Source organism: Pantoea sp. T14 (assembly GCF_036663535.1).
Taxonomy (GTDB): domain Bacteria; phylum Pseudomonadota; class Gammaproteobacteria; order Enterobacterales; family Enterobacteriaceae; genus Pantoea; species Pantoea phytostimulans.
Map to the genome: position 1 here is coordinate 1 of NZ_JAWUEB010000001.1, position 48,655 is coordinate 48,655.

Below are 48,655 nucleotides of genomic sequence, written 5' to 3' on the forward strand. Positions count from 1 at the left end.
TGGGTCGTGCAGGATTCGAACCTGCGACCAATTGATTAAAAGTCAACTGCTCTACCAACTGAGCTAACGACCCATCTAAGGTTGTGAAGCAATGCTGAAGTCATCTCTTAAGGAACATATCCGGAGAAGATGGTGGGTCGTGCAGGATTCGAACCTGCGACCAATTGATTAAAAGTCAACTGCTCTACCAACTGAGCTAACGACCCATCTTCAGGCTTACCAGACACATCTGCAATGTGTCCCGGCAACGGCGGCATATATTACTGATTTACCGAGGTAGCACAACCCTTTTTTCTTTAAAAAGGTTTGATTGCTCACCTTTCATTCGGCAAGACCAGAAATCAAACGATATCCGGTCTGACCTGCAACAATTACAATCCAGAAAGACGTTTTTGTGCTTGTTTAGCCGACTCGGTGTTCGGATAAAGTTTGATCACCTGCTGGAAAACGGCTTTGGCTTTTGCCGTGTCGTTTTTCTCTTGCATGATGACGCCAACCTTAAGCAACGCTTCTGAAGCCTTAGGTGATTTTGGATAATTCTTTACCACGGTGGCGTAATAATAAGCGGCGTCGTCCTTTTTCCCTTTGTTGTAAAACAACTGGCCTAGCCAATAATTGGCGTTAGGCTGATAGGTGGAATCAGGGTAACGCTTTACCCATGCCTGAAGCGCGGTAATGGCCTGGTCGTACTGTTTTTTCTCAAGAATCAACGCAACCGCAGCATTGTAATCGCTATTTGCATCGCCGCTTTGTACAGGCGCGCCTGTAGAGGCCGCTGCGCCCGTATCAGCGCCTGTGCTAGCTGCGGCAGCAGAATCAGCGTTCGCATCACCAGCCGCCGCCTGTTGCCCGCCATTGCTATTGCTGCTCAGACTGTCGATCTGTTGATAGATCTGTTTCTGACGCTCAACAACTTGGTTCAACTGATAGGTGTTTTGCTGGATTTGCCCACGCAGCGAGTCAATATCGCTTTGGTTGTCGCTCATTTGCTGCTGCAGTTGTTGCAAAAGCTGAGCCTGAGCATTCGAGATTCGTTCAAGAGTGGTGACACGGTCTTCGACCGAGCCGGAGCCAACGCTACTGATTGACGCTTGGGCATTAGCGGCCCAAGGGACCGCTACGCCAATCAGTAACGACAGACTCATTAGATGACGTCTGAAGTTACTAACCATGTGATTCTCTTAGTAGACCAGAACTGCACGACGGTTTTTAGAATAAGCTGATTCGTCATGACCTAAGACGGCTGGCTTCTCTTTACCGTAAGAAACGATAGACATTTGGTCAGCAGAAACGCCTTTACCTTGCAGGTACATTTTAACGGCGCTAGCACGACGCTCGCCCAGGGCGATGTTGTATTCCGGCGTACCGCGCTCATCCGCATGACCTTCGATGGTCACTTTGTATGATGGGTTGCTACGCAGGAAAGAAGCGTGCTGATCCAGCATCTGAGCGTAATCAGACTGAACGTCATATTTGTCCAGGCCGAAGTACACGATGTTGTTCTGCTGCAGCTGTTGCATCTGCAGACGCGCTTGCTCGTCAGAAGACATGTTGCCGCTGCCGTTTGCGCCAGCACCGTAAGCACCATCAGCGCCGCCCATGCCGGTCTGATCGTTATTGTTGTTTTTGTGTGAGCTACAAGCCGCTACAGCCAAAACCGGCAGAGCCAGCAGTAAACCCTTCAGCACTTTGTTCAGTTGCATTTCTTAAATCCCGTTATTGTTTATTGTTTGTGATGCCTGTTTTATCAGGCATTACAGATACGGCGACCAGGCAGGAAATTTGACCTGTCCATCAGTAGCCGGAAGACGCGCTTTGAAACGTCCGTCGGTTGAAACCAACTGCAACACGGAACCCATCCCCTGAGTAGAGCTATAGATTACCATCGTGCCGTTCGGTGCCAGGCTCGGCGTTTCATCCAGGAACGTGTCCGTTAACGTTTGAACGGCTCCCGTTTCCAGATCTTGTTTGGCGACGTGTTGAGCACCACCGTTGGTGCTAATCATCACCATAGATTTGCCATCAGTAGCGACGTCCGCATCCTGGTTCTGTCCACCTTCCCAGGTAATACGCTGCGGCGCTCCGCCATTAACGCCAATCTTGTAAATTTGTGGTGCACCCGCCTGATCGGAGGTATAAGCCAGCGTCTGGCTATCCGGGAACCAGGTAGGCTCGGTGCTGTTGTAGCGACCATCGGTCACTTGACGTGTCTGACCAGACGCTAAATCCATCACATACAGGTTAAGGCTGCCGGTTTTCGACAAGGCGAAAGCGAGCTTAGAACCATCAGGAGAGAACGCTGGCGCACCGTTGTGACGTGGATAAGAAGCAACCTGACGGATTGCACCGTTAGAGAGCGTCTGTACTACCAGCGCTGATTTACCACTTTCAAAGGTCACGTAAGCAACTTTGCTGCCGTCTGGAGACCAGGCTGGTGACATCAGCGGCTGTGGTGAACGATGCACAACAAACTGGTTGTAGCCATCGTAATCAGCTACGCGCAGCTCATAGGGGAACTGGCCGCCATTCGTCTGTACGACATAGGCGATACGCGTACGGAAGGCACCTTTGATACCGGTCAGCTTCTGGAACGTTTCATCACTGGCGGTATGAGCCGCATAACGCAGCCACTGCTTAGTGATTTTGTAAGAGTTCTGAGCCAGCACGGTTCCCGGTGCAGCACCGGTATCGACCAACTGATAAGAAACTTGATAGCTGCCATCTGGGTTAGATTGAACCTGACCGACGACAACGGCATCAATACCTAATGCGCTCCATGCAGCTGGCTGCACTTCCTGTGCGCTGGTTGGCTGCTGTGGAAGACGTGAACGATCAAGCGGATTAAATTTACCGCTGTTACGCAAGTCTGCTGCGACGATACCACCGATATCTTCCGGTGCAGCGCCAGCGCCAGCCCATTTAAACGGAACCACACCAATTGGACGCGCAGTATTGACGCCTTGGGTGATCTCAATGCGAACTTCTGCATGCAGCACAGCTGCCCACAGTAATAGAAAAAAGCTTAACGATACGCGAAGTGCTTGCTTCATTTTCTCTCCCTTATCTGAACCTCAGTCCACGATAATTGGCACTGTTCCTGGAAACCATGAGTACAACTAAAATACGGCAAGCTAACCTTAGATCAACCTGCCATAAGTTACTGCATTATTGCGGCCTAAAACGCATTGGTGCGTTTTTAAACACTTCATATACCGCGGGTGAAGGCGGTTTTGGAATGCGTGCTTGCTTCGCCGCTGCGATTGCAGCCTGGCATAATGCGGGATCACCGCCTTCTGCCTTAACGTCAATCAACAAGCCATCTGGCGCAAGTTTAATACGTAAGTCACAGCTCTTTCCGCGATACAGATCCGCATCATAGAAACGGCTCTGAATTGCACTGGTGATTTGACCCAAATAGGCGTTCACTTCTGCACCTGAAGCACCGGCTTTCTTCTGATTCCCCTGCCCTGCTGCGCCGCCTGAAGCGCCACTTTTCGGTGCATTCTTACCTGAAGTTAAGCCACCTAATAAATCATCAACATCGCTGTCATTCTTCGCGGCTTCTGCAGCGGCTTTCTTCTTGGCGTCAGCTGCCGCTTTCGCTTTAGCAGCGGCATCCGCTTTGGCTTTCGCTGCGGCATCGGCTTTTGCTTTGGCATCAGCTGCCGCTTTCGCTTTGGCTTCTGTTGCGGCTTTTTCTTTAGCCTCTTCAGCAGCCTGAGCTTTAGCTTCCCTGGCTTCTTCAGCCGCTTTTTCTTTGGCCTCCTGCGCAGCTTTCGCTTTTGCATCCGCAGTTGCTTTGGCTTTCGCCTCCGCATCAGACTTCGCTTTAGCAGCAGCGGCGGCTTTTGCTTCCTCAACCGCTTTTTCCTTCGCGGCAGCAGCAGCAGCGGCTTTTGCCTGTTGATCAGCCTGTTTTTTAGCGTCGGCAGCCGCTTCCTTAGCCTGCTCTTCAGCTTTTTGTTTAGCGTCTGCGGCCGCTTTGGCCTGAGCATCTGCCTGTGCTTTAGCATCGGCTTTCGCTTTGGCGGCAGCGGCTTCGGCAGCTTTTTGCTGCTCCTGAGCTTGCTTAGCCGCAGACTCAGCCGCTTTCTGCTGCTCAGCCTGCTGTTTAGCCTGTTCCTTTGCTGTTTCCTGCGCTTGCAAACGCTCTTTCTCTAACTCTTTCAAACGCTGCTGCTCGGCGGCCTGCTTTTGCTGAAGCTCTTCAGCCTGCTGCTGCGACTGTTTTTTACGCTGCTGCTCAGCACGTTGGCTGTCGCTTTGCTGATTTTGCTGTCGGTTGAACTGTTCCACTACCGCACCAGGATCGACCATTACTGCATCGATATCGCTGCCGCCACCACCGCCGCTGGCTTCAATGTGCTCATTGAATGAGCTCCATATCAGCAGCGCGATCAGCACGATATGCAGAACCACCGATACAATTATCGCGCGCTTTAACTTCTCGTTTTGCTCGGTTGCCTTCGACACTCTCGGTTCCCAAAAAACGGTTCGATTTTAAATCGGCTGCGTCATCAAACCGACAGATTTAACACCCGCTTGGTGCAGCAGATTAAGCGCTTTGATGATTTCGTCGTAAGGCACTTCTTTCGCACCCCCGATCAAAAACACGGTCTTTGGATTGGATTCCAGTCGACGCTGCGCTTCACTGATCACCTGCTCAGGCGGCAATTGTTCCATGCGATCGTGATCCACCACGAGGCTGTATTGACCGACGCCTGACACTTCAACAATTACGGGCGGATTATCATCGCTGGAGACGGTTTTCGAATCCGTTGCATCCGGTAAATCCACTTCCACGCTCTGGGTAATAATGGGTGCCGTCGCCATAAAAATCAGCAGCAGCACCAGCAGGACGTCCAGCAGCGGAACAATGTTGATTTCCGACTTCAGTTCGCGGCGACCACCGCGACCACGCACTCTGGCCATCATTAACCTCTATTTACTTAGCGCTTTCGCTGGAGAATGCCTGGCGATGCAGGATGGCGGTGAACTCTTCCATAAAGTTGTCGTAGTTCTGCTCCAGTTTATTGACGCGCTGATTGAGTCGGTTAAAAGCCATCACCGCAGGGATTGCGGCGAACAAGCCGATTGCTGTAGCGATCAACGCTTCTGCGATACCCGGCGCAACCATTTGCAGGGTTGCCTGCTTCACCGCACCCAAGGCGATAAAGGCATGCATGATCCCCCAAACAGTCCCGAACAGGCCGATATAAGGGCTGATTGAACCCACGGTACCCAAGAAAGGAATGTGATTTTCCAGCGACTCTAATTCACGGTTCATAGAAATACGCATAGCACGGCCAGCCCCTTCAATGACCGCTTCAGGTGCATGACTATTTACCCGATGCAGGCGCGCAAACTCTTTGAAACCCGAATAAAAAATTTGCTCGGATCCAGAGAGTTCATCACGGCGGCCCTGACTTTCCTGATACAGGCGAGAAAGCTCAATACCGGACCAGAATTTATCTTCAAACGCTTCTGCTTCGCGCCCCGCCGCGTTCAAAATACGTGTACGCTGAATGATGATCGCCCAAGAGGCAATCGAAAAGCCGATCAAAATCAACATGATAAGTTTGACCAGAAGGCTCGCCTTCAGGAACAAATCAAGAATGTTCATGTCAGTCACTGCTTGAACTCCGCGACAATAGACTTGGGAAGCGCAATCGGCTTCATTAGATGTGGGTTTATGCAGGCAATCAGGACTTCTGCTTCATTGAGCACTTTACCTTCTGCATTCACGATACGTTGCGTGAACGTCATCGTCGCTCGCGTCATTGAAGTCACTTCACTTTGAATTTCAAGAAGATCATCAAGACGTGCCGCCGAAAGATAGTCCACCGTCATACGCCGCACCACAAAAGCAATCTGCTGTTCTAACAGCACCTGCTGATTGAAATGATGCTGACGCAACATTTCGGTACGTGCTCGTTCATAAAAAGCGATATAGCTGGCGTGATAAACCACACCACCGGCATCGGTGTCTTCGTAGTAGACCCGAACCGGCCAGCGAAACAGCGTTGTACTCACTCTACATCCCGGCCTCGTTTTAAACGTTGCTACTATACGCAAGACAATTCGGGTTTGGAATGGGTGTCCAGAGCCAAGAGAAAATAATTATCAGTCCGTAACAATCGGAACTATTTAAGGGAGGTTTATTGACCAAATGCTGACAAATAATCACCGCCAGCCTCGATTTTGCTTAGAAAAGCCAGCGATAAATGGGCTAAAAGGAAAGGAATGATATAACCCATGCCGCTAAGGATGAAAATAGCGCCTGCCAACGGGTTTGGCTGGGACGAAAATCGATACCGTGATTAACCACCGTGCAAACCGCCCAAATCATCAAAAAAACGTGCCTCATGATGGGCACCTGCTGCGAAGCGCGAAGGTCCCCACCTTACACATCCGGCTAACAGCAAAGCCAGTATTCAAGAAAGGGCCCGAAACGGGCCCTTGTCTATTAGACGCTATAACGTCCGACTCAGCTGGCACATCAGGCGTGATCGTCTTCTGCAGCACGCTCTTCTATATGCTCAATCGCCAGCGCGGTGATGATTCCAAAGGCGCAAGCCAGCAGCGTGCCGAGAATCCAGGCAAAATACCACATGCGTCGTCTCCTTACTCAATACAGCGAGTGCGTGTTGCTCTCGATGTGTTCTTTGGTAATGCGACCAAACATTTTGTAGTAACACCAGGCGGTATACGCGAGGATCAACGGAACAAAAATGGCCGCGGCGAAAGTCATAATTTTCAGTGTCAGCAAGCTGGATGTGGCATCCCAAAGGGTTAGGCTGATGTCCGGCACCGTGCTGGAAGGCATAATGAACGGGAACATCGCAATACCTGCAGTCATGATCACGCACGCTAATGTCAGCGAGGAGAAGATAAATGCCCATGCACCTTTCTCAAGGCGTGAAAAAATAATCGTCAACAGAGGCAGCAACACGCCCAGTAATGGGAACAACCACAACGTCGGCATGCTTTCAAAGTTAACCATCCACGCCCCCGCTTCGCGCACCACTGTTTTACCCAACGGATTAGACGCTGCATGATGATCAATGAGGCTCTTCACTACATATCCGTCGATACCGTATTTCACCCACAGGCCGGCGAGCACGAAACAGACCATCATCACCAGCGCGGCTATCTGCGCAGCAGCGCGTGAGCGTACATGCAGTTCACCAGTGGTGCGCATTTGCAAGTAAGTGGCACCTTGCACCAGAATCATTGCCACACTGATCACACCCGCCAACAGGCCGAACGGATTAAGTAGCTGGAAGAAATTACCGGTATAAAACAGGCGCAGATATTCATCTGCATGGAACGGCACGCCTTGCAGCAGATTGCCGAAAGCCACACCAATCACCAACGGCGGTACAAAACTGCCGATGAAAATGCCCCAATCCCACATACCACGCCAGCGCATATCTTCTATTTTCGAACGGTAATCAAAACCTACCGGACGGAAGAACAACGATGCCAGCACCAGGATCATCGCGACATAGAAACCAGAAAACGCAGCGGCATAGACCATCGGCCAGGCAGCAAACAGCGCGCCGCCTGCAGTGATCAACCAAACCTGGTTGCCATCCCAATGGGGGGCAATGCTGTTAATCATGATGCGCCGTTCGGTATCAGTGCGGCCTAACACCCGCGTTAACATGCCCACGCCCATATCAAAGCCGTCGGCAACAGCGAATCCAATCAGCAAGATGCCAATCAGCAGCCACCAGACAAAGCGTAGAACTTCGTAATCAAACATGGTTGTTCTCCTTATCCACGCACCGGCTGAGAAAGAGTTGTCATTTCTTCATAGTGATAACGTCCGGTTTTTAGGCTGCTTGGCCCTAGTCGCGCAAACTTGAACATCAAATACATTTCGGCCACCAGGAACAGTGTGTACAGACCGCAAATCAAAATCATTGAGAACAAAAGATCGCCGACGGTCAGAGAGGAATTCGCGACTGCCGTTGGCAACACTTCACCAATTGCCCAAGGCTGACGCCCATATTCTGCGACAAACCAACCGGCTTCGATCGCAATCCATGGCAGCGGAATGCCATACAGCGCCGCTTTCAACAGCCAACGATTTTTGCCGATGCGATTACGAATCACACTCCAGAACGACAGCCCGATAATGCCTAACAAGAGCACGCCGCTGAGTACCATGATGCGGAAGGAGAAATAGAGTGGCGCAACGCGTGGAATCGAATCTTGCGTCGCTTTCTGAATTTGCGCTTCTGTCGCATTCGCGACGTTTTCGGTATAGCGCTTCAGCAGCAGGCCATAGCCCAGATCCTGTTTACTGTCATTGAAGGCTTCACGTACTGCTGGATCCTGACTTCCGCCGCGTAGCTCATTCAGCAAGGCGTAGGCTTTCATGCCGTTGCGAATGCGGACTTCATGTTGCTCCAGTAACTCTTTCAGGCCAGTTACCGGCGTGTCCACCGAACGCGTAGCGATAAGCCCAAGCAAATAGGGAATTTGAATCGCGTATTTGTTTTCTTGCGTTTCCTGATCAGGCAAGCCAAACAGTGTAAAGGCTGCTGGCGCTGGCTGGGTTTCCCATTCTGCTTCAATGGCCGCCAGTTTGGTTTTCTGTACGTCACCCATTTCGTACCCGGACTCATCACCCAATACGATCACGGATAATATCGCCGCCATACCAAAGCTCGCCGCAATAGCGAACGATCGCTTAGCAAAAGCCGTATCGCGCCCTTTCAGCAGATACCATGCGCTGATCCCCATAATGAACATCGCGCCTGCGGTATAGCCTGCCGCCACGGTATGCACGAATTTCACCTGCGCAACCGGATTCAACACCAGCTCAGAGAAGCTCAGCATCTCCATACGCATGGTTTCAAAATTGAACTCGGAGGCGATTGGATTCTGCATCCAACCATTCGCGACGAGGATCCAGAGGGCGGACATGTTTGATCCCAGCGCCACCAGCCAGGTGACTGCCAGATGTTGCACTTTGCTTAGCCGATCCCAGCCAAAGAAGAACAAGCCGACGAAAGTAGACTCTAGAAAGAATGCCATCAAACCTTCAATGGCCAGCGGCGCCCCGAAAATATCGCCAACATAGTGTGAATAGTAGGACCAGTTAGTCCCGAACTGAAACTCCATGGTCAGACCGGTCGCCACTCCGAGCGCAAAGTTGATACCAAACAACTTGCCCCAGAACTTGGTCATATCTTTATAGATTTGTTTACCACTGAGAACGTAGACCGTTTCCATGATTGCCAGCAGAAACGCCATACCCAGCGTTAAAGGGACAAACAGGAAATGGTACATCGCCGTCAAAGCAAACTGTAAACGCGACAGCTCGACGATATCTAGCATAATGACTCCTTGCTCCTCGCATACCCCTTTTTAGCCGCGTAAAAAGGCACTAAATAAGAGTCAGGAACGACTGATTATTAATTCCAGTTTTGTTATTGGCAGAACAGGTAAAAGTGCTGCCTGATAAAGGCGAATAACGAGACTTATAAACCCTGAAAAGCGTCAATACAGGCCGATTATTTAAACGGATGTGAGAAAAGTAGGGGGAATTTGATAGCACCCCATATTTCAGCAAATGTTTGAATCTTTTTATAAAAGGCTGGATTGATGCAGCGCAATTTAAGCCTTTAACGTTGCGCTTTTCCAGCAATAAACTTTTTTATAAGTCGCCAATAATTGATCTGGATTAACGCATTACATTTCCGAATAGTGTCAGGTAATCTGGTTGTTAAAAAAGTGTCAGTAATGATTGGATTTATTTGGAAACGTATTACTTTTAACCCTTTTTATTAACGCCCGTTTTCTCTATGAAAACCGCACAAAATTAATAGCGCACTGAAATAGGAAAGGTGAATAACATGCGGTTGCATTTAACATTCGCCTGTTTTGACGGGCAACTTAAAAAGGCAAAAAAAAAGCCACCCGAAGGTGGCTTGATGTCGCGAAAATTAAAGTTTATTTCGCTGGCAGAACCGCTTTGACGGCGTCGCCGATGTCAGCCAGGCTGCGAACGGTTTTCACGCCAGCTGCTTCCAGCGCGGCGAATTTCTCATCCGCCGTTCCTTTACCGCCAGCAATGATGGCACCTGCGTGGCCCATACGTTTACCTTTAGGCGCTGTCACACCCGCGATATAACCTACAACTGGCTTGGTGATATGCTCTTTGATAAATGCAGCCGCTTCTTCTTCTGCACTGCCGCCGATTTCACCGATCATCACGATCGCTTCAGTCTGCGGATCATCCTGGAACATTTTCAAGATGTCGATGAAGTTAGAACCTGGGATTGGGTCACCGCCGATACCGACGCAAGTCGACTGGCCATAACCGATGTCGGTGGTCTGCTTAACCGCTTCATAAGTCAGCGTACCGGAACGTGAAACAATGCCCACGCGGCCTGGCTGATGAATGTGGCCAGGCATGATACCGATCTTACATTCGCCTGGAGTAATCACGCCCGGACAGTTTGGTCCGATCATGCGGACGCCAGCTTGATCCAGCTTCACTTTCACGGTCAGCATATCCAGCGTTGGGATACCTTCAGTGATGGTGATGATCAGTTTAATGCCCGCGTCGATCGCTTCCAGGATACCGTCTTTACAGAACGGAGCTGGAACGTAGATCACGGTGGCAGTTGCGCCCGTGGCTTCAACCGCTTCGCGTACAGTGTTAAACACCGGTAAACCGAGATGCGTAGTGCCGCCTTTGCCTGGCGTTACGCCGCCAACCAGTTGCGTACCATAAGCCAACGCCTGCTCAGAGTGGAATGTGCCCTGTCCGCCGGTGAATCCCTGGCAGATAACTTTGGTGTTTTTGTCGATCAAAATGGACATTATTTACCCTCCGCAGCAGCAACAACACGCTGTGCCGCGTCTGTCAGGCTGGTTGCTGCAATGATGTTCAGACCGCTGTCCGCCAGTTTCTGCGCGCCCAGCTCGGCGTTGTTACCTTCCAGACGTACCACCACTGGCACGTTCACACCCACTTCAGCCACTGCGCCAATGATGCCATCGGCAATCAGGTCACAGCGCACAATGCCGCCGAAGATATTAACGAACACGGCTTTAACCGCATCGTCAGACAGGATGATTTTGAAGGCTTCGGTAACGCGTTCTTTGGTTGCGCCGCCGCCAACATCAAGGAAGTTAGCAGGTTGACCGCCGTGGTGTTTAACGATGTCCATGGTGCCCATTGCCAGGCCCGCACCGTTAACCATACAGCCGATGTTACCTTCCAGCGCAACATAGTTCAGTTCCCACTGCGTAGCATGTGCTTCACGTGGATCTTCCTGACTTGGGTCACGCATTTCGCGCAGCTCAGGCTGACGGAACAGTGCGTTGCCATCAGCACCCAATTTACCATCCAGGCAGATCAAATCGCCTTGTTTGGTGATCACCAGTGGGTTGATCTCAACCATCGCCAGATCGCGTTCCAGGAACAGATTCGCCAGACCCATAAAGATTTTGGTGAACTGGCTCACTTGCTTGCCGCTCAAACCCAGTTTGAACGCCAGCTCACGACCTTGATATGGCAGTGGCCCGGTTAACGGATCAAGCGCCATTTTGTGAATCAAGTGTGGGGTTTCTTCCGCCACTTTCTCGATTTCTACGCCACCTTCAGTCGATGCCATGAAGATCACGCTGCGGGTTGCGCGGTCAACCACGGCACCCAAATAAAGCTCTTGATCAATGTCTGTTGCTGCTTCAACCAAAATCTGGTTTACCGGCTGACCGTGAGCGTCAGTTTGGTAAGTTACCAGACGCTTGCCGAGCCAATGTTCAGCAAACGCACGAATCTCTTCTTTACTGTTAACCAACTTCACACCGCCCGCTTTACCGCGGCCACCGGCATGAACCTGACATTTAACTACCCACGGTCCTGCGCCAATTTTAGACGCTGCTTCTTCCGCTTCACGTGGTGTAGTACAGGCGTAACCCGTTGGTGCCGGCATGCCATACCGTGCAAACAGCTGTTTCGCCTGGTATTCGTGTAAGTTCATGATGTTCTATCCATTCAGGTCTGAAAAGAGTAATAAGGTTGGGCGCGCCGTAGCGCGCCCGATGAAAATCAGACGTCCAGCAGCAGACGTGCCGGATCTTCCAGCATCTCTTTCACCGCAACCAGATAGCCAACAGATTCGCGGCCATCAATCAGACGGTGATCGTAGGAGAGCGCCAGATACATCATTGGCAATACCACAACCTGACCATTTACCGCCATCGGGCGATCTTTGATGGCATGCATGCCCAAAATCGCGCTCTGTGGTGGGTTGATGATCGGGGTGGACATCAGCGAGCCGAAGACGCCGCCGTTGGTAATGGTAAAGTTACCGCCAGTCAGATCATCTACAGTCAGCTTGCCGTCACGGCCTTTTACAGCCAGCTCTTTAATTTTCTTCTCGATGTCAGCCATGCTCAATGCATCAACATCACGCAGTACTGGCGTTACCAGACCACGCGGCGTAGATACCGCAATACTGACGTCGAAGTAGTTGTGGTAAACCACATCTTCGCCATCAATTGAAGCATTTACTTCTGGATAGCGTTTCAGCGCTTCAACAACCGCTTTGATGTAGAAGGACATGAAGCCCAGACGCACACCGTGGCGTTTCTCGAAGGCGTCGCCGTACTGCTTGCGCAGATCCATGATCGGCTTCATGTTCACTTCGTTGAACGTTGTCAGCATCGCAGTGCTGTTTTTCGCTTCCAGCAGACGCTCTGCAACACGCTTACGCAGACGCGTCATCGGAACGCGTTTTTCGCTGCGATTAGCCACAGCTTGCTGCGGGGCCGCTTCAGCAGCAGGTGCAGCGGCTTTTGCGGTTTCCGGTTTCTTGGCCAGATGTTTTTCAACATCTTCACGTGTCAGACGACCACCCACACCGCTGCCTTTGATCTGCGAGGCATCTAAATTGTGTTCCGCGATCAGGCGACGAATCGCCGGGCTGAGCGCGTCGTTGCTCTCTTCTTCCAGTGAGGCGGTCTGACGCTGAGCCGGTGTGGACTCTTTGCTGTCAGCTTTGGCACTGGTTTCTTTACCGGCACTGTTGCCCTCTTTCAAACGCCCCAGAATCTGGCGCGAAGTCACGGTTGCGCCTTCGTCTTCCAGTACAGCTTCGAGAACGCCATCGGCGGAAGCAGGCACTTCCAGTACCACTTTGTCAGTTTCGATCTCTACCAGCACTTCATCACGAGTGACGGCATCGCCTGGTTTCTTGTGCCAGGTTGCCACGGAGGCATCGGCAACGGATTCAGGCAGGTCGGGAACGAGAATATCTACGCTACTCATTATCTTTCCTTTTAATTAATCAACGTTCAGCGCGTCATTAACCAGGTCTTGCTGCTGTTTTTGGTGTACGGACATGTAACCCACGGCCGGTGAAGCGGATGCCGGGCGGCCTGCATAACGCAGAGTTGCACCAAAGGGCACGACTTCGCGGAAATGATGCTGACTGCAATACCAGGCGCCTTGGTTCAGGGGCTCCTCCTGACACCAGACAAAATCCTGCACATGGGAATACGCTTTCAAAATTTCTTGTACTGCCTGATGCGGGAACGGATAAAGCTGCTCGATACGCAGAATCGCGACATCGGTCTGCTCATTTTTACGACGCTGCTCCAGCAGATCGTAATAAACTTTACCGGCACACATCACGACGCGTTTAACGCCTTTCGGATCGAGCGCATCGATTTCGCCAATTGCCGGTTGGAAGCTGCCTTCTGCTAATTCATCCAGTGTTGAAATAGCCAGCGGATGACGCAGCAGCGATTTCGGTGACATAACGATCAGCGGACGGCGCATACCGCGCAGCGCCTGACGACGCAGCATGTGGTAAACCTGCGCAGGCGTTGACGGAACGCAAACCTGCATGTTCTGCTCAGCACAGAGTTGCAGATAACGTTCCAGTCGGGCAGATGAGTGCTCTGGGCCTTGACCTTCATAGCCGTGCGGCAACAGCATCACCAGGCCACACATGCGGCCCCATTTCTGCTCGCCGGAGCTAATGAACTGATCGATAACAACCTGTGCGCCGTTGGCGAAGTCACCGAACTGCGCTTCCCAAATGGTCAGGATGCGTGGCTCAGCGGTGGCATAACCATATTCAAAGGCCAATACCGCTTCTTCGGATAACACTGAATCCCAAACTTTGAACTGTCCCTGACCGCTGTGCACATGATGCAGCGGCGTATAGGTTGAGCCGTTAGCTTGGTTATGAATTACCGCATGGCGATGGAAGAAAGTGCCGCGGCCAGTATCTTCACCAGATAAGCGAACCGGAATGCCTTCATCAACCAGCGTGGCGTAAGCCAGGTTCTCAGCGCCGCCCCAGTCAAAGGCTTTATTGCCTTCGGCCATCTCTTTGCGATCGTTGTAGATCTTGGTAACGCGCGACTGAACTTCCACTTCTTCTGGGATCTGGCTGATACGACGCGCCAGTTCTTGCAGGCGTTTCTTATCCACCTGTGCCGGATAAGCTTCATCCCACTCGTGGTTAAGATACGGCGACCAGGTAAAGGAGTGCAGGCTCATTGGACGCCATTCCGGCACCACGCATTCACCTTCATCCAGCGCGTCACGGTAAAGATTCACCATTTCGGTGGCATCTTCTTGCGTAGCAACACCTTCGCTTTCAAGGCGATCGGCATAAATTTTACGCGGGGTCGGATGCTTTTTGATTTTCTGGTACATCAACGGCTGCGTGGCGCTTGGCTCATCCGCTTCGTTGTGACCATGACGGCGATAGCACACCAGATCAATGAAGACATCACGTTTGAAGGTATTGCGATAATCCAACGCCAGGCGCGTAATAAAGGCGACGGCTTCTGGATCATCAGCATTGACGTGGAAAATCGGGGCCAACACCATTTTACCGATGTCGGTGCAATAAGGCGTTGAGCGGGCATCTTTCGGATTGGAGGTGGTGAAGCCAACCTGGTTGTTGATCACGATGCGAACGGTACCGCCCACTTCGTAGCCACGCGCCTGAGACATGTTCAGGGTTTCCTGCACCACGCCTTGGCCGATAATTGCCGCATCGCCATGAATAGTGATTGGCAACACTTTATTGCTGCTTGGCTCGGAGAGACGATCCAGACGCGCACGAACTGAACCCATCACCACGGGACTCACGATCTCAAGGTGAGATGGGTTAAACGCCAACGCCAGGTGCACTAAGCCGCCTTCGGTTTCAACGTCTGATGAGAAGCCCATGTGGTACTTCACATCACCGGTGCCGAGGTGTTCTTTGTGTTTACCCGCGAATTCGTCAAACAGATCCTGCGGCTTCTTACCCAGTACGTTAATCAGTACGTTGAGACGACCACGGTGCGCCATACCCAGCACCACTTCACGCGTGCCGCTTTTGCCCGCGTGACGAATCATCTCGCGCAGCATCGGAACCAACGCATCGCCGCCTTCTAACGAGAAGCGTTTAGCGCCTGGGAATTTTGCGCCGAGGTATTTTTCCATCCCCTCTGCCGCAGTCAGCTCTTTCAGGAAACCTTTTTTCTCTTCGTTGCTGAAGGAGGCCTGGCCCACCACTGACTCAAGACGCTGCTGAATCCAGCGTTTCTCGTCGGTGTTATTGATGTGCATATATTCTGCACCAATGGAGCCGCAATAGGTCTGGTTCAGCGCGTCGAACAGATCGGCCAGCTTCATGGTTTCTTTGCCACCGGCAAAAGAACCTACGTTAAAGCTTTCCTGAAAATCGGCGTCGGTCAGATCGTGAAAAGCGGGATCGAGATCGGAGACACGATCCTGTTTCCACAGGCCGAGCGGATCAAGATTAGCATGCTGATGACCGCGAAAACGAAACGCGTTTATCAACTGCAACACTTTCACTTGTTTGGAGTTTGTTGCTGGATCGGAAACTGAGGAGGTGTAACGAGATGCATCTTTCGCCAGGCGACGGAAATACTCGCGCGTGGTGGAGTGAAACTGTTCTGGTTTCACGCCGGTGCCTGGGAGCTGTTGGAACATCGTGCGCCACACTGCATCGACAGAGTCAGGATCGGTCAGGAAATCCTCATAGAGCTGCTCTATGTAAGACTGATTCGCGCCGGCCAGCCAGGAAGAGTCCAGCCAGGGTTTCATCGCGCTGTTCTGCATTGTGATCCCTTAAGCATTGTTATGCTTTTTTGAGGTTTCATTTGTTGCCGCTTACGCGGTTTGCCGTAGTGAGTTCAGCGATACGAGCACTGTGCGCAGCGCGCGCCCGGCCCGTAAGGGAACCTTTGTAAACGTAGTACACGACCACGTTTACAGAGGCTTCCGTAAATCGTCCGGGAACCTGAGGTTCCCGGACGATAAAAATACTTATGCCCCGCGTTGCAGCAGCATCGACTTTATATGGCCGATAGCGCGTGTCGGGTTCAATCCTTTAGGACATACGCTCACACAGTTCATGATGCTGTGACAGCGGAAAACACTGAAAGCATCATTAAGATTGTCGAGACGCGCATCGGTTTCGGTGTCGCGGCTGTCAATCAGGAAGCGGTAGGCTGCCAACAGGCCGGCAGGTCCAATAAATTTATCTGGATTCCACCAGAATGATGGGCAAGACGTTGAGCAGCAGGCGCAGAGAATACATTCGTATAATCCATCCAGATGCTCACGTTCTGCCGGCGACTGTAAATGCTCGCGCGCCGGCGGATTTTCCCCATTATTCAACAAGAAAGGTTTAATTTTCTCATATTGCGCATAAAACTGACTCATGTCCACAACCAGGTCGCGGACAACCGGCAGACCCGGCAGTGGGCGAATAACAATGGTTTTTTTACCGTTGCCCAACGCCGATACCGGCGTGATGCAAGCCAGGCCATTTTTGCCGTTCATGTTCAGGCCGTCAGAACCACACACGCCTTCACGGCATGAGCGGCGAAAAGCCAGAGTAGGATCTTTTTCTTTCAAACGGATTAACGCGTCCAACAGCATCATGTCGCGACCATCTTCCGCTTCGAGGCTGTATTCCTGCATGCGCGGCTTGTCATCGACGTCTGGATTGTAGCGATAAATTGAAAATTCGAGTCTCATGATCGTCTCTCCGCAAATTAATAAGTACGCACTTTCGGCGGGAACGCCGCGCGCAGTTTCGGCTGCATGTTTACCTCACGGCGCGTCATGCTCTCGGTTTGCGGGATATAAAGACTGTGGCACAGCCAGTTTTCATCATCACGATCCGGGTAGTCGAAGCGACTGTGCGCACCGCGACTTTCGGTGCGATAGTTTGCTGCCACTGCGGTGGCGTAAGCGGTTTCCATCAGGTTATCCAGCTCCAGGCACTCAATACGTTGAGTATTAAAGTCTGGTGAGCGGTCATCCAAACGCGCTGATTTCAGGCGTTCACGGATCACTTTCAGCTCAGCAAGCCCTTCTTTCATTGCATCACCTTCGCGGAACACCGAGAAATTGTTCTGCATGCAGCGCTGCAGCGCCTTGCGAATCTCAACCGGATCTTCGCCAGTGGTGTTGTTTTCCCAACGATTGAAGCGCGCCATAGCTGCATCAATCTCTTCCAAAGAGGCATCACGCAGCTCGCCCTGCTCGGCAATCGACTCCAGCAGATGCAAACCGGCTGCGCGACCAAATACCACTAAGTCGAGCAGTGAGTTTCCACCGAGGCGGTTAGCGCCATGCACGGATACGCAGGCGATTTCACCCACGGCAAACAGGCCTGGAATGACCACATCTTCGCCCTGCTCGTTCACGCGCAGCGCCTGGCCCGTTACTTTGGTCGGAATACCGCCCATCATATAGTGGCAAGTTGGGATCACTGGGATCGGCTCTTTAACCGGATCCGCGTGAGCAAACGTACGAGACAGCTCAAGAATGCCTGGCAGACGTGATTCAAGAACGTCTTTACCTAAATGATCGAGTTTTAGCTTAAGGTGTGGGCCCCAAGGACCATCACAGCCGCGGCCTTCACGAATTTCAATCATCATCGAACGTGCCACTACATCACGACCCGCAAGGTCTTTGGCGTTAGGTGCATAACGTTCCATAAAGCGTTCGCCGTGTTTGTTCAGCAGATATCCGCCTTCACCACGACAACCTTCTGTCACTAATACACCCGCACCGGCAATACCGGTTGGGTGGAACTGCCACATTTCCATATCCTGAACCGGCACGCCTGCGCGCAGCGCCATGCCGACACCGTCGCCAGTGTTGATGTGGGCATTGGTGGTTGACTGATAAATACGGCCCGCGCCACCGGTTGCCAGCACAGTAGCTTTGGCTTTGAAGTAAACGGTTTCACCCGTTTCAATGCAGATTGCGGTACAACCGACAACTGCGCCATCTTCATTTTTAACCAAATCCAGTGCATACCACTCAGAGAAGATGGTGGTTTTGTTTTTCAGGTTCTGTTGGTAAAGCGTGTGCAGCAGCGCATGACCGGTACGGTCAGCGGCGGCGGCAGTACGTGCCGCTTGTTCGCCACCGAAATTCTTCGACTGGCCGCCAAACGGACGTTGATAGACACGACCATCTTCAAGGCGCGAGAACGGTAAACCCATGTGTTCCAGTTCCAGAATCGCTTCAGGTCCGGTTTTACACATATATTCAATCGCGTCTTGGTCACCGATATAATCGGAACCTTTGACGGTGTCGTACATATGCCATTCCCAGTTATCTTCATGGGTGTTACCCAGCGCGACGGTGATGCCGCCTTGCGCAGATACGGTATGGGAACGGGTCGGGAAAACTTTAGATAGCAAGGCACAGCTCTGTCCTGCTTGGGAGATTTGCAATGCGGCTCGCATTCCTGCGCCGCCTGCGCCGATCACCACGGCATCAAACTCTCTGATTGGCAAACTCATTTACACACCCCACACCACAACAAACCCATAAATCGCATAGGACAACAACGTCACCACGACCACCAATTGCAACACCAGACGCTGCGCTACTGATTTAACGTAATCAGTTAACACTTGCCACATGCCAATCCAACCGTGGATCAGAATGGAAAACAGCGTCAGCAGGGTGAATACTTTGGTAAAGGCCGAAGCGAAGAATCCACGCCAGATGTCATAAGTCAGCGTGTCTGTCATCACTACAAAGCCGAGTATGTAGAGGATGTAAAGCGTAATGAGAATTGCAGAAGCCCGCAGCAGCAGCCAGTCCTGAATGCCGTTGCGACCCAACGCGGATGCATTGCTTACCATACGAGGACTCCAGCCAAAATTGAAAGCACGACAGTAATACCAATTGCCACCTCAGCCGAGCGCGAGCCTGCTTGCAGGGTCTCAGCCAGATAACCAAAATCCATCAACATATGACGAATCCCGCTCACCGCGTGGTAAGCCAACGCCGTTAAAATGCCCCACATAATGAACTTCGCGAAGAAGCCATCCATGATGGTTGCAGCGTGTTGGAAACCTTCCGGAGAGGAGAGAGACAAGCCCAGTAACCACAGCAGAATGGCAAGCGCAACCAAGGTAATTACGCCAGTAACGCGGTGGAGAATAGACGATATTGCAGTAACGGGAAACCGGATCGTCGAGAGATCCAAGTTGACAGGTCTTTGTTTTTTCACGGTTTTGCCCACACAGCTCTTTTTTATTTTGCTTCCTCCGGTCCTGAGGCGGAGTCGGATCACGCGACGTGTTCAGACTTTAACCGTCACCAAAAAAGCAACATCCAGTGTTAATTGACGCGGTAGAAACGCTGGGTGGCTCCTGGTGTCAGGGAATTCCGGAGACCTCGGCGAAGTATAGGAGGATCACAATCTGATTACAATTCCCCTACAAACACTTTGGGAACATTTCGGTTGAACAGTGATCTTACTCACGATTTTCACATTTGATACAAATTTAATTATCTGATTTGACAATAGTTAAACAATTCAGTTACAAACTAACCCAATAAACTCCTATGATGCACAAAAGTTATGGGGATACACTTTCCCCTAAGCTCAAGTTATGTAACATTGCGAGCGTGAGCCACAACAAGCATCAGGTTATTGGTTACCAAGAAGTTATGTCCAGACCGGATCTTTAACAACCTCGATATGCAGCATGTCATGGCTTTACGGTTCCTGACGGGAACATGCCTCTCACTCTGTACCCTGCACCAGACTTATGAACGCAGAGTGAAATTGTGAAGTTTTGCCACCCGCAACATGAACGCTTTTCAGGTGTCTAAAGATCCTTACCTACATAAGGCGCTATGGAGACGAAAATGACAGATAAAAAAGTGACGCTAACCCTACAAGATGATACGTCTTTTGAACTGGACGTGCTGGAAGGCACCTTAGGCCAGGATGTCGTTGATGTCCGTACCCTTGGCTCAAACGGCTTATTCACCTTCGATCCGGGTTTCACTTCTACAGCGTCATGCGAATCCAAAATTACCTTTATCGATGGTGACGAAGGTATTCTGCTGCACCGTGGTTTCCCGATTGATCAGTTGGCTACCCATTCGAATTATCTGGAAGTGTGCTACATCCTGCTGAATGGCGAAGCACCGACGAAGCAACAGTTTGACGAGTTCCGCACCACGGTTACCCGCCACACTATGATTCACGAACAAATTAACCGCCTGTTCCACGGCTTCCGTCGCGATTCGCATCCGATGGCGGTAATGTGCGGTGTGACTGGCGCGCTGGCCGCGTTTTATCACGATTCATTGGATGTTAATATTGAGCGTCACCGTGAAATTGCAGCTTTCCGTCTGCTGTCAAAAATGCCGACCATGGCAGCGATGTGCTACAAATATTCGATCGGGCAGCCGTTTGTTTATCCACGCAATGATCTGTCATATGCCGGGAACTTCCTGCATATGATGTTTGCAACGCCATGCGAAGAGTACAAGGTCAATCCTGTACTGGAACGCGCAATGGACCGCATTCTGATTCTGCATGCCGATCATGAGCAAAACGCTTCAACGTCAACCGTGCGTACTGCCGGTTCGTCTGGCGCTAACCCCTTTGCCTGTATCGCGGCGGGTATCGCATCGTTGTGGGGGCCTGCTCATGGCGGGGCTAACGAAGCGTGTCTGCGTATGCTGGAAGAGATCAGCACCGTTGAGCATATTCCTGAGTTCGTTCGTCGTGCGAAAGATAAGAATGACTCTTTCCGCCTGATGGGCTTTGGTCATCGTGTTTACAAAAACTATGACCCACGCGCAACCGTGATGCGTGAAACCTGTCATGAAGTCTTGAATGAACTGGGTATGAAAGATGATCTGCTGGAAGTGGCGATGGAGCTGGAGCACATTGCGCTGAACGACCCGTACTTTATCGAGCGCAAACTCTATCCAAACGTGGACTTCTACTCCGGTATTATTCTGAAAGCGATGGGGATTCCATCTTCAATGTTTACCGTGATCTTCGCCATGGCGCGTACTGTTGGCTGGATTGCTCACTGGAAAGAGATGCACGACGAAGGCATGAAAATTGCGCGTCCGCGTCAGCTTTACACCGGTTACACTGAGCGCGAATTTAACTCGCAGCTGGAAAAATAATTTCTTTTAAACAGTAAAAAAGCGGGGATTTCCCCGCTTTTTTTATGACGCGTTCAGGCTAAACCTGACAGCCCGGACACCAGTAAAAGGGTCTGGACGACAGCGTTCCCTTCTCAATCAGTGTTCCGCAACGCCGACATTTCTTGCCCTGCCGATGAAACACTTCGAAGCGAAAAGCCGCTTCAGAGTGATATTTTTTCATCGTTCCTCGCATGCGATAAGCGTGACGTGGTACCGATAACAGCGCCTCGCTGAATGCTGTCAGCTGTGCTTCGCTTAATGAATGTGCCCGATGCTGCGGCAACAGTTCTGCTAACCACAAAATTTCAACCCGAAGGTAGTTACCCAACCCGGCAAGAAAGGCTTGATCCAGTAACAATCCACTGAACTGTCGGCGGCTGAAGCGCGGTGAAAGTAGCCGTTGTTTGACTTCTTCCACCGTCAACGTGCTGTCCAGCACATCCGGGCCAATGCGATTCAAAAAGGGATGGCTGGCGAGCGTATCCGCATTTAGCAGTTCAATATCTGACGCGCTATAGAGCAAAATCGCTTGCTCGGCGGTAGCCAATCGAACCCGCAGTTGCCGTTTCGTTTCTGGCTGGCTTTCAGGTAAGACAATACGCCAGACGCCATAAAGCTGATTGTGACTGTAAAGCGTTAAGCCATTGCTGAAATGCGTCAGCAACGCTTTACCCCGCGTTTCAATCGCCTGTACCTGCTCACCGAGCAGCGACGGTTCGTAGGTTTTCAGCTCAGGAAAGGCAAACCAGACATCCGTTAACGGTTGCCCGACAATGGCTGTTTCAAGCTGATCCGCCACACGGCGGATCTCCGGTCCTTCTGGCATTTATCCGCCTATTAGTGTGTTGCTCCACCCACGACTTTCAAATCCTCTTTTATCTCTAACGTGACGCGAACGGCAATTTCCAGCGCCTGAATCACGTTAGCCGAAGACATACTCGGTGCGCCAGGATGCTGTGCCGCCTGCTCTGGCAGATAAGGGATATGAATAAAACCGCCCCGCGCTGAACTGCCTTGGGTTTGCAGCCAATGCAGCAAACCATACATCACCCGGTTACAGGTAAAGGTGCCCGCAGTTTGTGATACCGACGCGGGAATGCCCGCTTCACGTACCGCCGCGACAATGGCTTTGATCGGCAAGCGTGAGAAGTAGGCCGCTGGGCCATCCTGCACAATCGCTTCATCCACCGGTTGTTTACCGGCGTTATCGGGAATGCGCGCGTCATCCACATTAATGCCAATCCGCTCGACGGTAATGTCGCTACGTCCGCCCGCCTGCCCTACCGAAATAATCGCGTCAGGTTTAATCTCATCCAGCGCCTGATTAAGTACGTTCAACACTTCGCTGAACACTACCGGCAATTGGCGCGTAACAATGATTGCGCCAACAATTTGCTTGCCTTCCAGCGCCCGTACCGCTTCCCATGAAGGATTAACATCTTCCCCACCAAAAGGTTCGAACGCGGTCATCAATACAGTTTTCATTCTTTCCTCACAGGAACATCAGAAAATAGAGCAAAAAGACGTTAACGATTAACAGTAGCACACCGGTTGGCACCTGAGCCTTGATGACCGCGTTACGGTCTGGTAGCTCAAGCAATGCCGCAGGCACGATGTTGAAGTTAGCGGCCATCGGTGTCATCAACGTACCGCAATAGCCAGAGAACATGCCAATCGCCGCCATCACTGCTGGATTACCGCCATGCTGCAAGACAAGAATGGGGATCCCTACGCCTGCGGTAATAATCGGGAAGGCAGCAAACGCGTTGCCCATGATCATGGTCAACAGCGCCATGCCAACAGCATAAACCGCAACCGCAATAAAGCGATTATCGACTGCTAAATAGGTTTCCGTAAGGTGTGAAATCGCGCTGCCGACGCCTGCCGTAGTGAACAATAATCCCAGCGTGGCCAATATTTGCGGCAGGATGAATGCCCAGCCGATGGCATCAAGCAGACGGCGCGTTTCCTGCATCGACTGCACAGGTTTCTCGTGGGTCATTTTCAACGCCACCAGCCACCCCACCAAACACCCAACCATCATTGAAAACAGCGTCACCAGAGTAGAATGATTGCCGGGGCCAAATACCGCGTCTTGCAAACCCGGGATATGGTTAAACGCTAAGACACCGACCACGGTGATTACCGGAATGGCTAGCGCAGGCAGAAACAGTTTGTTGTGCAAACGTTTTGCGCTGACCTTTTTTTCTTCGTCACTACGTTGATGATAGCGGCCTAATTTTACACCGCCTAAACCTGCGATGAGCGCCATCACCACCACCGCAACACCCACTACAATATGCAGCGTACGTGTGCCGACTTCCGGCGTTCCCATCAACTGCGTCATTAAACGCGTGGTCCAATCACCGACCAGAAAAATCAAGCCGTACAGCGCCCAGAACAAACCGGTGGTAAAACGACGCGGGTTGGCGCTGTCACGCCAGGAAAGTACCGCCACAACCAGCAGGATAATGCCTGCCAGCCACATCAAATATTGTTGCTGAAACATTATTGGCCCTCCTTGGCTTTCAATGCCTGGCTATTCAGCGTCTGTAATTCACGTGACAGTTTGCGATCCAAGCGAACCAGACGTGCTGAGTGGATTAGGAAGGCAGCAATCGCTGTTGGAATACCCCACAGCGCAATGTGCAAGGGCTCGGTCTGAATGCCTGCCGACTCTTGCATGAAGTTATGCATGAAGATAATGGCACCGAAAGCCACAAAAATATCTTCGCCAAAGAATAAACCTACGTTATCCGTTGCCGCTGACATCGCGCGCAGACGATGACGTACCTCAGGTGAAACCTCACCATAACGGTTCTCGGTAGCGCCTTCAGCCATTGGTGCTAATAGCGGACGCACCATCTGTGGATGGCCACCCAGGCTGGTTAATCCCAGCGCGGCGGTGATTTCACGCACCAGTAGATAGACGATCAGCAAGCGACCGGCGGTCGCGGTTTTGATCTGAGCAATCCAAGCTTGCGCGCGCTCTTTCAAACCGTGGCGCTCCAGCAGGCCGATCACTGCCAGCGGTAACAACAGAATCAGCGGCAGATTTCGCGTATTTAAAAAGCCTGCGCCCAGCTTTTCCAGGATGTCAGCAATCGGCATCATCGCGGCGATACCGGTCACGAAACCCGCAACAATCACCACCAACACCGGATTAAAACGTAATAAAAAGCCTACCACGATGGCGGCAATGCCGAGCAGCGGCCAAAGGTTCACCACGCTGTCCATATTTTCCCCTTATGAGATAAAAAAACCCGGCGCATTGCCGGGCTAACAGTCAACAACTTAAAGGCTATTCACGGCAACCTGATGTGTCGCAAAAACATCACGCAGGCGCTGAGCAAACTGCAACGCATGCGCGCCATCGCCGTGCAGACAAACGGTTTGTGCATTCACCGCAACCCATTCGCCGCTGATGCTTTTCACTTTGCCTTGTTGCACCATTGCCAGCGTTTGTTCAATCGCCTGGGTTTCATCTTCGATCAGCGCGCCCGGTTGACCGCGTGGCACTAATGCACCGCTATTGAGATAGCCGCGATCGGCAAAAACTTCTTCACGGGTACGTAATCCGCAATCAAGGCCTGCGCGAATTAATTCGCTATTGGCAAGACCAACGACGATCAAATTAGCATCCACCGCTTTAATCGCCTGCGCTATAGCCCCTGCCAACACAGCATCCGCTGCGGCTTGGTTGTAGAGCATGCCGTGCGGCTTAACGTGCACCAATTTTTGCCCTTCGCTCTCCGCCAGGCTTTTCAATGCGCCAATTTGATAAATCATCTGGGCATAGACCGTTTCAGGTGGAAGCTGCATCGCGGTGCGACCAAAGTTTTCGCGATCGGGAAAGCTGGGATGTGCGCCAATGGCGACGCCAAACTCTTTTGCCCAGCGCACTGACTGCAGCATGGTTTGTGCATCACCCGCGTGAAAGCCGCAGGCGATATTGGCTGAACTGACTAATTGCAGCAGTGCGCGATCGCTGCCGCTGCCTTCACCTAAATCGGCGTTTAAATCAATTTTCATGAGCGAGTCCCCACACCATCTGGTCCAACGCGCGTTGCTGATGTTCACGCGCCTGTATTGCTTCTGGCAAAGTGCAGTGAATGAAGTGGATTGGATCACCTAAACGAATCTGTGCCAGATGATAAAGATCGGCTTCAATCACGCAGGCGATGCGCGGATAACCGCCCGTGGTTTGTGCATCTGCCATTAGAACAATCGGCTGACCATTAGGCGGTACTTGAATCACACCGGGTACCAAACCGTGCGATAACAGCTCACGTGGGGTTTCGCGGTTGAGCTGTCGGCCCTGCAGGCGATAACCCATGCGGTTACTTTGCGGACTGAGTTTCCATGCGGTACGCCAAAAAGCCTGCTGCGCCTCGCGGCTGAACTCGTGATACTCCGGCCCCGGCAAGGCGCGAATACGATTACCCCATAAGATTTGGCGCACACCGGCTTTCTTATCAAACTGGCGAGTTGGTTTGCCCAGCGGCAGGCGGTCCCCATCTTCCAGTTTACGCCCTTGCCAGCCGCCAAACCCCGCCTTGAGATCGGTGCTGCTTGAACCCAATACTTCCGGTAGATCAAAACCGCCATTAACAGACAAATAGCTGCGCATGCCGCGAACCGGCATCGACAGTGATAAAACCTGGCCCTTCTTCACAGGCAAACGCCAGCCGGTCCACACCGCTTTGCCATCCAGTTCAGCATGACAACCTGCGCCCGTTAAGGCAAACCAGCCGTCACGCGTGAATTCAGCTTTGAACTGACCGAGCACAATTTCCAGCACCGCGCTGTCAGGCGCATTACCCACCAGCAGGTTCGCGGTGACCATCGCTGGATGGTCGAGCACGCCGCTGACGCTGATACCATATTGTCGCCAGCCGTTACGACCGCTGTCTTGAATGCTGGTTGCCAGCCCGGCACGAAGAATTCTTAGCATACGCCCTCCTTTTGCGGCACAAACCGTACCGTATCGCCGGGACGTAACAAGGTTGGTGGTTGATTTTTTGGATCAAACAGCGCAACGCGTGTTTGTCCAATCAGTTGCCAGCCACCGGGGCTGGCGAGCGGATAAACGCCAGTTTGGCTTCCGCCAATGCCCACCGACCCTGCTGGAACCAGCACGCGCGGTTCGGCACGACGCGGCGTGTGCAAACGCTGATCTAATCCGCCCAAATAGGGAAAGCCAGGCTGGAAGCCGATAAAATAGACCACGTAATCACTGCTGCTGTGCAGCTCAACCACTTGCTGCGGCGTCATGTTGGCCTGTTCAGCCACCACGTTGAGATCGGGCCCGCTTTCACCGCCATAGATCACCGGAATGTCAACCTGACGTGATTCTGGCAACTGCGCTTCACTCTCTTCCCACCAGCGCTGTAAGCGCTCAATAGCATCCAGCGCTTTATGTTGTGGATCGCGTAACAAAATGGTGATGTTGTTCATCCCAGGTATCACTTCAAGCACTTCTTCATGCGCTTGCAGCCGTTGATTCAATCCCCAAATGCGCTGTTGGCTTACCAATGAAATCGGCGGCTCCAGTTCCAGCACAGCCGCGCGTTCGCCCAACAAATAACAACGTGCTCGTTGCAACACCCACCTCCATTTCACCTAAAATTACGCGCGCAAAAATCTTCAGGCGCGCGTTGCAGGCATTTGCTTATCGGTATAAAGCAGACAGTTATGCGAAAGTGACAGAGATGTGTCAATAGATTTAGGTCCTGCGCGAAAGTGCAGGACCCGTGAAGTGCTTAGGCGGGGTTAGGAATATCGATGAAAGTGACGTCGAGGCCGTGGTTTTCAGCCAGCCATTCGCCCAACGCTTTAATGCCCGCGCGTTCAGTCGCGTGATGTCCTGCTGCAAAGAAATGCAAACCTTGCTCACGGGCGCTGTGAATAGTCTGCTCGGAGACTTCACCGGTGATATAAGCATCAACGCCGAAGTCGGCGGCGCTGTCGATAAAGCCTTGGCCGCCGCCGCTGCACCACGCAACACGACGGATTTGCGCGGGTGCGTTATCGCCACAGTGCAGCGGTTCACGCCCCAGTTTCTGGGCAATGCGCTGAGCCAGTTCTTCCCCGGTCAGCGGCGTTTTTAATTCGCCCCAAAATACCAGTGGCATCACTTCACCGCCTACATCAATATCCAGTAACTGCGCCAGCTGTGCGTTGTTACCCAGCGTTGCATGCGCATCCAGCGGCAGATGCCAGCCATACAAATTAATATCGTTAGCCAGCAGCGCACGCAGGCGATTACGCTTCATGCCTTTAATTACCGCCGGTTCATTTTTCCAAAAATAACCGTGATGAACCAGAATCGCATCGGCGTTACGCTTTACGGCTTCATCCACTAATGCCTGACAGGCAGTAACCCCGGTAACGATAGTGTTGACTTCGGCGCGGCCTTCAACCTGTAATCCGTTGGGTGCGTAATCGCTGAAGCTGTGTGTATCCAGCTGCTGATTGACGATTTGCTCTAATTCGTAGTGATTCATTTCGGCTCCCTTGCCGCCTCAAGCCGCATTTTTTGCGCGCTCAAAGGCGTCTAATGTCTTTTTACGTGCCTCCTTATGTTCCACGATTGGTGCCGGATAATCGAGTACCTTGTTGTGTTTCTTCGCCCAAGCGTGCGGTTGGTGAATATCGCTGTCTGGCACGTCACTGAGCTCAGGCAAATAGTGGCGAATAAATTCACCTTGCTTATCGAAGCGCTCGCCCTGCGTTGTAGGATTAAAAATACGAAAATAGGGTGCAGCATCGGTGCCGGTTGACGCCGCCCATTGCCAACCGCCGTTATTGGCAGCCAAATCACCGTCAATTAATTGCTGCATGAAATAACGCTCACCGCCATGCCAGTGGAGAAGCAAATCTTTTACCAGGAAGCTGGCGGTGATCATGCGTAAACGATTGTGCATCCACCCAATATCATTCATTTGCCGCATAGCAGCATCAACAATCGGATATCCTGTTCTGCCCTCTTTCCATGCAGTGAAGTGTTCATCGTTTTGCTGCCATTCAACGTTATGTGTCCACTGAATAAAGGGCTGATGCTTGCACAACGCGGGATAAGCCACCATCAAGTGCCGATAAAAATCACGCCAGATCAACTCATTAAGCCAGACAAAAACGCGATTATCATCCAATGCCGCAGGATGTTCTTTCAGAACCCGATGCAAACACTGGCGCGGCGAAAGCACGCCGGTTGCCAGATAAACCGACAAGCGGCTTGTGCCATCAACGGCAGGCATATCCCGTGCGGATGAATAATCCAGAATCGGTTGAGTGGCGAAACGGCGTAACTGCCTCAGCGCAGCGGCTTCACCGGGAGGGAAAAGAGCCTGATCAAAGTCAGCTGCTTGATAACTAAAGGGGGGGATTTTTTTGTGAATTCTTAATGGAGCGCCGTCACGTGCTCTCGGCGCTGGAACACATTCCGGCAAGCCTTGATGCAGCCGACGGACAAAAGCTTTGCTAAACGGCGTAAACACCTTGTACATGCTGCGATCACCGGTTTGAACGCTGCCGGGCGCCAACAGCACGCTGTCATCAAAACCCTGACAAATTACGCCGTTCTCATCCAACTGTTTTTCAACTTTCGCATCACGCTGCCGCTCATTGAATTCGTATTGGTAGTTATAGAAGAGGTTATCAATTTTATGTTGCTCACAGAATGTTGTGAGGTAGTCAACAGACGCATTGAAGTCAGTGCATTGATGATAATAAAGTTCGATACCGCGATCGGCTAAAGTCTCTTGTAGCAGCAGCAAGCTTTGATAAATAAAAGCAGCCTGCTTCGGTGCCATATCATGCTGCTGCCACTGTTTCGGCGTAGCAATGTACAGCGCAATCACCTTGGCTTTGCTGTCGCGACATGCCGCGTGCAAAGCCAGATTATCGTTAATGCGCAAATCATTACGCAGCCAAACTAAATGGGTGGTCATATCAGGTCCGAATTATTGCCCATAACGCAGGCGCAGCGCTTCGGGATAGGGATCAAAGTAGCGCTGTTGAGCCAGCCATGGATGCGGATATTCCGCCATGTAGTGCTTAAGAATGGTGATAGGAACCAGCAACGGCTGTGTACCCTGACGATAATGGTCAATCAAGGTTGCCAGTTCCTGCCGCTGTGGCGAGCTGAGTTGGCGGCGGAAATAGCCTTGAGCGTGCATTAATACGTTGGTGTGATTACGCCGTGATGCAGGATGCGACATCAGTTCCATCAGGCGATTGCGATACTCAAAAGCGAACGCTTCCAGCGAATCCCACTGGCTCATTGACGCGACAAAAGGCCCCAACTCACGGTATTTTTCTTGAGAATGCGCTAAAAGCAGCAATTTATAACGGCTGTGGTACGCAATGAGACGCGCACGCGTCAAACCTGACTTCCACATTTGATTGAATTCGTGCAACGCACAAATGCGTCCTACAAAGTTTTCGCGCAATGCAGGATCGTGCAGGCGTCCATCCTCTTCAAGTGGCAGCCAAGGCATCTCTCTACGCAGAAACTCGGTAAAAATGCCGGTTCCCGCTTTGCGGTTGTTGTTGGATTCAGGCTCGTAAACGCGCACGCGTTCCATGCCACAACTCGGGGACTTAGCACACAGAATGTAGCCACACAGATGATGCATTGCTTTCACCCGCTGTTCAGACCATGTGCGCATTTCCTGCGTAACCTCTTCTCCCCCATCTTTGCTGAAGCAGAGATGCAGATCATCGTCTTCTTGCTTTACTAAACGTAATGCTGGACGTGGCGTGGGAAGACCAATCGCCATTTCTGGACAAACAGGTTCGAAGCGCACAAACGGCGTGAGCTGTTCCGTTGCGAAGGTTAATCGCTTGTGACCACCATCAAATCTGACGGTATCGCCAAGCAGGCAAGCACTGATCCCAACTGGAATTTTCTCACTCATACTTGTACAACCTCTGAAATCTTGTAGAGGTTTAAGTGTAGCTGAAAATTATTTGGCTGTAAGGGATTGAAGGTTAAGTTTAGAGAAATTCTGAGAAGATAATGCTTAAAAAAAAAGCCCGGTAAAATGACCGGGCTGACTATTTGGATGGGTAAATTACCAAAAAATTCCTCCTGCCGCTTCTGACTGCGCCAGCCAAACGGGTTTAGCGCTGGTTTTACACCACACGCGATGCAGATAACTGTAAAAACGGGCGCGATCTTTACGGAAAAGCATGATCGGTAACGCCATAACGCCGAGTAAAATCACCAAGGCACGACGCAAAATAATTTTGTTGCGTGAATAAGCGGGATACATCGTTTGCCTCCTTTTTAAGCGTAATAAGTGAGTAAATGTGATCTGACTCTAATATTACGCCCAGCTGTGTAATTTTACTACTCATCCGACCACCCTCCAGACCAAATTTATCGCTTTTAAGAATGCACGCCGTAAGTAAGTTACACACTTGTAATGGCGTTGTTTCTTTAGTGGTTATTTTCTCAATTGAACATTCACGGACGCGCTGATCATTTGTTGTTAAAGTAGCGAGTAAATGTTGATTTGATGGCAGGTTGCACGTGGCTACGGTTTTGATCATTGAAGATGAAAAAGAAATACGTCGTTTCGTTCGACTGGCATTAGAAGGCGAAGCCTTAAAAGTGTTTGATGCGGACACCCTGCAACGTGGCCTGATTGAAGCCGCCACACGCAAGCCGGATGTGGTGATTCTCGATTTGGGTTTGCCTGATGGTGATGGAAACATGTTTATCCGTGAACTACGGCAATGGAGCGCCATTCCGGTGATTGTGCTGTCGGCGCGCAGTGATGAACAAGATAAAATCGATGCGCTGGATGCCGGTGCGGATGATTACCTGACCAAGCCCTTTGGGATTGGCGAGTTACAGGCGCGAGTGCGGGTGGCCTTACGTCGTTTTAGCGGCATTAATCCTGAGCCTAAAGTGGCGTTTGCAGACGTGACCGTTGACCTTGCTGCACGTCGCGTGATTCGCGCAGGCGAAGAGATTCATCTCACTCCGATAGAGTTTCGTTTACTGGGCGTTTTGCTGAACAACGCGGGCAAGGTGATGACTCAGCGTCAATTGCTTAGTCAGGTATGGGGGCCGAACGCGGTCGAACACAGCCATTATTTGCGTATCTATATGGGACATCTGCGGCAAAAGCTGGAGGGCAACCCGACTCAGCCGCTGCATTTGCTCACCGAAACCGGGATTGGTTATCGATTTATGCCATAAAAAAAGGCGCCAGCGGCGCCTTTTTCATTACACCTTTATCAGGCGTTTTTCAGCACTTCGCTGACGATTTCTACTGCTTCTTTCTCGATCTGTGCGCGATGTTCAGCACCAAGGAAGCTTTCACAGTAGATTTTATAGGCGTCTTCAGTGCCAGAAGGACGCGCTGCAAACCAGCCGTTTTCCGTCATCACTTTCAGACCACCAATTGAGGCACCGTTACCAGGCGCTGCAGTCAACCGTGCGGTGATCGGATCACCCGCCAGCGTGTCTGCACTCACCATTTCTGGCGACAGCTTAGAGAGCGCCGCTTTCTGTGCCGATGTAGCAGAAGCCTGCAAACGGTTGTAGCTTGGCGCACCAAAGCGCTGAGCCAGCTCATCATAATGTTGCTGCGGGTTCTTACCGGTCACAGCCGTAATTTCAGCGGCCAGCAAGCACATAATGATGCCGTCTTTGTCCGTTGACCATGGCGTACCATCGAAGCGCAGGAAGGATGCACCCGCGCTCTCTTCGCCGCCAAAACCGAAGCTGCCGTCGAAAAGACCATCCACAAACCATTTGAAACCAACCGGTACTTCTACCAGTTTACGACCAATGTCATTAACAACACGGTCGATCATCGCACTGGAAACCAGCGTTTTGCCTACGGCAACTTCTTTGCCCCATTGCGGACGATTCTGGAACAAATAGTTAATCGCTACCGCCAGATAATGGTTTGGATTCATCAAGCCCGCAGGCGTAACGATACCGTGGCGATCGTAATCAGGATCGTTACCAAATGCTAAATCGAATTTGTCGCGGTAAGCCAACAGGCCCGCCATTGCGCACTCGGACGAGCAATCCATACGCACCACGCCATCTTTATCAAGATGCATAAAGCGGAAGGTTTGATCGATAGCATCGTTAACAATGGTAAGATCTAACTTGTAGTGCTCTGCAATGCGCTGCCAGTAAGCCATACCGGAGCCGCCAAGTGGATCGACACCAATTTTCAATCCCGCTTTCTGGATTGCGGCAAAGTCGATAACCTGCGCTAACCCTTCGACGTATGGCTGGATCAGATCTTTTTCTACGATATGACCACTTGCCAGCGCTTCATCCAGCGGCAGACGTTTGACTTCTTTCAAGCCATTTTTGATCAGCTGATTTGCACGATCTTCCACCACTTTGGTGACATTGGTATCAGCTGGTCCACCGTTTGGTGGGTTGTACTTGATGCCGCCATCTTCAGGCGGGTTATGGGATGGCGTAATAACAATGCCATCAGCCAGCGCGCCGCCAGACTTATTATGTTCAAGAATTGCGTTGGAGATCGCAGGCGTTGGCGTATAGCCATTATCCTGCTGAACAATAACGTCAACGCCGTTGGCCGCCAGCACTTCCAGCACCGACAAAATAGCGGGTTCTGACAGCGCGTGGGTATCTTTACCTACGTAGCATGGGCCAGTAATGCCATTCTTTTTGCGCTCTTCAGCAATCGCCTGCGCGATAGCCAAAATGTGCAGCTCATTGAAGCTTTGACGCCCTGCGCTACCGCGATGGCCAGATGTGCCAAATTTCACCGCATGTTCCGGGTTCGCCACATCAGGCTTCAGGACATAATACTGTGATGTTAATTGTGCAACGTTAATCAAATCGCTCTGCTGGGCAGGCTGCCCGGCACGGGGGTGATTGGCCATTGGCGCTTCTCCCTGACGCTTCAGTTTAAATGGTGCCGCAAACTTTCTCTGTCAGTTCCGGCGGGAACTGCATTGATAGCATGATGTGTTCGACCATGCTGCATTTGCGACCAGTATTGGTATTGGTGATCACCCAGTACGGCGTGCCAGGAACGTGCTTTGGCTTCGTGTGGGTGCCATTCTGCAACAGCGTGTGCTCATCGCCCGCAAAGTAAACGCGAGTACGGCCTTGCAGCGAGGCAGTTGCCTCGGCAAACGCTTCGGTATCAAGACGATAGAGTGTTGACAAAATCAGCATAAAGCGATTAACCGCTCGCTTCTGCTCCGCATACTCATCAGAAAGCATTAGCTCACGCATGGCTCGCACGCGATCTTGCGGGCGCGATTCTACACGCGCAGCTTGCGCGTCATTTACGTCTGGCTTCGCCGCGTTTGGCGCAGCCGCTGCAGGTGCCGTTTGACCGGCGGTAAACTTCAGCATGCGACGCAGAATATCTGATGCGCTTTCGCCAATATGTTGCGTATGGCTGGCAATATAACGGTAGAGCTCTTCGTCAACTTCGATCGTTTTCATCTTATTCCGTACGGTTTTTTACTCATGACAGAACCATGCATTACCTGAAAAGCCCTTAGCAAAGTTTGGCAATTCGAAATGTGAGCGGATTCTAACATCAGGATTATAAAGTTAAATTCAGGTGGGCTGTTAGCATTCAAACGGTTTATGGGCAAAAGTCAGAATATGTCCTAATGCCGCTGGAACCGGCGCGCCTGAAAAGGTGAATCCATGATAACCTAAGCTTAGGTCTCAAACTTAAGAACTTTGCCATGATTTTGAACGCCCGTCTGCAAACTGAACAATCTACTGTTGATTCCCGTCCCATCCTGCTTATTCATGGACTTTTTGGCAGCCTTGATAACCTTGGCGTGCTGGCACGTGGATTAAAGGATGATCGTCCTCTCATCCAGGTTGATGTCCGTAATCATGGCATGTCACCGCGCTCTGAGGAGATGAACTACGCTGTAATGGCGCAGGATATGTTTGACACGCTGGATGCGCATGGCATCGATCGCGTTTCTGTCATAGGTCACTCTATGGGAGGCAAAATAGCCATGACGATGAGCGCACTGGCTCCCGAGCGCATTGAACAGATGGTTATGATTGATATCGCTCCGGTTGATTATCAAACCCGTCGTCACGATGAAATTTTTGCTGCTATCCGGGCGGTCACAGAATCTGGCGTTAAGCTGCGCAGTGCAGCGGCTAATGTTATGCGCAACGTGATCCATGAAGAAGGCGTGATTCAGTTCATTCTCAAATCTTTTCAGGATGGAGAATGGCGTTTTAACGTGCCGGTACTGTGGGACAATTACGCGACCATTTCTGGCTGGAAAGATATTCCGGCTTGGCCACATCCTGCGTTATTCATTCGCGGCGGTGATTCTGCCTATCTGGATAATCAGTATCGCGATGCTTTACTGAAACAGTTCCCGGCAGCTCATGCACATGTGATTAGCGGAGCGGGACATTGGGTGCATGCTGAGAAACCTGATGCCGTTTTACGCAGTGTTCGTCGGTTTTTTGCGCTTTAAAAGCAATTACCTGGCGGTGAAAGTTTAGGATTGGCGTACGCGGTTAGCGTGGAGTATGATGGCGCGCTAAAAATTTGCCGACGGCTATTTCTGCCGCGGTAAGGGCCAATAATTTATAATCTGCGCAGCGTAAACGCCGCTCGCGCCCATTCAGTTTCACTAAGCCATGGCAAAAGAACACACTGACCGCACCACGCTCGATCTGTTTGCTGAGGAGCGTCGTCCCGGTCGCCCTAAAACCAGTCCGCTTTCGCGCGATGAACAGCTGCGTATAAATAAACGCAATCAACTGAAACGTGACAAAGGGCGCGGGTTACGCCGTGTCGAGCTTAAAATGAACAGTGAAGCCGTTGAAGCACTTAATACGCTGGCGGAACAACGCAATCTCAGTCGCAGCGAATTGATTGAACAAATGTTGCTGCAACAACTCAAACTAGACTGACACGAGCAAAACGCACGCAAAAACAAATGTCACGGCTTTACAAGTTCCGCGCTTTTGTCACGTCTGCTATTATTCGCAGAAATGTGCTGTTTTAGCACACATCTCATCATCAGGATTTAAGAGGTTATTTTACCCATGGCACTCGTAGGCATCTTCTTTGGCAGCGATACCGGCAACACCGAAAACATTGCAAAAATGATCCAGAAACAGCTGGGTAAAGACGTTGCGGAAGTGCATGACATCGCGAAAAGCACCAAAGAAGATCTGGCAGCGTTTGATATCTTGCTGCTGGGCATCCCAACCTGGTATTACGGCGAAGCGCAGTGCGACTGGGATGATTTCTTCCCAACGCTGGAAGAGATCGACTTCAACGGCAAATTAGTCGCGTTGTTTGGTTGTGGCGATCAGGAAGATTACGCAGAGTATTTCTGTGACGCGATGGGCACCATTCGTGACATTATCGAGCCTAATGGCGCAGTGATTGTTGGACACTGGCCGACTGAAGGCTATCACTTTGAAGCCTCTAAAGGCTTGGCCGATGATAAAAACTTCTTGGGTTTAGCGATTGATGAAGATCGTCAGCCAGAATTGACCAACGAACGCGTTGAAAAATGGGTTAAGCAGATTTTTGATGAGCTACAGCTCAAAGAGATTATCGAAGCTTAATGCTTACTGATTCGATGTGGGCGCTGGCTCACATCGAATCAGTGGAAATTCCTATAGAAATAATAGCCACATTTTTTTAACTTTCTTCGTTTAATCTGTAGAATACCCCTATCGGTCATCCGCTTATTTCTCTGGATATGAGATGAGGCTGAACGAAATGTTAACAGACCTCTGTAGAAATCCTCCCCGGCTCGGTAAATTCCTCACAGCTAATGGTGATTTCCAGCATTTCACTCGGTTTTCATTTCGTTGCTTCGGTTCTATAATGAGACGCAAATGAGAATGGGTGTAGATCGACATTCAAGGCCAAGCGCCACAAAAGTGATTAAAGTAACAGGACAAAATCCGCATGACTGACAACAATACCGCATTAAAGAAGGCTGGCCTGAAAGTCACGCTGCCCAGACTTAAAATTCTGGAAGTGCTTCAGGAACCTGAATGCCATCACGTCAGCGCGGAAGATTTATACAAACGCCTGATTGATATGGGCGAAGAGATTGGTCTGGCAACGGTTTATCGCGTATTAAACCAGTTTGATGATGCTGGCATTGTAACCCGTCATAACTTTGAAGGCGGCAAGTCTGTTTTTGAGTTGACGCAACAGCATCACCACGATCACCTGATTTGCCTGGATTGCGGCAAAGTGATTGAGTTCAGCGATGAGTCGATTGAAACGCGCCAGCATGAAATCGCTACCCGCCATGGCATCAAATTATCCAACCATAGCTTGTACCTTTACGGTCACTGCTCACTGGGTGATTGTCGCGAAGACGAAACGCTTCACGACAAGTAAGTTGCTCTGCATTGATATGAAAAAGCCGGTTAATAACCGGCTTTTTTTGTCTCTGGCTTTCAGGCAACGAGCGTTTCCTGCAAGTAGCGCCAACGCGGAATCGAGGTGCTGTAATCTAAAATCGCCAGTGAAATGCGGCTCTGATTTTGACCGTTCATCATTTGCAGTTCACGATATTGAATGATGACTTCATTTTCTTGCTCAGAAATCACCACATGTTCACTGGTCGCAATACGCATCCCTTCACGCTGACCTTGTAGTTGAAGAAAAAGCGCTTCAGTTTCGTTTAAATTCAGTTGCCTTCCTTGCGGCGTCACCATACAAAAGTCGGGATGAAAGTGCGAAAGCAGAAGATGAAAGCTATCATCCGCTGTCGCTGTATTATTGAAAATACGTTCAATTAGTTGATGTAAAACTACGACACTGTGTTTAGCTTCCTGGGCGAGAACGGTCATTTTTTTTCCTTTTGTAACCCGCATAGCAACGCTTGAGAGCGCTTAGCCTACCTGAAAAAAAGCAATTCACACCTTGTAATTGATTAATTTTACTAAACTAAGATTTCTCCCAGATATGCTTGCAGGGTCAATTTGATGTAAAGCAGCATATCTGGTTGTATTGACAGGAATCGCAGTAATAAAAAAGGGCGATTAATCGCCCTTTTGTTTTTTTATCGTGTCGGTAATCGAAATTTTTAATCGCCGATTTTTGCCCAGGTATCACGCAATCCCACAGTGCGGTTAAACACTAGCTGTGAAGGCTTTGAATACACGCTGTCAGCACAGAAATATCCTTCACGCTCAAACTGATAAGGTGAGGTCACTTCAGCATTTCGTAGGCCAGGTTCGACAAAACCGTGTTTTATTTCCAACGAATTTGGGTTGATGGCAGCAAGAAAATCTTCTGCCGCACCAGGATTCGGTACGCTGAACAAACGGTCGTAAAGTCGGAATTCGGCAGGTAGCGCATGCTCAGCAGAAACCCAATGAATCACGCCTTTAACTTTGCGGCCATCAGCAGGATCTTTACTTAACGTGTCCACATCGCACGTGCAATAAATGCAAGTGATATTGCCGTCTTCATCCTTAGCTACACGCTCAGCGCGAATCACATAAGCATTACGCAGGCGTACTTCTTTACCCAGCACCAAACGCTTGTACTGCTTGTTCGCCTCTTCTCGGAAGTCAGCACGATCGATCCAAATTTCACGGCTAAACGGAGCTTCGCGCGTGCCCATTTCTGGCTTGTTTGGATGATTTGGCATAGTGATAATTTCGTTATGGCCCGCAGGCAAATTCTCAATCACCACTTTTAAAGGATCCAACACCGCCATAGCACGAGGTGCATTTTCATTCAGATCGTCACGAATACACGATTCCAGCGAAGCCATCTCAACGATATTGTCTTGTTTGGTCACGCCAATACGACGGCAGAACTCACGAATAGAGCCCGCCGTGTAACCGCGACGACGCAGGCCTGAAACGGTCAGCATGCGCGGATCGTCCCAGCCTTCTACATGCTTTTCACTGACTAATTGCGTCAGCTTACGCTTCGACATCACTGCATATTCCAGATTCAGACGTGAAAACTCGTACTGACGTGGATGAACTGGAATAGTAATGTTATCCAAAACCCAGTCATACAAACGACGGTTATCCTGGAATTCCAGCGTACACAGCGAATGGGTAATGCCTTCCAGCGCATCGGAAATGCAGTGGGTAAAGTCATACATCGGATAGATGCACCACTTATTGCCCGTCTGATGATGTTCAGCAAACTTAATGCGATACAGCACAGGATCGCGCATCACAATGAAGTTAGATGCCATATCGATCTTAGCGCGCAGGCAGGCTTTACCTTCCTCAAATCCACCCGCACGCATTTTTTCAAACAGTGCCAGGTTCTCTTCTGGGGTGCGATCGCGGTAAGGACTGTTTTTACCCGGCGCCGTTAAGGTGCCACGGTACTCACGAATCTCTTCAGGCGTGAGTTCATCCACATAGGCCAGGCCTTTATTGATGAGTTCGACCGCATAGTGATAAAGCTGATCAAAATAGTTTGAGGAATAACAAACTTCGCCACTCCACTCAAAGCCCAGCCATTGCACATCACGCATGATGGATTCAACGAACTCCACATCCTCTTTGACCGGATTGGTGTCGTCGAAACGCAGGTTGCATTGACCCTGGTAATCTTGAGCAATACCGAAGTTCAGACAAATCGATTTTGCATGACCAATATGCAGATAACCATTAGGCTCTGGCGGAAAACGGGTATGCACGCTGCTGTGCTTGCCGCTCGCCAAATCTTCGTCAATGATTTGACGAATAAAGTTAGTTGGGCGGGCTTCAGCCTCACTCATTACAAAAATCCTCAATACGAATAGCGGGTGATTTGTACCACGAAGTATCGGAGTATGATCCACAAAGCGTCGTAGGGAAACAACCGTTTGTTAAGCGTTTAAATCAAAAAGGCAGGAATCGCTTCCTGCCTTTGGGGTTGTGTCGCGGAGTAATTAACCTATTACTTCATACAGTCGGGTTTCGCCGGCAATCACCTGTCCGCTGGCTAACAGATTCAAACCGCCAAATTCATCACTGTTGCTTACCACAACAGGACTGATCATGGATCGTGCATTGGCATTAAGGAATTCAAGATCCATTTCCAGCACCGGCTGGCCAGCAACGACCGTTGCGCCCTCTTCGACTAAGCGTGTGAAGCCTTTACCACCTAGTGCCACGGTGTCCAGGCCCATATGCACCACGATTTCAACGCCATTATCCGTTTCAAGGCAGAACGCATGATTGGTGGTGAAGATCTTCACAATGGTCCCCGCAATCGGCGCAACCACCCGCTTATCGGTAGGCTTGATCGCTAAACCTTCGCCAACGGCTTTGCTAGCGAAAGCTTCATCCGGCACTGCATCCAGAGCCACAACCTCACCGCTGACTGGTGAGACCAGTGTGGCAATGACTTTTTTATCGCTGTTCAATACGGCTTGCGGCTTAGTCTCTGTCGCCGCTGGCGCGCTACTATTACTCGCTGCGGCAGCCACCGGACCTTTGGTCAGCACGCGTTTCATCGCAGAAGCAATGCTTTCAGCTTGCGTCCCTACAATGATTTGTACGCTTTGCTTATTCAGACGAATCACGCCCGATGCGCCAAGACGTTTAGCCACACCTTCATTGATTTGTGCAGAATCTTTCACATTTAAACGTAGACGCGTAATACACGCATCGATAGCTGTCAGGTTTTCAGAACCGCCGATCGCACCGATATAGCGGCGTGCCAGAGACTCCGTCGCGTTTTCGCCATCGCCCGTTTTATCAACGTTAACGTCGTAGCCATCCGTCTCATCACCCGCAACGGCTAATTCACGGCCAGGCGTCATCAGGTTGAATTTCAGGATTGTGAAGCGGAATACCACGTAGTAAAGGGCAAAGAAGACCAGACCTTGTGGGATCAGCATGTACCAGTGAGTGGCTAATGGGTTACGGGTTGAAAGCACCATATCCACTAAACCGGCACTGAAACCAAAGCCCGCAATCCAATGCATGCTCGCGGCGATGAAAACAGAAATACCGGTTAATACGGCATGGATGAAAAACAGTACCGGCGCCACAAACATGAAGGAGAATTCCAACGGTTCGGTAATTCCGGTAAAGAAGGCTGCAAACGCAGCTGCCAGCATGATCCCGCCAACTTTGGCGCGGTTTTCTGGGCGTGCACAGTGAAAAATTGCCAGCGCGGCGCCTGGCAAGCCGAACATCATGATCGGGAAGAAGCCCGCTTGATAGCGACCTGTGATACCCACTGTTGCGCTGCCATCAGCCAGAGATTGCGCACCGCCAAGGAATTTAGGGATATCGTTAATGCCTGCAACATCAAACCAGAAAACCGAGTTCAATGCATGATGCAGGCCAACCGGAATCAATAAGCGGTTAAAGAAGGCGTAAACCCCTGCACCAATCGATCCAAGTTTTTGTATATGCTCACCAAAGCTGACCAGGCCACCAAAAATAATCGGCCAGATGTACATTAAAATGAACGCGACCAGAATCATCAGGAATGAGACCAGAATAGGCACCAGACGACGACCGCTGAAGAAAGAAAGGGCTTTAGGCAACTCAACATGGCTGAAGCGGTTATAGACTTCGGCCGACAAGATACCGACAAGAATGCCGACAAACTGGTTATTTATTTTGCCAAATGCAGCGGGAACTTGTTCCACGGGCATTTTCTGAATCATTGCTACCGCAGCGGGTGAACAAAGCGTGGTAACGACGAGGAAACCGACAAAACCGGTCAGAGCGGCTGCACCATCTTTATCTTTAGACATGCCGTACGCCACACCAATTGCGAACAGCACAGACATATTTTCGATAATGGCAGCACCCGATTTGATCAATAAAGCTGCTAGCGCATTACTTGCGCCCCAGCTGTCAGGATCAAGCCAGTAACCAACCCCCATTAATATCGCTGCCGCTGGCAGGGTTGCTACCGGCACCATGAGCGCACGGCCAACCTTCTGTAAATAACCTAACATTTGCCCTTCCCCCTATGAGACACGCTTATTGCTTTGTTGCCGCTTACTCTTTTTTTGTCAGCAACAAAGATCTGTAATAACACTTTTGGTCACGCTGCGAGTGTAATGATAAATTAATTCGCCTCGCAAATTAAAGCCGCGCTTTCTGTGATTTTTATCACCAAAAAACGTCTCTTGATGCAGCTGCGTCTGGCTATCACGCCAAACTTATTTTATGATCCAAAATATCAAGGCGCAGAATTACCATGGCGATAACGCGTAATCAGTTTAGGCTGATTATTAGCACAACGGTACAGCGTCTAACCTTTCCCAATTCTTTAATATTGAGGTGAAACATGAGACTGATTCCTTTAGCCACGCCGACTCAAGTAGGCAAGTGGGCTGCACGTCATATCGTCAACCGCATCAATGCCTTTAATCCAAGCGCCGATCGCCCTTTCGTTCTCGGCTTACCTACCGGCGGAACGCCGCTAGAAGCGTATAAACATCTTATTGAGATGCATAAATCGGGCCAGGTTAGTTTCAAGCACGTAGTGACGTTCAACATGGACGAATATGTTGGCTTACCGAAAGAGCACCCAGAAAGCTATCACAGTTTCATGTACCGTAACTTTTTCGATCACGTTGATATTCAAACAGAAAACATCAACCTTCTGAATGGCAATGCGCCTGACATTGACGCAGAATGTCGCCAGTATGAAGAGAAAATTCGTGCGCTGGGTAAAATTCATCTGTTTATGGGCGGCGTCGGCAACGACGGACACATTGCCTTTAACGAACCAGCCTCTTCTTTGGCTTCCCGCACGCGTATCAAAACGCTGACACACGATACGCGCGTTGCCAATTCACGCTTCTTCAACGGCGATGTTGATCAGGTGCCAAAATACGCCCTGACTGTGGGTGTTGGCACGTTACTGGATGCCGAAGAAGTCATGATTTTGGTGACGGGCCATGTCAAAGCGCAGGCGCTGCAAGCGGCGGTTGAAGGCAACGTTAACCACATGTGGACCATTAGCTGTCTGCAACTGCATGCAAAATCCGTTGTGGTTTGTGATGAGCCCTCCACGATGGAATTAAAAGTGAAAACGGTTAAATATTTCCGCGAGATGGAAGCGGAAAATATGAAAGGTGTTTAAGACTACGTTGTAGATGTCTGCTGTTGCCCTTAAATCAAAGCAGGCCTAGCCGGGAGAAGAAAGATGTATGCATTAGTTAACGGTCGTATTTACAGCGGCCATGAGATTTTGGACAACCACGCAGTGGTTATTGCTGAGGGTAAGATTGAGCGTGTTTGCTCTCACGAGGCGCTGCCCGCAGATATTGAGCAGCGCGATGTCTCAGGTGCCATCATCGCTCCCGGTTTTATCGATCTACAGCTGAATGGTTGCGGCGGCGTGCAGTTTAATGACGACATTGATGCGCTCAGCATTCAAACGCTGGAAATTATGCAGCGCGCCAATGAAAAATCGGGTTGTACCAGCTACCTTCCTACCTTGATTACCAGCAGCGATGCGTTGATGAAGCGCGCCATTGAAACCATGCGTGCTTATCTAAACAAGCATCAGCATCAGGCGCTGGGATTGCATCTTGAAGGTCCGTGGTTAAGCACGGCGAAAAAAGGCACCCATAATCCTGCGCTGATCCGTTTGCCCGATCCTGAAATGGTGCAATTCCTGTGTGATAACGCAGACGTCATCACCAAAGTGACTTTGGCACCAGAAAACGCCGGTAGCGATGTCATTCGTCAACTGACTGATGCGGGTATTATTGTCTCTGCAGGCCACTCAAACGCAACCTATGAAGAAGCCAAAACAGGTTTTTCAGCGGGTGTGACCTTTGCGACGCATCTCTATAATGCCATGCCTGTTTTTGCTGGTCGTGAGCCTGGTCTTATCGGTGCGCTGTTTGATTCGCCTGATGTATACTGCGGCATTATTGCCGATGGTTTACATGTTCATTACGCTAATGTGCGTAATGCAAAACGGATTAAAGGCGACAAACTGGTGTTAGTGTCCGATGCCACCGCACCGGCTGGCGCAGACATCGATAAATTTATTTTTGCAGGTAAAACAATATACTATCGTAACGGCCTGTGCGTGGATGAGAATGGCACGCTGAGTGGTTCAGCATTAACCATGATTGATGCCGTGCGAAATAGCGTCGAACATGTCGGCATTGCATTGGATGAGGCGTTGCGTATGGCGACACTTTATCCTGCACGGGCAATGGGCGTGGAAAAACAGTTGGGCACGATCGAAGCAGGAAAAATCGCAAACCTGACTGTGTTTACACGCGACTTTAAAATCACTAAGACGTTTGTCAATGGAGACGACGTCCTGAGCGAGTAAGCACTGAATGACCACTGGCGGCCAGACACAAATAGGAAATGTCGATCTTGTCAAACAACTCAATAGCGCGGCCGTTTATCGGCTAATCGATCAACAAGGGCCGATTTCGCGCATTCAAATTGCCGAATTGAGTCAGCTTGCGCCCGCCAGCGTCACAAAAATTACCCGCCAACTGATTGAGCGCGGCCTGATTAAAGAGGTGGACCAACAGGCGTCCACCGGCGGGCGCCGCGCGATTTCCATCATCACTGAAACCCGCAACTTTCATACCATCGGCGTGCGTTTGGGCCGTAACGACGCCACGCTAACGCTGTTTGATCTCAGCGGGAAATCACTGGCTCAAGAAGATTATGCGTTGCCGGAACGTACGCAAGAAACGTTGGAGCACGCGCTGCTGAATGCCGTCGCCGCCTTTATTGAACTCCACCAGCGTAAAATCCGTGAGCTGATTGCAATATCGGTGATTCTCCCCGGCTTAGTTGATCCTATAAACGGCGTGATTCGCTATATGCCGCATATTTCAGTCAGCCACTGGCCTCTGGTTGCCAGCCTGAAAAAACGCTTCAACGTGACCAGTTTTGTCGGCCACGATATTCGTAGCCTGGCGCTTGCTGAGCACTATTTCGGTGCAAGTCGTGATTGTGCTGACTCTATTCTGGTGCGTTTACACCGCGGCACTGGCGCAGGCATCATCGCTAACGGACACATCTTTCTGGGTAGCAATGGCAATGTCGGCGAGATTGGTCATATTCAGGTCGATCCTTTGGGCGAGCGCTGCCATTGCGGTAATTTCGGCTGTCTGGAAACCATTGCTGCAAATGGCGCGATCGAAAATCGCGTACGCCATTTATTGAGTCAAGGCTATCCCAGCGTGTTGACGCAAGATGATTGCTGCATGCCTCAGATTTGCAAAGCTGCAAATCAGGGTGATGCGCTGGCATGTGAAGTGATCGAATATGTCGGCCGCTATTTAGGCAAAGCCATCGCGATTGCGATTAACCTGTTTAATCCGCAAAAAGTGGTGCTGGCAGGTGAAATCACCGATGCGGAGAAAGTGCTGCTGCCCGCGATTGAAGGGTGTATCAATACTCAAGCACTTAAAGCGTTTCGCAAAAATTTACCGGTGGTGCGCTCACAGTTGGATCACCAATCTGCCATTGGCGCTTTTGCGCTGGCAAAACGTGCCATGCTCAATGGCATCCTGCTGCAACATCTTCTCGAAGACTAAGTCGAGCCTGCCAATCTGGCGGGCTGCATCGGAACGAAACTATGACAATTAAAAACGTAATCTGTGATATCGACGGCGTGCTGATGCACGACAATACCGCTGTGCCCGGCGCTAAAGAGTTTTTACAACGCATCGTGCAAAAAGAGATGCCGCTGGTGGTACTCACCAATTATCCCTCACAAACCGGTCAGGATTTGGCTAACCGCTTTGCCTCGGCAGGTATTGATGTACCGGATTCGGTTTTTTATACCTCAGCAATGGCCACTGCAGATTTCTTGCGTCGTCAGGAAGGCAAAAAAGCCTACGTTATCGGTGAAGGTGCGTTGATTCATGAGCTTTATAAAGCGGGATTCACGATCACTGACGTCAATCCCGATTTTGTTATCGTGGGTGAAACCCGTTCGTTCAACTGGGATATGATGCATAAAGCCGCTTTTTTTGTTGCCAGTGGCGCACGCTTTATTGCAACCAATCCAGATACGCATGCACGAGGATTTGTCCCGGCCTGTGGCGCGCTTTGCGCAGGCATTGAGAAGATTTCTGGCCGCCGCCCTTTCTACGTGGGTAAGCCAAGCCCCTATATTATGCGTGCTGCACTCAATAAAATGCAGGCTCACTCCGAAGAGACGGTGATTGTCGGAGATAATTTGCGTACAGATATTCTGGCAGGCTTTCAGGCGGGACTTGAAACGATACTGGTGCTTTCTGGTGTTTCAACCTTGAGTGATATTGATGCCATGCCTTTCCGTCCAGACTGGATTTATCCTTCTGTGGCCGATATCGACCTGTTCTGATTCATTCTTCTTATGACGCAGCGATAAGAATGTGCGGTGCGTCATCTTTTCTTGCTGAAAACCGCCACACCCGTGATTAAATAACGACCAATTTCGTTATTTAATTATCGATTCATCAATTAAATGGTGATTTTATTGATGAATCATCAAATATATCGCACTACCAACAATCTTTTTATCAGTAAATCATGATTCCTCTTGCATTGGATGCATGAAATAGCGCATTTTCTTATGCATCAGGCAGCGACAGGCTGCTGCAAACACAAAAGATAACATCGCCGTTAGGTAAGCTCAGGAGTCAGTTATGTGTTCAATTTTTGGTGTGCTGGATCTTAAAACCGATCCTGTTGAGCTGCGCAAAAAAGCGCTGGAATGTTCACGTTTAATGCGTCATCGCGGACCAGATTGGTCAGGTGTCTATGCGGATGACCACGCGATTCTTTCACATGAACGCCTCTCAATTGTCGACGTCAATAACGGCGCACAGCCGCTGTATAACGCCGACCACACTCACGTGCTGGCTGTTAACGGTGAAATCTATAACCATCAGGCGCTGCGTGCAGAATTAAGCGATCGCTATCAGTTCCAGACCGGGTCTGACTGTGAAGTGATCCTGGCGCTTTATCAGGAAAAAGGCGTCGACTTCCTGGATGATTTGGAAGGCATGTTCGCATTCATCCTGTATGACAGCGTTAAAAACACCTACCTGATTGGCCGCGATCACATCGGTATCATTCCGCTGTATATGGGTAATGATGAGCACGGCAACCTGTATGTCGCGTCTGAAATGAAAGCGCTGGTGCCGGTTTGTCGCTCTATCAAAGAATTCCCGCCGGGAAGCTATCTTTCCAGCACTGACGGAGAAATCCGCCGTTACTGGCAGCGTGACTGGATGGAATATAAAAACGTTGAGCATAACGAAACCGATGCTGCGGGCCTGAAACACGCACTGGAAGAATCAGTGAAAAGCCATTTGATGTCTGACGTTCCTTACGGCGTGTTGCTTTCTGGTGGCCTCGACTCGTCCATTATTTCTGCGGTGACCAAACGTTATGCAGCAAAACGTGTTGAAGATCAGGATAAGAGCGATGCGTGGTGGCCACAGCTGCACTCTTTTGCCGTGGGTCTTGAAGGTTCACCGGATCTGAAAGCAGCGAAAGCTGTGGCCGAACATCTGGGCACCGTGCACCATGAAATTCATTTCACCGTGCAGGAAGGTTTGGATGCCATCCGCGATGTGATTTACCACATTGAAACTTACGATGTCACCACTATCCGCGCGTCTACGCCGATGTATCTGATGTCACGTAAGATCAAAGCGATGGGCATTAAAATGGTGCTGTCGGGTGAAGGTGCGGATGAAGTCTTTGGCGGTTATCTCTACTTCCATAAAGCGCCGAACGCGAAAGAGTTCCATGAAGAGAACGTCCGCAAGTTGCTGGCACTGCATATGTTCGACTGCGCACGTGCTAACAAAGCCATGTCTGCATGGGGCGTGGAAGCGCGTGTCCCCTTCCTGGATAAGAAATTCCTTGATGTCGCCATGCGCATCAACCCGAAAGATAAGCTGTGTGGCAGCAACGGTAAGATGGAAAAACACATCTTGCGTGAATGCTTCTCTTCTTACCTGCCGGAAAGCGTGGCGTGGCGCCAGAAAGAGCAGTTCTCAGATGGTGTAGGCTACAGCTGGATTGACAGTTTGAAAGAAGTTGCTGCGAAGCAAATCAGCGATCAGCAGCTGGCGACGGCGCACTTCCGTTTCCCTTATAACACGCCAAACTCTAAAGAAGCCTATCTCTATCGTGAAATCTTCGAAGAGCTGTTCCCGCTGCCAAGCGCTGCTGAATGTGTACCAGGCGGACCTTCAGTAGCCTGCTCTTCTGCAAAAGCGATTGAGTGGGATGAAGCGTTTAAATCAATGGATGATCCTTCAGGTCGTGCGGTTGGTGTGCATCAATCTGCTTATAAATAAGCAAGATAATTGATTTGAAAATGGGCCCTTTGGGGCCCATTTTTTTTGCCATTCGCCTTGTAAATACTGAATAATTGCCGAATAAACCATCAGCCTGGTTATAAGCCAAACAAACAGGCGCTTTAAGGTAAAAAACGACAAAAAAATTGTTGACGCTGTCTGGTCAACTCCGCATAATGCGCCCCGCAACGCCGATGAAGGTTGCGCGAAAAAAAGATGGCTACGTAGCTCAGCTGGTTAGAGCACAGCACTCATAATGCTGGGGTCACAGGTTCGATTCCCGTCGTAGCCACCATCTTTTTTTGCGGGAGTGGCGAAATTGGTAGACGCACCAGATTTAGGTTCTGGCGCCGCAAGGTGTGCGAGTTCAAGTCTCGCCTCCCGCACCATTTCATGATTCGGCAAGCGTGGATGGGGTATCGCCAAGCGGTAAGGCACCGGCTTTTGATGCCGGCATTCCCTGGTTCGAATCCAGGTACCCCAGCCAATTTTCGAAGTTTCTCGTGGTTGCGAGTCGACGAATGGGATATCGCCAAGCGGTAAGGCACCGGTTTTTGATACCGGCATTCCCTGGTTCGAATCCAGGTATCCCAGCCATCTTCGAAAAAGCAAAGCAATAAACGCAATAAAATTAGGCTACGTAGCTCAGCTGGTTAGAGCACAGCACTCATAATGCTGGGGTCACAGGTTCGATTCCCGTCGTAGCCACCATTTTATTGGGGTGTCGCCAAGCGGTAAGGCACTGGTTTCTGATACCAGCATTCCGGGGTTCGAATCCCTGCACCCCAGCCATATAAAGACAATTTGATTCCCATTATTGGGGTGTCGCCAAGCGGTAAGGCACTGGTTTCTGATACCAGCATTCCGGGGTTCGAATCCCTGCACCCCAGC

Annotated in this window: 45 protein-coding genes, 9 tRNA genes and 1 pseudogene; 18 read left to right on the plus strand and 37 right to left on the minus strand. The window is 50.6% G+C overall.

Annotation, left to right across the window (positions count from 1 at the left end):
* The 21 genes and pseudogenes from SC127_RS00005 to sdhC all read right to left on the minus strand — a co-directional run bounded on the left by SC127_RS00005 (position 1) and on the right by sdhC (position 19,559).
* A tRNA-Lys gene (locus SC127_RS00005) sits at positions 1-73 on the minus strand.
* Positions 74-130: 57 nt separating this feature from the next.
* Positions 131-206 (minus strand) — tRNA-Lys (locus SC127_RS00010).
* Between the two features lie 165 nt (positions 207-371).
* Entirely contained in the window at positions 372-1,172 is an 801-nt protein-coding gene (cpoB, locus tag SC127_RS00015) for a cell division protein CpoB (RefSeq protein WP_215847312.1), read from the minus strand.
* Positions 1,173-1,181: 9 nt separating this feature from the next.
* Entirely contained in the window at positions 1,182-1,703 is a 522-nt protein-coding gene (gene pal / locus SC127_RS00020; protein WP_215847313.1) for a peptidoglycan-associated lipoprotein Pal, read from the minus strand.
* Positions 1,704-1,754: 51 nt separating this feature from the next.
* The gene (gene tolB / locus SC127_RS00025; protein ID WP_215847314.1) at positions 1,755-3,050 is read right to left on the minus strand and encodes a Tol-Pal system beta propeller repeat protein TolB; all 1,296 of its coding nucleotides are present in this window, start codon (positions 3,048-3,050) and stop codon (positions 1,755-1,757) included.
* 115 nt (positions 3,051-3,165) lie between these two features.
* Positions 3,166-4,473 carry a cell envelope integrity protein TolA gene (gene tolA / locus SC127_RS00030; protein WP_243078324.1) on the minus strand — a complete coding sequence of 436 codons (1,308 nt, stop codon included), beginning with the start codon at positions 4,471-4,473 and terminating at the stop codon, positions 3,166-3,168.
* Positions 4,474-4,500: 27 nt separating this feature from the next.
* Complete coding sequence (gene tolR / locus SC127_RS00035) at positions 4,501-4,932, minus strand: colicin uptake protein TolR (RefSeq protein ID WP_215848318.1); 432 nt, start codon at positions 4,930-4,932, stop codon at positions 4,501-4,503.
* Positions 4,933-4,945: 13 nt separating this feature from the next.
* Entirely contained in the window at positions 4,946-5,632 is a 687-nt protein-coding gene (gene tolQ / locus SC127_RS00040; RefSeq protein WP_215847316.1) for a Tol-Pal system protein TolQ, read from the minus strand.
* Complete coding sequence (gene ybgC, locus SC127_RS00045; RefSeq protein WP_215847317.1) at positions 5,629-6,033, minus strand: tol-pal system-associated acyl-CoA thioesterase; 405 nt, start codon at positions 6,031-6,033, stop codon at positions 5,629-5,631. The genes tolQ and ybgC overlap by 4 nt, the downstream gene beginning before the upstream one ends.
* Positions 6,034-6,229: 196 nt before the next feature.
* Positions 6,230-6,467, minus strand: a pseudogene (locus SC127_RS00050) (cyd operon YbgE family protein).
* A gap of 32 nt (positions 6,468-6,499) precedes the next feature.
* Positions 6,500-6,613: a cytochrome bd-I oxidase subunit CydX gene (gene cydX, locus SC127_RS00055; protein ID WP_215847318.1), complete on the minus strand. Its 114-nt coding sequence runs from the start codon at positions 6,611-6,613 to the stop codon at positions 6,500-6,502.
* A gap of 15 nt (positions 6,614-6,628) precedes the next feature.
* Positions 6,629-7,768 carry a cytochrome d ubiquinol oxidase subunit II gene (cydB, locus tag SC127_RS00060; RefSeq protein WP_332624841.1) on the minus strand — a complete coding sequence of 380 codons (1,140 nt, stop codon included), beginning with the start codon at positions 7,766-7,768 and terminating at the stop codon, positions 6,629-6,631.
* Between the two features lie 11 nt (positions 7,769-7,779).
* On the minus strand, positions 7,780-9,351 hold the full coding sequence (gene cydA / locus SC127_RS00065; RefSeq protein ID WP_332624842.1) for a cytochrome ubiquinol oxidase subunit I: 1,572 nt from the start codon (positions 9,349-9,351) through the stop codon (positions 7,780-7,782).
* A 615-nt stretch (positions 9,352-9,966) separates the two neighbouring features.
* Positions 9,967-10,842: a succinate--CoA ligase subunit alpha gene (gene sucD, locus SC127_RS00070; RefSeq protein WP_215847320.1), complete on the minus strand. Its 876-nt coding sequence runs from the start codon at positions 10,840-10,842 to the stop codon at positions 9,967-9,969.
* Entirely contained in the window at positions 10,842-12,008 is a 1,167-nt protein-coding gene (gene sucC, locus SC127_RS00075; RefSeq protein ID WP_215847321.1) for an ADP-forming succinate--CoA ligase subunit beta, read from the minus strand. Before sucC ends, sucD begins: the two co-directional genes overlap by 1 nt.
* 68 nt (positions 12,009-12,076) lie before the next feature.
* A complete protein-coding gene (gene odhB, locus SC127_RS00080) occupies positions 12,077-13,297 on the minus strand; it encodes a 2-oxoglutarate dehydrogenase complex dihydrolipoyllysine-residue succinyltransferase (RefSeq protein ID WP_215847322.1) in 1,221 nt (406 codons plus the stop codon).
* 15 nt (positions 13,298-13,312) lie between these two features.
* Positions 13,313-16,120 carry a 2-oxoglutarate dehydrogenase E1 component gene (gene sucA, locus SC127_RS00085; RefSeq protein WP_243078328.1) on the minus strand — a complete coding sequence of 936 codons (2,808 nt, stop codon included), beginning with the start codon at positions 16,118-16,120 and terminating at the stop codon, positions 13,313-13,315.
* Between the two features lie 207 nt (positions 16,121-16,327).
* Positions 16,328-17,044 carry a succinate dehydrogenase iron-sulfur subunit gene (locus tag SC127_RS00090; protein WP_215847323.1) on the minus strand — a complete coding sequence of 239 codons (717 nt, stop codon included), beginning with the start codon at positions 17,042-17,044 and terminating at the stop codon, positions 16,328-16,330.
* Between the two features lie 17 nt (positions 17,045-17,061).
* Complete coding sequence (sdhA, locus tag SC127_RS00095; protein WP_215847324.1) at positions 17,062-18,828, minus strand: succinate dehydrogenase flavoprotein subunit; 1,767 nt, start codon at positions 18,826-18,828, stop codon at positions 17,062-17,064.
* Positions 18,829-19,176 carry a succinate dehydrogenase membrane anchor subunit gene (gene sdhD, locus SC127_RS00100; protein ID WP_215847325.1) on the minus strand — a complete coding sequence of 116 codons (348 nt, stop codon included), beginning with the start codon at positions 19,174-19,176 and terminating at the stop codon, positions 18,829-18,831.
* Positions 19,170-19,559: a succinate dehydrogenase cytochrome b556 subunit gene (gene sdhC / locus SC127_RS00105; RefSeq protein ID WP_215847326.1), complete on the minus strand. Its 390-nt coding sequence runs from the start codon at positions 19,557-19,559 to the stop codon at positions 19,170-19,172. Before sdhC ends, sdhD begins: the two co-directional genes overlap by 7 nt.
* 632 nt (positions 19,560-20,191) lie before the next feature.
* Here sdhC and SC127_RS00110 point away from each other — a divergent pair.
* A complete protein-coding gene (locus tag SC127_RS00110; protein WP_215847327.1) occupies positions 20,192-21,475 on the plus strand; it encodes a citrate synthase in 1,284 nt (427 codons plus the stop codon).
* A 58-nt stretch (positions 21,476-21,533) separates the two neighbouring features.
* On the opposite strand, the gene nei is transcribed toward SC127_RS00110, so the two are convergent.
* The 11 genes from nei to SC127_RS00165 form a co-directional block, all read right to left on the minus strand.
* Positions 21,534-22,322: an endonuclease VIII gene (nei, locus tag SC127_RS00115; RefSeq protein ID WP_243078329.1), complete on the minus strand. Its 789-nt coding sequence runs from the start codon at positions 22,320-22,322 to the stop codon at positions 21,534-21,536.
* Between the two features lie 11 nt (positions 22,323-22,333).
* Complete coding sequence (pcp, locus tag SC127_RS00120) at positions 22,334-22,981, minus strand: pyroglutamyl-peptidase I (protein ID WP_332624843.1); 648 nt, start codon at positions 22,979-22,981, stop codon at positions 22,334-22,336.
* A 7-nt stretch (positions 22,982-22,988) separates the two neighbouring features.
* The gene (locus tag SC127_RS00125) at positions 22,989-24,005 is read right to left on the minus strand and encodes a DUF979 domain-containing protein (RefSeq protein WP_332624844.1); all 1,017 of its coding nucleotides are present in this window, start codon (positions 24,003-24,005) and stop codon (positions 22,989-22,991) included.
* A complete protein-coding gene (locus SC127_RS00130) occupies positions 24,005-24,733 on the minus strand; it encodes a DUF969 domain-containing protein (RefSeq protein ID WP_215847330.1) in 729 nt (242 codons plus the stop codon). The genes SC127_RS00125 and SC127_RS00130 overlap by 1 nt, the downstream gene beginning before the upstream one ends.
* A 57-nt stretch (positions 24,734-24,790) precedes the next feature.
* Complete coding sequence (gene pxpA, locus SC127_RS00135) at positions 24,791-25,528, minus strand: 5-oxoprolinase subunit PxpA (RefSeq protein ID WP_332624845.1); 738 nt, start codon at positions 25,526-25,528, stop codon at positions 24,791-24,793.
* On the minus strand, positions 25,518-26,450 hold the full coding sequence (gene pxpC / locus SC127_RS00140) for a 5-oxoprolinase subunit PxpC (RefSeq protein WP_243078332.1): 933 nt from the start codon (positions 26,448-26,450) through the stop codon (positions 25,518-25,520). Before pxpC ends, pxpA begins: the two co-directional genes overlap by 11 nt.
* Entirely contained in the window at positions 26,444-27,100 is a 657-nt protein-coding gene (gene pxpB, locus SC127_RS00145; RefSeq protein ID WP_332624846.1) for a 5-oxoprolinase subunit PxpB, read from the minus strand. The genes pxpC and pxpB overlap by 7 nt, the downstream gene beginning before the upstream one ends.
* Positions 27,101-27,258: 158 nt before the next feature.
* On the minus strand, positions 27,259-28,002 hold the full coding sequence (locus tag SC127_RS00150; protein ID WP_332624847.1) for a type 2 GTP cyclohydrolase I: 744 nt from the start codon (positions 28,000-28,002) through the stop codon (positions 27,259-27,261).
* 18 nt (positions 28,003-28,020) lie between these two features.
* Positions 28,021-29,448, minus strand: a complete 1,428-nt coding sequence (gene phrB, locus SC127_RS00155) for a deoxyribodipyrimidine photo-lyase (RefSeq protein WP_332624848.1) — start codon at positions 29,446-29,448, stop codon at positions 28,021-28,023.
* 12 nt (positions 29,449-29,460) lie between these two features.
* On the minus strand, positions 29,461-30,417 hold the full coding sequence (locus SC127_RS00160; RefSeq protein ID WP_215847334.1) for a YbgA family protein: 957 nt from the start codon (positions 30,415-30,417) through the stop codon (positions 29,461-29,463).
* Between the two features lie 156 nt (positions 30,418-30,573).
* Complete coding sequence (locus tag SC127_RS00165) at positions 30,574-30,774, minus strand: YbfA family protein (RefSeq protein ID WP_215847335.1); 201 nt, start codon at positions 30,772-30,774, stop codon at positions 30,574-30,576.
* Positions 30,775-31,034: 260 nt separating this feature from the next.
* Here SC127_RS00165 and kdpE point away from each other — a divergent pair, with 260 nt between their 5' ends.
* On the plus strand, positions 31,035-31,709 hold the full coding sequence (kdpE, locus tag SC127_RS00170; RefSeq protein WP_243078337.1) for a two-component system response regulator KdpE: 675 nt from the start codon (positions 31,035-31,037) through the stop codon (positions 31,707-31,709).
* A gap of 38 nt (positions 31,710-31,747) precedes the next feature.
* Here kdpE and pgm read toward each other — a convergent pair whose 3' ends face one another.
* Positions 31,748-33,388, minus strand: a complete 1,641-nt coding sequence (gene pgm / locus SC127_RS00175) for a phosphoglucomutase (alpha-D-glucose-1,6-bisphosphate-dependent) (protein WP_215847337.1) — start codon at positions 33,386-33,388, stop codon at positions 31,748-31,750.
* A 25-nt stretch (positions 33,389-33,413) separates the two neighbouring features.
* Positions 33,414-33,962, minus strand: a complete 549-nt coding sequence (gene seqA / locus SC127_RS00180; protein WP_243078338.1) for a replication initiation negative regulator SeqA — start codon at positions 33,960-33,962, stop codon at positions 33,414-33,416.
* A 251-nt stretch (positions 33,963-34,213) separates the two neighbouring features.
* On the opposite strand from seqA, the gene ybfF reads away from it, so the two are divergent.
* The 4 genes from ybfF (at position 34,214) to fur (ending at position 36,879) form a co-directional block, all read left to right on the plus strand.
* Entirely contained in the window at positions 34,214-34,978 is a 765-nt protein-coding gene (gene ybfF / locus SC127_RS00185) for an esterase (RefSeq protein WP_332624849.1), read from the plus strand.
* Positions 34,979-35,144: 166 nt separating this feature from the next.
* Positions 35,145-35,420, plus strand: coding sequence for a LexA regulated protein (ybfE, locus tag SC127_RS00190; protein WP_215847340.1), 276 nt, complete (start codon positions 35,145-35,147; stop codon positions 35,418-35,420).
* A gap of 135 nt (positions 35,421-35,555) precedes the next feature.
* A complete protein-coding gene (gene fldA, locus SC127_RS00195; protein ID WP_215847341.1) occupies positions 35,556-36,086 on the plus strand; it encodes a flavodoxin FldA in 531 nt (176 codons plus the stop codon).
* Between the two features lie 349 nt (positions 36,087-36,435).
* Entirely contained in the window at positions 36,436-36,879 is a 444-nt protein-coding gene (gene fur / locus SC127_RS00200) for a ferric iron uptake transcriptional regulator (protein WP_215847342.1), read from the plus strand.
* Positions 36,880-36,938: 59 nt separating this feature from the next.
* Here fur and SC127_RS00205 read toward each other — a convergent pair whose 3' ends face one another.
* The 3 genes from SC127_RS00205 to nagE all read right to left on the minus strand — a co-directional run bounded on the left by SC127_RS00205 (position 36,939) and on the right by nagE (position 41,422).
* Positions 36,939-37,334 carry a hypothetical protein gene (locus tag SC127_RS00205; RefSeq protein WP_332624850.1) on the minus strand — a complete coding sequence of 132 codons (396 nt, stop codon included), beginning with the start codon at positions 37,332-37,334 and terminating at the stop codon, positions 36,939-36,941.
* Positions 37,335-37,570: 236 nt separating this feature from the next.
* Positions 37,571-39,238: a glutamine--tRNA ligase gene (gene glnS, locus SC127_RS00210; RefSeq protein WP_215847344.1), complete on the minus strand. Its 1,668-nt coding sequence runs from the start codon at positions 39,236-39,238 to the stop codon at positions 37,571-37,573.
* Between the two features lie 153 nt (positions 39,239-39,391).
* On the minus strand, positions 39,392-41,422 hold the full coding sequence (gene nagE, locus SC127_RS00215; RefSeq protein ID WP_332624851.1) for an N-acetylglucosamine-specific PTS transporter subunit IIBC: 2,031 nt from the start codon (positions 41,420-41,422) through the stop codon (positions 39,392-39,394).
* 335 nt (positions 41,423-41,757) lie between these two features.
* On the opposite strand from nagE, the gene nagB reads away from it, so the two are divergent.
* From nagB to SC127_RS00275, 12 genes are all read left to right on the plus strand, one after another.
* Positions 41,758-42,558, plus strand: a complete 801-nt coding sequence (gene nagB / locus SC127_RS00220; RefSeq protein ID WP_243078341.1) for a glucosamine-6-phosphate deaminase — start codon at positions 41,758-41,760, stop codon at positions 42,556-42,558.
* Positions 42,559-42,621: 63 nt separating this feature from the next.
* Positions 42,622-43,770 carry an N-acetylglucosamine-6-phosphate deacetylase gene (gene nagA, locus SC127_RS00225; RefSeq protein ID WP_332624852.1) on the plus strand — a complete coding sequence of 383 codons (1,149 nt, stop codon included), beginning with the start codon at positions 42,622-42,624 and terminating at the stop codon, positions 43,768-43,770.
* A gap of 7 nt (positions 43,771-43,777) precedes the next feature.
* Positions 43,778-44,998 (plus strand): DNA-binding transcriptional regulator NagC, encoded by a 1,221-nt coding sequence (nagC, locus tag SC127_RS00230; RefSeq protein ID WP_215847348.1) that lies wholly within the window; start codon positions 43,778-43,780, stop codon positions 44,996-44,998.
* A gap of 41 nt (positions 44,999-45,039) precedes the next feature.
* Entirely contained in the window at positions 45,040-45,792 is a 753-nt protein-coding gene (locus tag SC127_RS00235) for an HAD-IIA family hydrolase (RefSeq protein ID WP_215847349.1), read from the plus strand.
* 304 nt (positions 45,793-46,096) lie between these two features.
* Positions 46,097-47,764, plus strand: a complete 1,668-nt coding sequence (gene asnB, locus SC127_RS00240) for an asparagine synthase B (protein ID WP_332624853.1) — start codon at positions 46,097-46,099, stop codon at positions 47,762-47,764.
* Positions 47,765-47,982: 218 nt separating this feature from the next.
* Positions 47,983-48,059: transfer RNA gene (locus SC127_RS00245), tRNA-Met, on the plus strand.
* Between the two features lie 9 nt (positions 48,060-48,068).
* Positions 48,069-48,153: transfer RNA gene (locus SC127_RS00250), tRNA-Leu, on the plus strand.
* 23 nt (positions 48,154-48,176) lie between these two features.
* Positions 48,177-48,251: transfer RNA gene (locus tag SC127_RS00255), tRNA-Gln, on the plus strand.
* Between the two features lie 35 nt (positions 48,252-48,286).
* A tRNA-Gln gene (locus SC127_RS00260) sits at positions 48,287-48,361 on the plus strand.
* 37 nt (positions 48,362-48,398) lie between these two features.
* Positions 48,399-48,475, plus strand: a tRNA-Met gene (locus SC127_RS00265).
* A gap of 6 nt (positions 48,476-48,481) precedes the next feature.
* Positions 48,482-48,556 (plus strand) — tRNA-Gln (locus SC127_RS00270).
* Between the two features lie 26 nt (positions 48,557-48,582).
* Positions 48,583-48,654: transfer RNA gene (locus SC127_RS00275), tRNA-Gln, on the plus strand.
* Position 48,655: the final 1 nt, after the last annotated feature.

What these genes read in the sequence shown, in the direction of transcription:
- cpoB (WP_215847312.1), bottom strand. Translation starts at nt 1,172, where the DNA reads ATGGTTAGTAACTTCAGACGTCATCTAATGAGTCTGTCGTTACTGATT.
- pal (WP_215847313.1), bottom strand. Translation starts at nt 1,703, where the DNA reads ATGCAACTGAACAAAGTGCTGAAGGGTTTACTGCTGGCTCTGCCGGTT.
- tolB (WP_215847314.1), bottom strand. Translation starts at nt 3,050, where the DNA reads ATGAAGCAAGCACTTCGCGTATCGTTAAGCTTTTTTCTATTACTGTGG.
- tolR (WP_215848318.1), bottom strand. Translation starts at nt 4,932, where the DNA reads ATGGCCAGAGTGCGTGGTCGCGGTGGTCGCCGCGAACTGAAGTCGGAA.
- cydX (WP_215847318.1), bottom strand. Translation starts at nt 6,613, where the DNA reads ATGTGGTATTTTGCCTGGATTCTCGGCACGCTGCTGGCTTGCGCCTTT.
- cydB (WP_332624841.1), bottom strand. Translation starts at nt 7,768, where the DNA reads ATGTTTGATTACGAAGTTCTACGCTTTGTCTGGTGGCTGCTGATTGGC.
- cydA (WP_332624842.1), bottom strand. Translation starts at nt 9,351, where the DNA reads ATGCTAGATATCGTCGAGCTGTCGCGTTTACAGTTTGCTTTGACGGCG.
- sucD (WP_215847320.1), bottom strand. Translation starts at nt 10,842, where the DNA reads ATGTCCATTTTGATCGACAAAAACACCAAAGTTATCTGCCAGGGATTC.
- sucC (WP_215847321.1), bottom strand. Translation starts at nt 12,008, where the DNA reads ATGAACTTACACGAATACCAGGCGAAACAGCTGTTTGCACGGTATGGC.
- odhB (WP_215847322.1), bottom strand. Translation starts at nt 13,297, where the DNA reads ATGAGTAGCGTAGATATTCTCGTTCCCGACCTGCCTGAATCCGTTGCC.
- sucA (WP_243078328.1), bottom strand. Translation starts at nt 16,120, where the DNA reads ATGCAGAACAGCGCGATGAAACCCTGGCTGGACTCTTCCTGGCTGGCC.
- SC127_RS00090 (WP_215847323.1), bottom strand. Translation starts at nt 17,044, where the DNA reads ATGAGACTCGAATTTTCAATTTATCGCTACAATCCAGACGTCGATGAC.
- sdhA (WP_215847324.1), bottom strand. Translation starts at nt 18,828, where the DNA reads ATGAGTTTGCCAATCAGAGAGTTTGATGCCGTGGTGATCGGCGCAGGC.
- sdhD (WP_215847325.1), bottom strand. Translation starts at nt 19,176, where the DNA reads ATGGTAAGCAATGCATCCGCGTTGGGTCGCAACGGCATTCAGGACTGG.
- SC127_RS00110 (WP_215847327.1), top strand. Translation starts at nt 20,192, where the DNA reads ATGACAGATAAAAAAGTGACGCTAACCCTACAAGATGATACGTCTTTT.
- nei (WP_243078329.1), bottom strand. Translation starts at nt 22,322, where the DNA reads ATGCCAGAAGGACCGGAGATCCGCCGTGTGGCGGATCAGCTTGAAACA.
- pcp (WP_332624843.1), bottom strand. Translation starts at nt 22,981, where the DNA reads ATGAAAACTGTATTGATGACCGCGTTCGAACCTTTTGGTGGGGAAGAT.
- SC127_RS00125 (WP_332624844.1), bottom strand. Translation starts at nt 24,005, where the DNA reads ATGTTTCAGCAACAATATTTGATGTGGCTGGCAGGCATTATCCTGCTG.
- SC127_RS00130 (WP_215847330.1), bottom strand. Translation starts at nt 24,733, where the DNA reads ATGGACAGCGTGGTGAACCTTTGGCCGCTGCTCGGCATTGCCGCCATC.
- pxpA (WP_332624845.1), bottom strand. Translation starts at nt 25,528, where the DNA reads ATGAAAATTGATTTAAACGCCGATTTAGGTGAAGGCAGCGGCAGCGAT.
- pxpC (WP_243078332.1), bottom strand. Translation starts at nt 26,450, where the DNA reads ATGCTAAGAATTCTTCGTGCCGGGCTGGCAACCAGCATTCAAGACAGC.
- SC127_RS00150 (WP_332624847.1), bottom strand. Translation starts at nt 28,002, where the DNA reads ATGAATCACTACGAATTAGAGCAAATCGTCAATCAGCAGCTGGATACA.
- phrB (WP_332624848.1), bottom strand. Translation starts at nt 29,448, where the DNA reads ATGACCACCCATTTAGTTTGGCTGCGTAATGATTTGCGCATTAACGAT.
- SC127_RS00160 (WP_215847334.1), bottom strand. Translation starts at nt 30,417, where the DNA reads ATGAGTGAGAAAATTCCAGTTGGGATCAGTGCTTGCCTGCTTGGCGAT.
- SC127_RS00165 (WP_215847335.1), bottom strand. Translation starts at nt 30,774, where the DNA reads ATGTATCCCGCTTATTCACGCAACAAAATTATTTTGCGTCGTGCCTTG.
- pgm (WP_215847337.1), bottom strand. Translation starts at nt 33,388, where the DNA reads ATGGCCAATCACCCCCGTGCCGGGCAGCCTGCCCAGCAGAGCGATTTG.
- seqA (WP_243078338.1), bottom strand. Translation starts at nt 33,962, where the DNA reads ATGAAAACGATCGAAGTTGACGAAGAGCTCTACCGTTATATTGCCAGC.
- ybfF (WP_332624849.1), top strand. Translation starts at nt 34,214, where the DNA reads ATGATTTTGAACGCCCGTCTGCAAACTGAACAATCTACTGTTGATTCC.
- ybfE (WP_215847340.1), top strand. Translation starts at nt 35,145, where the DNA reads ATGGCAAAAGAACACACTGACCGCACCACGCTCGATCTGTTTGCTGAG.
- fldA (WP_215847341.1), top strand. Translation starts at nt 35,556, where the DNA reads ATGGCACTCGTAGGCATCTTCTTTGGCAGCGATACCGGCAACACCGAA.
- fur (WP_215847342.1), top strand. Translation starts at nt 36,436, where the DNA reads ATGACTGACAACAATACCGCATTAAAGAAGGCTGGCCTGAAAGTCACG.
- SC127_RS00205 (WP_332624850.1), bottom strand. Translation starts at nt 37,334, where the DNA reads ATGACCGTTCTCGCCCAGGAAGCTAAACACAGTGTCGTAGTTTTACAT.
- glnS (WP_215847344.1), bottom strand. Translation starts at nt 39,238, where the DNA reads ATGAGTGAGGCTGAAGCCCGCCCAACTAACTTTATTCGTCAAATCATT.
- nagE (WP_332624851.1), bottom strand. Translation starts at nt 41,422, where the DNA reads ATGTTAGGTTATTTACAGAAGGTTGGCCGTGCGCTCATGGTGCCGGTA.
- nagB (WP_243078341.1), top strand. Translation starts at nt 41,758, where the DNA reads ATGAGACTGATTCCTTTAGCCACGCCGACTCAAGTAGGCAAGTGGGCT.
- nagA (WP_332624852.1), top strand. Translation starts at nt 42,622, where the DNA reads ATGTATGCATTAGTTAACGGTCGTATTTACAGCGGCCATGAGATTTTG.
- nagC (WP_215847348.1), top strand. Translation starts at nt 43,778, where the DNA reads ATGACCACTGGCGGCCAGACACAAATAGGAAATGTCGATCTTGTCAAA.
- SC127_RS00235 (WP_215847349.1), top strand. Translation starts at nt 45,040, where the DNA reads ATGACAATTAAAAACGTAATCTGTGATATCGACGGCGTGCTGATGCAC.
- asnB (WP_332624853.1), top strand. Translation starts at nt 46,097, where the DNA reads ATGTGTTCAATTTTTGGTGTGCTGGATCTTAAAACCGATCCTGTTGAG.